The following is a 54,787-nucleotide window of genomic DNA, read 5'->3' on the forward strand; positions in this document are numbered from 1 at the left end:
TATCCGGTGTTCATCGAAGGGCTCGAAACCTCTGGCGAGGCGTTCATGGCCGCCGCGATGTACACCGTCGAAACATCCACTATTTATCCTCAGGGGGCCTGAATGGCTGACTACTACACCCTGCTCACCAACGCAGGGATTGCCTACGAAACGGCGTGCAAGGCCGCGGGCCTGCCGATCAAGCTGACGCAGATTTCTGTCGGCGACGGTGGCGGCGCGGTCTACAACCCGGCCGCGACCGCCACCGCGCTGAAACGCGAAGTCTGGCGCGGGCCGCTCAACGCCCTGTTCCAGGACGAGAAAAATCCGAGCTGGCTGCTCGCCGAAGTGACCATCCCGCCGGATGTCGGCGGCTGGTACGTGCGTGAAGCGGGGCTTTGGACCGACACCGGGATTCTCTACGCGATCGTCAAATATCCGGAGTCGTTCAAGCCGGTTTTGGCCTCGTCGGGCTCGGGCAAAGAGTTCTACATTCGCTCGATTTTCGAGACCAGCAATGCGTCGCTTGTGACGCTGCTGATCGACGACACGGTGGTCAAGGCCACTCGTGCGTGGGTCATGAGTTACCTCGCCGAAGAACTCGGCAAACTCGATGGCAAGCAATCGGTGCGCGTCGCGGCCTCTATCAACATCGTGCTGAACGGTGCGCAACAGATCGACGGCGTGGCCGTGATTGCTGGTGATCGCGTTTTGCTGGCGAACCAGACCCTGGCCAAGGACAACGGCCTGTGGATCGTCGCCAATGGCGACTGGGTGCGGGCGACTGATGCCAACAGCAGTGCCAAGGTCACGCCGGGCCTGACGGTCATGGTCGAGGAGGGTACGGCGAACGGCGATTCGCTGTGGCACCTGACCACGAATGCGCCGATCACCCTCGGCACCACCGCGCTGACGTTCAAGATGCTCGCCGGGCGTACCGGGATTGCTGCCGGGACTTACAAGAGCCTGACGGTTGATGAATATGGTCGGGCGACGGCAGGTGCGAATCCTGAAACGTTGGCCGGTTTTGGCATCAAGGATTCCTACACCAAGGCTGAAGTTGAAGCGCTGATTGCCAAGGCTTCGGCGCTGCCAGTGGGTTCGATTGTCGCGTTCCCGGTTGATGCACCGCCGCCGGGCTTTCTGGAGCTGGATAACAGCGTCAAGAGCAGCGCGACTTACCCGGACTTGAGCGCTTATCTGGGTGGCAAGTTCAACAAGGGTGATGAGGGCGTTGGGAATTTCCGTTTGCCCGAGGCGCGTGGGGAGTTTTTGCGCGGTTGGGATCATGGGCGCGGCGTAGACGCTAGCCGTGTGGTTGGCTCGACCCAAAAGGGTACGGTAACTACTTTCGACAGCAACCCGAATCCGAACCTCACGGTCGAGGTTGTGCAGGCATCGGTGGCGGCTGCACAGGCCGATGTATTCGTAGCCACTGATTATCCTGGGGTAGCCAGGACGTACACGACTTCGGGAGTTGTAACCTCGTCGATACTGGCGGATGGCGGAGTTGTGAGGCCGCGCAACATCGCCGTCATGTGGTGCATCAAAGCGTGGAACGCCCCGGTTAATCAGGGAACCATCGATGTCGCCGCGCTGGCCAAGGAAGTCGAACGGCTCAAATCCGCTGTTCCGGTGGGTGCTGTTTTGGCCTTCCCGACGGGGATCGTTGCGCCCGGTTATCTGGAGCTGGATGGCAGTGTGCAGAGCATTGCGACTTATCCGGATCTGGCGGCTTTTCTAGGCACAACCTACAACAAGGGCGATGAGGGCTCCGGCAACTTCCGCTTGCCGGAATCACGCGGTGAGTTCTTGCGTGGTTGGGATCATGGACGTGGGGTGGATGCTGGTCGACAGATTGGTACGGTTCAACTGGATGCGATGCAGCGCCTGACCGGTGCGATATCTGCAGCAGACTCCACTGGAATGGGCCAGATACTCAACGGTGTGTACGGTGGGTCGAAGTCCGGCGTGTCAAAGGGCGTAAATGCTGCTGTTGATGCTTACACCTCCATAGATTTTGACAACGCCCGACAAGCCCGGACAGCAACAGAAAATCGTCCCCGCAACATCGCCGTCATGTGGTGCATCAAGGCCTGGAACGCGCCGGTCAATCAGGGAAGTATCGACATCTCCGTGCTCTCTGAACAGCTAAAACAGCTTTCGTTGAATGGACCCCTTGCAGGGGACATTCGAAACGCTCGGGTCTCGATTCCGGTTGCTGCTCCGACTGCGACATTCACAGCTTCCGAGATCGTTCTGGGAGATGGGAATGGGAAAAGGGTGGTTATTTCCAACTTCAACCAGAGCCTCAACCTGTCGGCTTCGGTCAAGGGCCTGGGGGCAATGGATGCGGGCGCAGCGCCGGTCAATGGGTTTGTCGCGTTGTACGCGCTTTACAATCCTGCGTCCAAATCCACCGGCATTATTGCCGTCAATGCCACAGCTGTAATCGCTCCGAAACTGTTGGCGGGTGTTGCTCCTGATGGCTATACATTTTCCGCGCTTCTCAGCATTTTGCCGACGAATGCCAGCGCTCAGTTTGCTGTAGCTGAACAAGTTGATCGTCAGGTGTTCTATGGCGCTCAAGTGTTGTCGACAACCGTCTCGGTTTCGACTCTCACAGGGTTGTCGATCTCTGCCGCTGTCCCATTGAATGCCAAGTCGGTTTCCGGAAACTTTCAAGGCTCGGTGTCGGCCAATGGATACAGCATGGCGCTTGCCGGGTCGGCTGCCGCCATAGGTCTTCAGACCTTTATCGTTAACTTTACAGGAACCGGCGGCGGGTCATTTCTGGATGTTCCCTTGTTGTCGCCGCAAACGCTGTTTTATCGCCTGACCAGCGCTGGAACCTTTAATGCTTTTGCGATCACGACGAATAGTTACAGATTTTGAGAGTGAACCCAGTGGAAGATAAATCACGCATAAACGTCATGTTCTCGGATGAAACTCAAACGAAGATCGTTGCGGTTTTTTCCTGCCCTCAAGATGAGGGAAATTACGCCAATCTGGGGGTGGTCGAACCGCAGGATCAACGCTATCTGACTTACATGTCGGAGTCTCCAGTTGATCCGCAGCTGAGCCCTTCACAGATAATTGCGTCCGAGAGATATCGTCGGGAAGGTCTCGGTATCGTTGTGGGATCAATGGCTATCGAAACATCTCGCGACAGTCAGGCGCTGATCGCCAGCACCGGTCTGTCCGCCATTCTCGACCCCGAGTACCGCTGCAACTTCAAAACCCTCAATGGTTTTGTCGAGATCGGCGCCGAACAGATTCTCGCCATTGCCAAAGCTGTAAGGGCGCACGTCCAGGCTTGCTTCGACCGAGAGCTTGAGTTGCTCCGGGCCATTGAAGTGGGCAGCTACACCGAGGAAATGCTCGAAGAAGGTTGGCCGGATTCTCTACAAGCGACATCCGTCTCGGCTCCCCAGTAAACGCCCCTCACCCCGGGGCGTTTTCTTGTCCGCTTAAAACCAATCAACACCCGCCAAAGCCCCTCCCCACGAGGGGCTTTCCCGTTTATGGAGAAACGAAAAATGGCAACCCGCCAAACCTACACCGTGCTCGTCCCATTCCCCACCGGTGGTGGGCACTGGTCGAGCGTCGGTCAAGACCTTGATCTGCTCGACGTCGAGGCCAGTGCCTTGCACACCGCCGGTCGACTGGAACTGAAAACACCCTCCACCCAGGCCAAAAAGGCCGCTGCCAAGAAGGCTGACTAACCATGGCTGAGGTTTTGAACTTCGAGCACAACGGCATTACCGTCAATGCCACCGAATCCCCCGAGGCCATGGGTGGCCTGGGTGACAACGTCATCGGTCTGGTCGGCACCGCGCCGAAAGCCGATCCGCTGATTCCGCGCAACGCACCGTTTCGCATCAACAGCTTCACCACTCATGCGCTGCTCGATCCGACCGGTTCGGAAGAGGGCACCCTTTATCACGCGGTTTACCAGATCCTCAAAGTGGTCAAGGTGCCGGTGTACGTGGTAATCGTCGAAGCGGGCGCAACCCCGGCCGACACTGTCAACGCGGTGATCGGCGGTGTTGAGCCAGCCACCGGCCGCAAACTCGGCCTGGCCGCACTCGGCAGCGTCCCGGAAGACCTGACCATCATCGGCGCGCCGGGCTTCACCGGCACCAAAGCGGTGGCCAGCGAGTTCGCCTCGTTCGGCAAGCGCATCAAGGCCCGCGTGGTGCTGGATGGCAAGGACGCCTCGGTCGCTGATCAAGTGACTTACAGCCAGGAACTGGGCGGTGCCGATCTCGGTTTCGACCGCTGCCTGGTTGTGCACAACATGCCGGCCGTGTACTCGAAAGCGGCGAAGAAAAATGTCTTCCTCGCACCGTCCAGCCTGGCGATTGCCGCGCTGGCCAAGGTCAAGCAGTGGGAGAGCCCGGGCAACCAGGTGACCTACGCCGAAGACGTTTCCCGCGTCGTTGAATACAACATCCTCGACACCTCCACCGAAGGCGATCTGCTCAACCGCTACGGTGTCAGCTATTACGCCCGCACCGTGCTGGGCGGCTTCTCGCTGCTGGGTAACCGCTCGATCACCGGCAAGTTCATCAGCTACGTCGGCCTCGAAGATGCGATCAGCCGCAAGCTGGTCAAGGCCGGCCAGAAAGCCATGGCAAAGAACCTGACCAAGTCGTTCATGGATCAGGAGGTCAAGCGCATCAACGACTGGCTGCAGACCTTGGTCGCCGACGAAACCATCCCTGGCGGCAGCGTGTACCTGCACCCGGAACTCAACAGCGTCGAGAAGTACAAGAACGGCACCTGGTACGTGGTCATCGACTACGGCCGCTACGCGCCGAACGAACACATGGTTTATCAACTCAACGCCCGCGATGAAATCATCGAGCAGTTCCTGGAGGACGTTCTCTAATGTTTACCAACCGCGTAAGACAGGCCATCGCGGCCACCCTGCAAGGCTTGCCGTTGTCGGCGACCGTTGAGGAGTTCACTCCGCCGAAGATCGAATTCGACATGGAAAGCATGACGGGCGGGCGCTTCATCGTTGAGGAAATGGCCAAGAGCGCCAAGGCGCTGAATGCCACGCTCAAGCTGCAAGGCACCGGTGCTGAAGTGTTGCTGGCGATGGGGGTGAAGCTGGGCGACGACATCCTGCTGAACGTGCGTGAAGCCGGTCAGGATCAGGACGGCAACACCTGGTTCACCTATCACACCATCGGCGGCAAGCTCAAAACCATGGGTGAAGACGCGATCAAGATGGGCGGCAAAGCCCTGACGACGCTGGACTTCTCCTGCCGCACCTACAACCGCCTGGAAAACGGCATTCCGGTGATCGACATCGACGTGCGCACCCAGAAATTCGTGCTCAACGGCGTCGACATCCTCGGTGATGCGCGCCGTGCGGTGCTGATGCCGTAACCCTCGGCACACCATAAACCCTGTAGGAGTGAGCCTGCTCGCGATGAGTTCAGCACATGCAACATCAATGTGTCTGAAAGATCGCTATCGCGAGCAGGCTCACTCCTACAAGGGAATAGCGACACCCCCTAAAAAAGAATCACCAAGGAATTCATACATGTCGTGGATGCCACCCAAGCATGACCTGCTGTCGCCGATCACCGGTGACGACGGCGCGCAGATCGAACAGATCCAGCTCAAGCCGCTGTTCTACGCCGCGCAGAAAGAAGCGCTGGAACGCGCCGGCGATGATGAAGACGATCAGTTCTTCGAACTGGCGCTGCTCGCCACCGGCCTGTCGATCAAGGAACTCGACCAGCTCAAACGCCCGGACTACGTGAGCATCGCCCAGTACGTGCACGAGATGTCGACCCGTCCGGCGTCGCACTTTCTGGAGCAGGTCGAGAACGCGGAAAAGTCCGCCGATCCTGACGAAGTGCAACTGCTGCAACCGCTCGCCGTGACTGGCCGCACCGTGACCTCGCTGTCGCTGGAAATGCCCGCACTGCGCGCCACCAAAGTGATGAAAAAACTGAAAACGGCCAAGGAACGCGCCGAATTCATCACCGCCCATTGCACCGGCCTGATGATCCCCGATCTGGCCCATCTAAGCGTCCCGGACTGGACCCAATTGCAGGTGCGCATCGACGATTTTTTAAACCAGCCGGCGGCCTACTTTCGGAACGCGACATCGAAGTAATCCTCGATATCGTCCCGCTCATTTACCCGGTAAGTGAGGCGGAGATTCTGGAATGGGACGCCGAAAAGGCGTTGCGCCGCTACGACATAGCGATCACTCGCCTTGGCGTGAAACAGGAGTAGAGCGGCATGGCAGAGAGTAAAAACGCGCTCATGTACGCCGGTGAGAGCACAGGTTCCGCGAGCCGCAATATCGGCTTGACCACCGCAGCAACGAGCACGACTACAGCAGGCCTGGATCGGGATAAGGTCGCCGACCTGAGGCAAGCGTTGAGCACGGCAAGTGACCGAATCGTTTCGCTGACTGCAGCCATCGATTCGCTGATCCTCACCTTGGCGACCCAACGTTCTTTGTTCAAGAGCGCGGTCAATGGCGAAGGCGGATCTTCCGCGCAGAAGGCTGCAGACAAGGTAGCCGGCGCCGTCCCTCCCGAACTGCTCAAAGCCGCTGTCGCGATGGACACAGCCGCTGCGAACCTGAGCGAAGTCGCTCGACTGACTCCGGTTCAGGGCAAGGAAATGGCTCAGGCAAGCCTGATCACGGCCAGTGCGCCGTTAGTGGCTGCCGGAGGAACCACCGGGGTTGAATTGGTCAATGCCGCGGCGTTGGGTGCCAAGGCGGGGATTGGCATCGACTTGCCTAATGCCTCGGACAAGCAGTTCGAACTGCTGAAATTTGCCGATGACGCTGCGCTCACCGCGTCAGCATTCAAGGTGCCTGCGCTACAAGTCGCCGAGATGATGGCGGCTTGGCGTACCTCGATGAAATTGACCCGTGATCAGGCCATCGATCTGGCAGATGCGGCTCACCACCTGGGCAAAATGCCCGGAGATGTAAACGCGGCAGACATCGGCTCGGTGTTGCAGCGTTCCGGCGACGCGGCAATTGCTGCGGGGTTGCAACCCGAGCAAGCCGCAGCGCTGTCGGCAGCTTTGCTGAACACCGGAACGAAAGAAGGTGAAGCAAGCGTCGCGTTGAAAAGCATTTCCACAGCCTTGAGCAAGGGAGACCAGGTCTCTGTCGCCGAACAGGGGGCGTGGAAACAACTGGGGCTCGATCCCAAGGCCGTGTCTGCGGCGATGCGTGATCCGAACAAGGACAATGCACAAGGCGCGTTGCTGACAGTGTTGGCCGCATTGAACGCCAGACCGCCAGACCAACGCGCAGTGTTGGCCAGGACGTTGTTCTCCGATGGCGGTGATGCTGCGCAGAAACTCTCGCAAAACCTCGGTGAGGTTAATGAGACGTTCTGGCAGGTCAAGGACAAGCAGCGATACGCGACGTCGGAGCTGGGCGAGAAGGGGTCGGTAAAACAGGCTGCCCTGGCGCGTTCCGCTACTCAGCAAGGACAGCTGAATATTCTGAGCGCCCGTAGCGAACGCTTGGCCGTCGCCAAAGGCAACGCGTTGGCGCCCTCCAGCGATTCGCTGGCCTCTGCTGGGGTCGACAAGCTCAGTGAACTGACTGAAACCTATCCGAAAGCCGCTGGCGTGGTGTTGACGGTGAGCGCGTTTCTCAAACCGTTGTTCGATCAAGCGCTCGATGCCATTGGCAGCGATATCAAAGGCCGGGTTGGCAAGAAAGTCGTGGACAAGGGCCTGTCCGTTTTCACCGGTGCCGCCACCGGCACAACGGGGGCCGCCGCTGCTGGCAGCGGTTTGAAGATCCTCGAGCAAACTTCGCGGGTGCGGGCTCCGCTCCTGGAGTCGACCACCGCTGCCATGCGCCCTCTGTCACGCGCAATGCCCTGGCCTGTAAAAACCGTCGCTGCCCTCGCAGGCCTGGCGGCCGGGGTGGCCACTGGTGACGAAACCCAGATAGCTAAAAGCGTCGGCGCAGCGGGCGGTGGAATGGCCGGCGCTCTTGCAGGTTCTGCTTTCGGCGCGTCACTCGGAGCCGTGGGTGGCCCACCCGGCATGGCCATAGGAGGCCTTCTCGGTGGATTGCTTGGCGGTTGGCTGGGCAGTGAGGGCGGTTCCCTTCTGGGCGAAAAACTCGGCAGTACCCCACCGGACAAACTCGCAGCACCGGCTCAGGTCAGTCAGGCGCTGGCCAGCGCCCAGGCGCCCACGGTGCCTGCCCCCTATGCGCCCACTGTTCAGGTGTATTGCAGCGATCCGGGCAGTGTGGAAAAGATCGGTCAGTTGGTCGACTTTCACCTGAGATCTCAATTCAGCAACGAATTCATTCCACTAATGAACACCAACAGCCTCGCCACCCGCCGTGACGCAGCCCTCACCGATGGAGTCGACTGATGAAACAACAAATGGCTCTAGGCAGTTTTATCTTCGGCCTGTCGCGCAACTTCGCTTACAGCACGCTGGCGCGAAAGTCCGACGGTGGCTGGAGTGACATCCAGATCCTGACCAGCAAACCGAAGTCCAGTCAGACCGGGCAGAAAGCGGAATCGCTGACCATCAGCGGCACCTCGATGTATGCCGTGGCCATGGATCGACTCGATGAATTACGCGCACTTCAGGCACAGCGGGTGCCGCTGCCGTTGATTGACGGTATCGGGCGCAACTGGGGCCTGTGGCGGATCAACAGCATCGACGAGAACCAGAGCGAGGTCATCGATGACGGCACCGCGATGGTGATCAAGTGGGTGGTTGGGTTAACGGAGTTCAACAATGCGTAAGGTACGAAGCGTGGCCGGTGATTCAGTGAATCTGCTGCTCTACCGCGAAACCGGGCGCAGTGATGACGCCGCCGAAGAGGCCCTGTGGAAACTCAACCCGACCCTGGCCGAACACGCCCCGATCCTGCCTGCGGGCGTTTGGGTCACGTTGCCGGAACTCGATTCGAAACCGGCCACGATCAAACCGCTCACGGCCTGGGATTAAGGAGGTTGCATGGCACTGGGTTTCACCCCGGCGGTAAGACTCTACGGGGCCCATTCGGCCCTGCTCAATCAACGCCTGATCAGTTGGGAACACATCGATGCAGCCGGTTTCGAGTCCGATCAATTGACGTTGACGATCGATCTTGAAGGCCTCGAAGGGCTGCCGGATCTGGGCGGGAAAATCGGCCTTGAGGTCGGTTATCTGGAGTCGGGAATGGTCGACAAGGGCCAGTTCAAAGTGACGCGTCTGACGCCGACGCTGTTCCCGTTTCGCCTGACGCTGGTGGCCACGGCGGCGCCGTTCAGCAAGGATGATGAGACGGGCTTCAAGCAACGTCGCACGGCCAGTCATGGCCCGACCACATTGGGTGCGCTGTTTCGCAAACTGGTGTCGAGCCATGGTTTTTCGCCGCGCGTTGCGCCCGAGATGTCGATGATCAGAATCGAGCACGTCGACCAGTCCAACGAAACCGACATGAGCTTTCTGACGCGCCTGGCGAAAAAGTACAACGCGGTGACCAAACCCTACAACGACGTGTACGTGCTGGCCCGTCCCGGCCAGACCAAATCATTGTCGGGTCAGGTGCTGGCGGACGTGACCTTGTCGGTCACCAGCAACAACCGTCCCGGCGATCACGCATTCGTCAGCGCCACGCTGGAGGAGTCTGCCCGCGAGCAGACCAAGGGCTGCAAGACCTGTTTCTGGGATGGCGCCGCGGGTGTGTTGCGCTGGGTTGAAACGGGGCTCGCGCCGTTCAAGACCCTCCGCCAGAAGCAACCCAGCGAAGCCGATGCGATCGCCGTCGGCGAGGGCGAAGTGCGCAAGATGCTCCGGCAGAAGTACAAAGTGAAAATCACCTGTCCCGGCAATCCACTGCTGGCCGCCGAAGGTCTGGTGCTGCTCGATGAGACCTGGCCGGACTTCATGCGTGGGCGCTGGTCGATCGAAAAAGTCACCGCCAGTGGCAATCGCGAGAACAGCTATCGCTGCGTGATCGATGCCGCTTGCCTCGACCCGAAAGCCGAAGCCAAGGACTGATCTCACACCCACGAGTCCCCTGTAGGAGTGAGCCTGCTCGCGATAGCGGTGTGTCAGGCACATTGATTGTGGATGTGGCACCGCCATCGCGAGCAGGGCTCACTCCTACAGTGGATTCGTGGTGTTTTCCGCAATTTCTTTCAACTCTGGAACACCACCATGAAGATCACCCCGATCCTCACGCAGCTGCGTGCGCAATGCCCAGGCCTTGCCAATCACATTGCGGTGGGTGTCGATCTGGCGTTGCTGCAAGGCAATGCCGATCTGCCGACACCCTCGGCTCATGTTCTGCCCCTGGCGGATCTCGCCAGCACCAGCACCGCACAAAACCTCACCGCGCAACCGATCCGCGACCGCTTCGAAATCGTCTTGGCGCTCGACGCCAGCGACAGCACAAAAGCGCTGGATCTGTTGCACGACCTGCGCGCCGAACTGTGGCGCGCGCTGGTGGGGTTCAAGCCCGATTCCAACTACAGCGCCATCGTTTACGACGGTGGCGAGATGGTCTCGATCAACAGCAGCCGGGCCTTCTATCGGCTGCGCTTTTTTACCGAGTTCCAGCTCGGCCGCAATCTGCCGAGTCAGCCTGCGGAGAGTTGGCACGAACGTGAACTGGACGGTTTGTCGTCCTTTACCGGGGTCACCGTGCGGGTCGATGCGATCGACCCGGCCGACCCCAATCTGAAACACCCGGGCCCTGACGGGCGCGTGGAACTGACTTTCTCTGGAGACGTAACCCCATGAGCAATCGCATCACCGTACTGCCGGCCGCTGGCCGTGCCGTGCCTGACCCGGAAGCGGGCGATCTGCTGCCCAAAGAAGGCCGTGAAGTGCTGGACAGCGCCTGGTGGCGCCGACGTCTGGCCGACGGCGATATCACTATCAAAACCGTAAAAGTCAAAGCACAGGGAGCCAAATAATGGCGATCGGATTCAGCAACATCCCCGCGGACATTCGTGTACCGCTGTTCTATGCCGAAATGGACAACTCGGCCGCCAATAGCGCGACTTCGGCCATGCGCCGTTTGATCGTCGCTCAGGTCAACGACAACATCGCTCCGACTGAAGTCGGCAAACTGGTGCTGGTCTCCAGCGTCGCGCTGGCAAAAAGCATCGGCGGTCAGGGCTCGATGCTCGCCTCGATGTACGAGACCTTCCGCAAGGCCGACCCGATCGGCGAGATCTGGTGCCTGCCGCTGCACAACACTGAAGGCGCCATCGCCAAAGGCGTGCTGACCCTGACTGGCACTGCGACTCAGGCTGGCGTGCTCAACCTGTACGTCGCTGGTGTGCGTGTGCAGGCCACCGTGGTCAACGGTGCCACCGCTGCTCAAGCGGCTACTGCACTGGCGCAGAAAATCAACGCCACCGCCGATCTGCCGGTGAGCGCTGCGGCTGCCGAAGGTGTGGTCACTCTGACCGCCAAGTGGACCGGCGACAGCGGTAACGACATCAGCCTGCAGTTCAATCGTCTGGGCAAGAGCAACGGCGAAGAAACCCCGGCCGGCCTGACCACTGCGATCACCGCCATGACCGGCGGCGCCGGTGTGCCGGATCAGGTCGCAGCTGTGGCTGCACTGGGCGACGAGCCGTTCGAGTTCATCGCGCTGCCGTGGTCGGATCTGTCGACCCTCAATACCTGGCAAGCAGTGATGGATGACAGTACCGGTCGCTGGTCTTGGGCCAAGCAACTGTTCGGTCACGTCTACAGCGCAAAGCGCGGCACTGTCGGCACCCTGGTTGCTGCTGGCCAGGCACGTAACGACCAGCACATGACCATTCAGGCGCTGGAGCCGGGCGTACCGCAACCGTTCTGGGTACAGGCGGCAGCACTGGCTGCGCGCACCGCGGTGTTCATCTCCGCCGATGCCAGCCGTCCGACCCAAAGCGGCAGCCTGCCGGGTGTTGATCCGGCGCCGGCCAGCGAGCGTTTCACCCTCACCGAGCGTCAGTCGCTGCTCAACTACGGCATCGCCACCGCGTACTACGAGGGCGGTTACGTGCGCATCCAGCGTTCGATCACCACCTACCAGAAGAACGCTTACGGGCAGGCCGATAACTCCTACCTGGACAGCGAAACCATGCACCAGTCGGCGTTCATCGTGCGTCGTCTGCAAAGCGTGATCACCAGCAAATACGGCCGGCACAAACTGGCTTCCGACGGCACCCGTTTCGGCGCCGGCCAGCCGATCGTCACTCCGGCGACCATTCGCGGCGAGCTGATTGCGCAGTACGCCAAGCTGGAACTGGAAGGCCATGTGGAGAACGCCGAGCTGTTCGCCGAGCACCTGATCGTCGAGCGCGACGTGCAGGATCCGAGCCGCGTGAACGTGCTGTTCCCGCCGGATTACATCAACGGTCTGCGCGTGTTCGCACTGCTCAACCAGTTCCGTCTGCAATACGACGACGCGGCCTGATAAGCGCGTTTGGCCGTAAGCATTCAGCCCACCTCGGTGGGCTTTTTTATTTGAAGGGAGTAACACCATGGGTCAAGTGATTGCAGGCACCTGCTACGTCAAAGTCGACGGTGCACAACTGACTATCAACGGCGGCTGCGAAGCCCCGCTGATGGCCGTCAAACGCGAAACCGTCGTACCGGGTTTCTACAAGGAAACCGACGTCGCGCCGTCGTTCAAAGTGACCGCGCTGCACACCGCCGACTTCCCGCTGAAGAAGCTGATCGAAGGCACCGACATCACCGTCACCTGCGAATTCAGCAACGGCAAAGTCTACGTGCTGGCCGGTGCCTATCTGGTTGAGGAGCCGGTTTCCAAGGGCGATGACGCCACCATCGAACTGAAATTCGAAGGCATCAAGGGGACCTGGCAATGAGCGGCGCCGTGAAGCTTCAGGTTGCGATCGAAGCTCACGGCGAGCCCCTGACCGAACTCGTCCTGCGCCGTCCGACGGTGCAGGAGGTGCGAGCGATCAAGGCGCTGCCGTACAAGATCGACAAAAGCGAAGAAGTCAGCCTCGACATGGACGTGGCGGCCAAATACATCGCCGTGTGCGCCGGCATCCCGCCGTCGTCGGTCAACCAGCTCGATCTGGCTGACCTCAACGCGCTGAGCTGGGCCGTTGCGAGTTTTTTCATGAGTGCGGCGTCGGAGCCATCACCGACCTGATCGCAGTCGCCTATGACCTGGCCTGGTTCTGGAAGGTTGACCCCGAACAGATGATGGCCAGGCCACTGGATGTGCTCCGCGAATCGCTGGAGCACGCGCAACGGATCAATGCGATGCAGCAGGTGCAGTGATGGCAGACGAAGAAAAGAAAGTGCAAACACCGGTGCTGATCACGGGCATCGATGAACTGTCGCCCAAACTCGGCGCCCTGCGAGTAAAGGTCGAGAGCTTCAAGAAAAATCTCGAACAGACCGGCCTCGGCAAACTGGATATCAGCGGTCTGTTCAAGGGCGGCAGCGTGATCACGCCGTTCGTGGACGGGATCAAATCTGCGGCAGCGTTTCAGGGCAAATTGACTGAAGTCAGCGAGACGGCGAAAACCGTCGACCTGCCTGCGGCGCCGAAAGTCGCTGCACAGAACATGAACGTGCTCAGTGCGTCGATGGAAAAGGTTTCCGCTGCTGTTGACGCGGCGCTGGTGCCGGCGGTCGGGGCGTTGGTGGTCGGGCTTGAGCCGATGATGACTCAGGTCGGCAGTCTGCTTGCCGACAACCCGCAACTGGTGGAAGGCCTGGCTGCGGCGGCCATCGCCTTCTCGGCGATGCAAACCGCAGTCACCGGCGCCACGCAAGTGTTCGATGTCATGAGCATGGTGCTCAAGACCAATCCGATCATGCTCATTGCCATGGGCATCGCGGTGGCGGCCGGTTTGATCTATGCCAACTGGACGCCGATCAGCGCGTTCTTCAAAGGCATGTGGGAAGGCGTGAAAAACATCGGTGCGAGTGCGATGGCGACGTTGCGCTCGATTCTTGACTGGCGACCACTGGATGCACTGGCGGCGCTGTGGTCACCGGTCGCGGGATTCTTCTCGGGCATGTGGGACGAGGTCAAAGCCGTCACTGCGCCGGTAATCGACTTCTTCAAATCGGTGTTCTCGTGGACGCCCGCCGGCATGATCCTGGAAAACTGGGCGCCGCTGACGGGGCTGTTTTCGGCGATCTGGGAACTGCTCAAGGCCTTGAGTGTGCCGGTGATGGCGTTCCTCCGAAACCTGTTCGACTTCTCGCCGATGCAGATGATCAACAGTGCGTGGGGTGGCGTTGTCAGGTTCTTCGAGCCGATGTTCAGCAGCCTGCGAAAAGTCGCGCAACCGGCTAAAGAGTTTCTGGTGTCGTTGTTCGATTTCTCGCCCATGCAGATGATCACCAGCGCGTGGGGCGGTGTTGTTGCGTACTTCCAGCCGCTGTGGACGACGCTGCAATCGGCTGTGCAAAGCACCCGGGATACATTGCGGGGACTGTTCGATTATTTCCCGATGGAAATGATCACCAGCGCCTGGGGTGGTGTCGTCGGGTACTTCGAACCGATCTGGACGGCACTGCAAACGTCAGTGCAGCGGGTCAAAGGCTTTTTCACCAGTCTGTTCGAGTGGTCGCCGCTGGAACAGATTGCGCAGTACTGGCAGCCGGTCGGCGACGTCTTTTCGGCGCTGTGGGATGTCGTGTTGGCGGCGTCTGCGCCGGTCGTGGACTTCCTGCACACGCTGTTCGAATGGAAACCTCTGGATCAGATCATCGAGAGCTGGGGGCCGATTGTCGGGTGGTTCGGCGAGTTGTGGCAAAAGCTGCAAACCGTCATCGCGCCGATCAAGGAGCTGTTCGACGGTGGTTTCGCCGGGTTGATCGCCAAGGTCACCGGCAAGGTTGAAACGCTGACCCAGGCGCAGCGCCAGACCAACGCCGAAGGCAAGGGTGAGCTGGCGCCGGCATTCTTTGGCGAGAGTCCCGCCCCTGCTGGAAACGGGGCGCTGCAAGGCGGATCGTTGCCGCAATCCTCCAGCGCCCTGATCCAGCAGAGCGCGGCCAACAACCGCACGCAACTCGAAGGCGGCCTGACCGTGCGCTTCGAAAATGCGCCGGCGGGGCTGCGCACCGATCAACCACAAACCAATCAACCGGGCCTGGCGCTGTCTTCGCGCATTGGCTATCGCTCGCTGTCGGCAGGAGGTTCCAATGAACTGGCGTGACCGTTTGTTGCCGGCATCGTTTCGCGGTGTCGGGTTCTGGATCGATCAGGCGAAAACCCCGGTCGGTCGCAAAGGTCAGTTGCACGAGTATCCGCAACGCGACCTGCCGTATTTCGAGGATCTCGGCCAGCAGGCCAAGACCCACGACCTCACGGCGTTCATCATCGGCGCCGATTGCCTGGAGCAGCGCGACAAGCTGCTCAAGGCCCTGGAGGCAGGCAGTGGTGAACTGGTGCATCCGTGGCTCGGACGCCTGCAAGTCAAGGTCGGCGAATGCGACATGACCCACACCCGCCAGGACGGCGGGCTGGTGACGTTCAGTCTGAAGTTCTATCCCGATCGACCGTTGCCGTTTCCGACCGCCACGGTCAGTACGCAAAAAATCCTCTTGGCCAAGGCTGACACGCTGTTGGGTTCGGCGGTGGCGCGCTTCGAGCAGGCGATGACGTTGATCAAGGCCGCACGGATCGGCATCGCCAATCTGCGCAACAGCCTGACCGGGGTCTACGAGGTGATCAAGGAGCAACTCAAACCGCTGATCGAGCAGTATCGGCAGATCACCGAACTGGTCAAAGCGGTCAAGGAATTGCCCAAGGAAGTCGCGGCGGAGTTCAAGGGCTTGCTCGGCGATATCAAGGAACTGAAGGAATTCGCGAAGGAGGGCTACCGTGGCGTGATTGCCGACGTGTCCCAACAACTCGAAGCCATCCGCAAGGCTGATGCGCCGAAGATCACCACAGGCAAGGACACCAACGCGGCGGCGCAAGCCATGGCCGATCTGGTGCAGGACACAGTGCTGGTGAAAGTGGCGCAATGGGTAGCGTCGATGCCGGTGGCGACAAGCCCGGTGAAACTGTCATCGACACCTACGGTAGGGCAGCAGGCGACAAGTCCGGTGACCCGCCAGGAAGTACCGGTCAGTGACGACATGCAGGCACTGCGAGAGGCCGTGGCGGTGGCGATCAATCCGATGCTGGACAAGGCCGGCCCGGTGCACTATCAGGCCATCAGCGATGTGAAAGAGGCGCTGATTGCGCACCTCAAGGCCGTGGCATCGTCGGGTGTACGGCAAGTCAGCAAGTCGTTCCAGGAAAGCTTTCCGGCACTGGTGGTGGCCTACAAGTACCTTGGCGATGCGACGCGAGTCACGGAAATCACTCAACGCAACGGGATTACCCATCCCGGTTTCTCACCCAACGAAGTGAAAGTCTCCGGGGAGTAAACCATGAGCGAGATAGACAACCGCGTCACGCTGACCGTCGACAACATGGAATACGGCGGCTGGAAAAGTGTGGAAATCACGGCTGATCTGGAGCGTCAGTTTCGCACCTTCAAACTCGACATCACCTGGCAGTGGCCGGGGCAGACGGTGGACAAACCGATCAAACCGGGCGATCCGTGCGAAGTGAAGATCGGCCAGGACCTGGTGCTCACCGGTTATGTGTTCAAGGCGCCGATCAGCTACGACGGACGCCAGATCAGCCTGACCATCGAGGGCAGTTCCTGTACTCAGGATCTGGTGGACTGTGCCGCAATCAACCGTCCTAACCAGTGGAAAGACCAGCCGATGCTGGGCATCGTCGAGGCTTTGGCGTCGACTTACAAGGTCAAGGTGGTCAGCGAGATTGCCGAAACCACGCGATTGGGCAGCTACACCCTGGTGCCGGGGGAAACGGTGTTTCAATCGATCGATCGTCTGCTTTCGCTGTTTCGGGTGTTCTCCACCGACGATGCGTCAGGACGGCTGGTACTGGCCAGACCCGGCAGCGCTGGCCGGGCCAGTGATGCACTGGAGCTGGGCAAGAATATTCTCTCGGCCAATGCGCCGATGGATTACAGCCAGGTGTTCTCTGAATACCGGGTCATTGGCCAGCAGAAAGGCAACGATCAGAAAAGCGGCGCGGCGGTCAGCGAGATTGAATCGATCGCCACGGATCTGGGCTACAAGCGCCGCCGCGTCACCGTGATCAACGAGGGCCTGCAGATCAATCCTGATCTGTCGCTCAAACGGGCGCTCTGGGAAAGCGCCACGCGCGTTGGTCGGGCGCAGACCACCACCTATCAGGTGCAGGGCTGGCGCCAGACCAATGGCGATCTGTGGCGCCACAACACGCTGGTGAAGGTCAAGGATCCGGTGCTCGGCTTCGACGGCGACATGCTGATCTCCAAAGTGACGTATTCGCTGTCGGCGCAAGGCTCGGTGACCACCCTGCAAGTGGCGCCGCCGCAGACCTTTGATCCCGATCCCACACCCCCGAAAAAAACCTGAGCCTGACACCCATCCCCTGTGGGAGCGCTTGCTCGCGAAAGCGTCGGCAGCTCCAACATCCCATTGACTGACCCACCGCTTTCGCGAGCAAGCCCGCTTCCACATGTTGTTCGTGTCGGGTCTGCTCTCTGAGGACATTTCATGAGCCTACTGACACGCCTGCTGGCGCGCGGCACTGTCGTGCTCGCCCATTCGGCATCCAAGCTGCAATCGCTGCAAATGCGCCTCACCGCCGGTGAAGTGAACGACGACCTGGAGCACTTCGAACCCTACGGTTTCACCAGCAACCCGCTGGCCGGCGCCGAAGGCATCGTCACGTTTCTCGGCGGTGACCGTTCTCACGCCATCGCCCTGGTGGTCGCCGATCGCCGCTATCGCCTGCAGTCGCTGGCCTCGGGCGAAGTGGCGATCTACACCGACGAAGGCGACAGGATTCACTTCAAGCGCGGGCGAATCATCGACATCGAAACCGCCACCCTGAACATCCGCGCCAGCAGCGCGGTGAACTTCGACACGCCGGTGATCAACCAGACCGGCAAGATCGTTTCCACCGGCGATCAACTCGCCGGTGGCATCAGCCAGATCAAACACGTGCACGTCGGCGTGCAGGCCGGCAGCGGCCAGACCGGTGCGCCGGCAGGAGGCCAATGATGTTTATCAGCCAGAACCTCCACGCCGCACTGACCCGCGCCGTGCTCATCAGCCTGTTCACCTGGCGCCGCGCCGCCGATGACGACGCCCTCGACGACGATGAGCGCTTCGGCTGGTGGGGCGACAGCTTTCCCAGCGTCGCCGACGATCGCATCGGTTCGCGGCTGTGGCTTTTGCGTCGGGTCAAGCTGACCCGACAGACCCAGATGGACGCCGAGTTCTATGCCCGCGAAGCCCTGCAATGGCTGATCGACGACGGCCACTGCAGCGCCATCGACATCATCAGCGAACGCCTCGACGCCCAGCGCCTGAACCTGCGCACGGTCTTGACCCTGGCCGACGGCGAACGTCTGGACATCAACCCCGATAACAGTTGGCAGGTGATCTATGCCGTTTGAAACCCCTTCGCTGCCGGTGCTGATCAAGCGCACCCAAAGCGACCTGGCCGGCGATTCGCTGCGCCAGTCCGATGCGCAAGTGTTGGCCCGCACCCTCGGTGGCGCCGCGTATGGTCTGTACGGTTATCTCGACTGGATTGCCGAGCAGATCCTGCCGGACAAGGCCGACGAATCGACCCTGGAACGCATCGCCGCGCTGCGCCTGAACCAGCCACGCAAACCGGCGCAAGTCGCCACCGGCAGCGTCAGTTTTACCGCGACCGCCGGTGCGGTGCTTGATGTCGACACGCTGTTGCAAGCGAGCGATGGCCGTACCTACAAGGTCACCACCGCGCGCACCACCGTCAATGGCAGCAATACCACCACCATCGCGGCGCTCGATGCTGGCAGCCTGGGCAATGCCGATGGCGGTCTGGCACTGAACCCGGTGCAGCCGATCGCCGGCGTGGTCGGCAACAGTTTTGTGGTGCTCGCGCCCGGCCTCAGTGGCGGCGTGGCGCGAGAAAGCCTGGAGTCGTTGCGCTCGCGGGTGATCCGCTCTTATCGCGTGATCCCCCACGGCGGTTCGGCCAGCGACTACGAGACCTGGGCGCTGGAAGTACCGGGTGTGACGCGGGCCTGGTGCCGCGGTGGTTTCCTTGGGCCGGGTACGGTGACGGTGTTCATCATGCGTGATGAAGACCCGCAACCGGTGCCTAACGACGAACAACTGGCGGAGGTTCAGGAGTACATCGAACCGCTGCGTCCGGTGACGGCGGAAGTGCACGTGCAGCGGCCGATTCAGGTGCCGGTGGTGTACCGCTTCAAGAGCGTCAATCCAGACACCACTGCGGTGCGCGCCGCCGTTGAAGCGCAGTTGCGCGACCTGCACAACCGCGAGGCCGACCTCGGTGTACCGCTGCTGATCAGCCATATCCGCGAAGCCATCAGCAGCGCCGGTGGTGAGTACGACCACACGCTGACCGCACCGGCCGCTGATGTGCCTGCCGGGCAAAGCGAACTGCTGACCTTCGGAGGCTGCGTATGGGGGGCATAAGAACCGCCGCGCAATATCAGGCGCAGCTGCGCGCGTTGCTGCCCAGCGGCCCGGCGTGGGACCCGGAGCGCGTTCCGGAACTCGAGGAAGTGCTGCAAGGCGTCGCCGTCGAACTGGCGCGCCTCGATGCCCGCGCTGCAGACCTGCTCAACGAGATGGATCCGGCGGGCGTCAGCGAACTGGTGCCGGACTGGGAGCGAGTGATGGAGCTGCCCGACCCGTGCCTGGGCGCCACACCGCTGTTCGACGACCGCCGCCTCGCCGTACGCCGACGCTTGCTCGCGGTCGGCAGCCAGGCTGTCGGCTATTACCTCGACATCGCCAAAAGCCAGGGCTACCCCAACGCCAGCATCACCGAACACGAAGCCCCCCGTATGGGCCGCGCGCGTTTCGGCGCAGCGCACTGGGGCACCTGGGAAGCGCAATTTATGTGGACCCTCAACACCGGCGGCCGCCTGCTGCTCGGCCGGCGTTACGGCGCGAGTTACTGGGGCGAGCGCTTCGGCGTCAACCCGGGCTCGGCGCTGGAGTGCCTGATCCACCGCAGTGCGCCGGCGCATACCAAGGTGCACATCAATTATGACTAGGGAGGAATGACGGGATGGATTATCCGAAAAGTGTGCCCAGCGCCGGTCTGGTGAATGGGAAATTTGTCGATGAGGACGCCATCAACGGCACTCCGGGCTCTTTGATTCCTGCTGCGTGGGGCAATGGCGTGACAGAAGAGATCGTCAATGTCATCAAGGCAGCTGCCATCGTGCCGGACGAACAGAATCACGCCCAGCTGCAGCAGGCGATTACAAAAAGCATCAGCGACCGGTTGCCTGGACAGGCGAGCGAAACCGCTGCCGGAGTGATGAAAGTCGCGACTCAGGATCAGGTGGGGACTGGTGTTGATGACACGGTGGCAGTGACCCCGAAAAAGCTCAAGCTCGGGTTCAGTCTGGCTAACAGTGGAGGCACCGGGTACCTCGCTTTTCCGTCCTGGATGGGCGGCTTGATTATTCAGTGGGGGTGGATCAATAGCGCCACCACTGATGTGATCACCACGCTTCCGGTGAGCTTCAATTCAAACTTTTTTCGGGTGATGGTCTGCAACGATTACACGGCGGCGTCCGGATCGATCGGCTATATCGCGGCCAGCACCCGGAGTTTGTCCACTATTGTTTCCCGGGGATCTAGCGCGTCTCTGGGCGCGCAATACATCGCCATAGGCAAGTAGGTCATTCATGAAAATTTATTGGAGTCCCTCGGTTCAGGGTTTTTTTGATTCTCGTGTCAATTCGACGATTCCCAAAGATGCCGTCGAAATCTCGCCGTCGCACCGCAACGAGTTGATCGAAGGGTGCAAGCGCAATCAGGTAATTGTGTGTCGCGCCAATGGCTTCCCCATTCTGGCCGATGCACCGCACGCTACGCCGGCAGAGGCCACGATCACCGAGCGTCAGTGGCGTGATGCGCAATTGAGCGAAACAGACCCTCTGGTTGCACGGCACCGCGACGAACTGGAAAACGTGCAAGACACCACGCTGTCCGCCGAGCAATTCACAGCGTTGCAGCAGTATCGCCGCAACCTGCGCAACTGGCCCTCATCGGCGCAGTTTCCCGCCGTTGCACAACGCCCAGTGCTGTCGCTCGCAGGCGACGTTGTGGTGAAAAAGCCCCGGGCAAGGACGCGGGCCAAATCGTGATGCATGACGCAGCGTTGAGGAGTCGGATAAATGGATTATCCGAAAAAGTGTGCCCAGTCCCGGGCGGATGCACGGCAAATTTGCCGATGAGAATCCGCTGACCGGCACGCCGGTGTCCATCTGCTGGATCTAGCACCCAAGCCCACTTCACCGTGGGCTTTTTATTTTCAGAAAACAGACCGCCGCTGGCTCGTACTCGCGATCGCCACGACGCGGTTCATTTGTTATTTCAGAGGAACGAGAAACCTATGGATTATCCAAAAAGCGTCCCCAGCGTCGGTCTGGTCGATGGCCGCTTTGTCGATGAAAACCCGGTCGCCGGCACACCGGGTTCGTTGATTCCGGCGGTGTGGGGCAACAGCGTGACTCAGGAGATCCTGAGTGTGATTAGCGGTGGCGGGTTGGTGCCGTCCGAGGCGGATACCGGGCAGGTGTTCAAGGCGATTCAGTCGATTGTCGGCAGAGCGAGCCCGATGCGTTCGGTCATCACCCGACTGGCCGCATCGAAAACCCTGACCGAGGCCGAGCTTGGCCTGGTGCTGATCGACGGCAGCCCGGGGCCAGTGACCTTGCTGCTGCCACCAGCCAACGCCGCCCTCGGTGTGCGCGACGTGATTATTCGGCGGGTGGACAACAGCGGCAATCGCATGGTCATCCAGGCGTCAGGTACTGACGGGATTCGTTTTCACACCCATCTGTCGGCCAGCGGTTATCCATTCTTCGTCTTGATGGGCGGCGGTGACTGGTGGCATTTGCGCAGTGATGGGGCCGGGAGCTGGTGGCCGGTAGGTCGTTTTGACAACACCCCGTTGGGGCGGCCGTTTTTCGAGACGACCCTGATGCTCAGTCCCGGTGGATACGGTGCATTGAATGGCACCGTGATGAAACGCGCGGAATGGCCGTGGCTGTGGGATCACGCCCAGCAGTCAGGAATGTTGGGAGCCGAAGCCTTACGCGTAGGCACCGAGGGGAAATGGACCACGGGTGACGGTGCGACGACCTTTCGTGGCCCTGAAGGGCGAGGGGAGTTCCTGCGGGTTCTGGATGAAGGTCGTGGTGTGGATGCCGGGCGTGCGATGGGCACTTTTCAGACTGGATCGACGCATTCGTATGCGCAAGGTGCCAATGGCGGAGGCGCTGTTGGCGCGTACTGGTCAGATAGCCTGACCAACTTTGGCGCGGATACCCGGGAAGAACCGCAATACGTTACGGGATTGATCAATGGTGGTCCGACTTTCCCCGTGAATACCACTTACCAGAGGGATACCGCAGCAACATTGCTCTACGCCTTCAAATCCCGCCCGCGCAACATCGCCTATCCCGGCCGCATCAAACTCATCTGAGGCACTTTATGTTCAATTATCTATTTGATGGCTCGGGCGCTCTGTCCGGGCCCGTCGAGTTCATTGTCACGCCGGGCATTGGCATCCAGTTACCCGGTAATGCTGTTGAGCTGGCGTACGAATTGCCTGAGCCGGAGCCCGGCCGTAGCTGGGCACTGATCAAGGGCGTACCGCGTGAGGTGATCGATCGCCGTGGCGTGGTTTATCGCAAGGAAGGCGGTGCGCAACAGATCTGGACCGAACTGGGTGAGTTGCCGGACGCCCTGACCGCACAGCCATGGCCAGGTGAATTCCACATCTGGCGCGACAACGCCTGGGTGCTGGATGAGCAGGCTCGTTTGGCGAGCGTCAGACAGCAATGTCTCGGCCAGCGCGATGCACTGCTGCGCGATGCCGTCCTGCGCATCGCGCCGCTGCAATACGCCGAGGATATTGGCGATGCCAACCATGACGAACAACTGCTGCTGATCGAATGGAAGCTCTACAGCGTCGAGCTGAATCGCATCGAAAAGCAGGTCGGATTCCCCGACGAAATTACCTGGCCGGTCGCGCCCGGCGCAGCCGTAGCCGACTGATTTCAGCACAGGGAGCAGTGCAATGGATTATCCAAAAAGTATTCCCGGCGTTGGCTTGGTCAACGGCAGCTTCGTCGATGAAAACCCGATCGCCGGTTCCCCGGGATCGTTGATCCCGGCCGCGTGGGGTAACAGTGTCACGCAGGAAATTCTTAATGTAGTGCAAGCGGCTGGCATGACGCCGAATGAGTCATCCAATAATCAGTTACTCGGTGCGCTGCGCAGTCCGACGCTGTTCAACACCGCACCGCAGTTTGATAGCGGACGCTCGGCGGCAACTGCGGAATTTGTGCAGCGAGCGTTGGGCAGTTGTGCGAGTGCCCGCGGGATATCCGCAGCGACTCAGTTGACGCTGGCCGATGTCGGATCCTCGATTGGTCTGGGCGGCACAGCGGCTTATACCGTGACGCTCCCGGATGCAGCCTCGGCGCCGAATGGCGCGACGATCAGCCTGCATTGCCGCAACGCAGGCTCGGTCATAGTGGCCAGCAAAACCGGCTCACAAATCAGCCCTCAAGGGGCTTACGTGGCGTCGATCGTGATGAACGCCGGTGAGAGTGCGAATTTCGTCAGAGAGTCTGGTGTTTGGGTGGTTTACGGCACGGCAGCGTTGAAGTATTGCGCCTCATACGGCGCTCAATTCACCACGCCGGGTTATCAGAAATTCCCCAGCGGATTGATCCTGCAGTGGGTCGTCGGTGCCTCAGACACCAATGGCAATATGACGCTTTCACTGCCGATCAAGTTTCCGTCGGCCATTTTGGGTGGCGTCGCCAATGAGGCGAATCCGGCAGGCTGGAGTGCCGGAAATGCGACCGTCTGGGCGTTTGATCTGGGTGTATCGACCACCACTCAGGTGGTGGCGCGGGTTCGCAACATTGACTCTACGGGGATCAAGCCATCGACGGGAATTTCGGGTCGCATTCTGGTTTGGGGAGTTTGACCATGGCTGTTTACTTTTACGCACAAACCCTTGGATTTGACCGGGTTGAAAATCCTGGACCCGAACTTCCAGAAGGCGCAGTGGAAATCACTCAGGCCCAATACATTGAGCTATTCGCCGGGCAGGCCGCAGGCAAAGTCATCAGCGCCACTGCCACAGGTCAGCCAATCCTTAGCGAACCGCTAGTCTTTCCAGTGGCGCTGATTGCCCTTGAGCGCGACTGGCGCAATAACGTACTGCAGAGCACTCAATGGCTGGTTCTTCGCGATGCAGAGGAACTGGAAATGGGCGAGGGCACCACCCTGCGCAGCGAAGAATTCAAACAACTGCTGGCCTATCGGCAGGCGCTGCGCGACTGGCCCAACAATCCAGACTTCCCGGATGCCCGTTCGCGTCCGATCGAGCCCGATTGGCTGGAAGACTTGCTACAGACCAATGGCTGAGCGATTTGCTCATCGGCCGAGGATAAATAAATATGGATTACCCAAAAAGCATCCCGGGCTCAGGCCTGGTCGACGGAAAATTTGTCGATGAAGATGCCATTGCCGGCACGCCGGGATCGCTGATCCCGGCGAGCTGGGGCAACAGCGTCACCCAGGAGATTCTCGGCGCGATTACGGCGGCTGGTTTGAAACCTGATGAAGCACAAACCGATCAGTTGGCGCAGGCGATCCGCCAATTATCGAAGCCTGATCCACTGCAGCAATTTCCGGCGCAGGTGTATCGCCGGAATGTGCTTATCAATGGCGGCTTCGATATCTGGCAGCGCGGAACGACCAACCAAGGCCCCAATATTGGTGGGTATGTAGCCGATCGTTTTCGTTGCGATTGGAATGGCAATGCGGGCGTCGCCATCTCTCAGCAGAGTTTCGCGCCTGGTCAAAGCGAAGTCGCCGACGAACCGCAGTTTTTTCTGCGCTGGCAACAGACCCAGGCAGGAACCGCCGCCACCGTCCACAGGGTTTCTCAGGCTGTGGAATCGGTTCGAACCCTGGCGGGGAAAACTGCCACCGTCACCTTCTGGGCGCGTTCCGATGCAGCCCGACCATTAAGAGTGTCGGTGATCCAGAACTTCGGTTCTGCAGGTTCCGAATCCGTTGAGAAAACCGTCGACGTTTTCCAGCTGGGCACGTCGTGGAAGAAGTTCAGCGCAACGTTTCGTCTGTCGGGCATTGCCGGGAAGATGCTGGGCGCCAACAACTTCCTGAGGCTTGCGTTCGACCTGCCGTTGAACGTGCTGCAGACCGTGGATCTGGCGCAGATTCAGCTGGAAGAAGGGCCGGTATCCACACCTTTCGAATATCGGCCGGTGGCTGAAGAGCTGATGCTTTGCCAGCGCTATTTCGAGAAGTCCTTCGCCACTTGGTTGCCGGTACGGGCAAACAATGGCTCTGGCACCTGCATTTCATCATTCACCCAAGCGGCACCTGCCAATAGCGGTCAATTCGCGATGACTGTGGGCATGTTGGTGCAAAAGAGAGTCTTGCCCACTGTCGTCATGTACTGCCCAGGCAATACCGGCAATCAGGTATGGAATCAGACCGTGGGCGCATGCACCGGCAGCATTGTGCAGGGCTCGACAGAGCGCGCCATTTCGTTTGCCACCGTTACACCGGTTGGCAGTTTGCCAGGTCAAACCTTGCAGATCGAATGGACTGCTGACGCCGAACTTTAGGAGAAACCATGAGCTATCAATTGACCACCAACGGCGTTCTTCGTCTGAGCGATTCAGCATTCGTCCCGCAGGATCCTGCCAATCGCGACTGGCTTGAGTATCAGGAGTGGTTGGCATCGGGCGGTCAGGTTATGACCCTGAATGAAGCACTCGAAGAATCTGTACCGAACAACACCCTGACAACTCTGGCAAAAAAATGGCTGGGGGGCGTTGTCCGCCAACCATGATTCAATCGGAGCCTCCAGGGAGGAACACGCATCATGCAAATAACTGAAGACAACCTTAAAACCATCATGCCCAACGCCCGCTCCCAAGCGGGCGTTTTTGTTTCTGCACTTAACAACGCAATGATTCGCCACCATATCGACTCGCCAAAACGCATCGCCGCGTTCCTGGCGCAAATCGGTCATGAGTCGGGGCAACTGCAATACGTGCGCGAACTGGGCAACAACCAGTACCTGAGCAAATACGACACTGGCACGTTGGCGTTACGTCTGGGCAACACACCCGAGGCCGACGGCGACGGGCAGAAATACCGTGGTCGCGGGCTGATCCAGATCACCGGGCGCAGCAATTATCGGCAGTGCAGCCTCGGCCTGTTCGGCGACGAGCGCTTGCTGTCCTTGCCGGAGTTGCTTGAGCAACCGCAATGGGCAGCCGAGTCTGCCGCCTGGTTCTGGGAACAGAACGGCCTGAACGATCTGGCCGATCGCGACCAGTTCAACAGCATCACCCGCCGAATCAACGGCGGGTTGAATGGCCTGCAGGATCGGCTGGATATCTGGGCGCGGGCGAGGGCGGTGCTATGTCCGTTTCCTGGCGCGTAGTCGGCGCTTTGTTGCTGGCTTTGGGGAGCGCTGCGCTGGCCTGGCAGTTTCAGGACTGGCGCTACGGGCGACAACTCGCGGAGCAGGCGCGGTTAAACGCCGACACTCTCAATCAGCTGAATGTGGCCGCAGCCAGCGCGCAGCAGGTCGAGCAGGATAAACGTCTGGCCCTTGAGCAACGCCTCGCGGCCAGTGAACAAACCCACTATCGAGCACTCAGTGATGCCCAACGTGATCAGGATCGCCTGCGCGATCGTCTTGCCACTGCTGATCTGCGGCTGTCAGTCCTCATCGACGCCGGCGATGCTGCCCCAGGCTGCGGGGTGCCAGCCACCGCCGACCCCGGCGGCGTGGATCATGCAGCCGTACGCGCCCGACTTGACCCGGCGCATGCTCAACGAATTATCGCCATTACCGACACCGGTGACCGCGGACTGATTGCCTTGCAGGCGTGTCAGGCCTATGTCAGAGCGCTGGCGCCCGAACATTTTGAATGAGTCTGTGTATTGAAAGCGCAACCGGCTCGTGTACGGTGGTGGTCATTCCACCCGATCCGGAGCGCACCGTGAAAGAGATCACTCAACTGGCTGCCGAGCTTGGCCGACGTTTGCAGTTACTCAACGCCCACGTCACCACGGCGGAGTCGTGTACCGGTGGCGGGATTGCCGAAGCGATCACGCGGATTCCCGGGAGCTCGGCGTGGTTCGAGGCCGGTTACGTGACCTACTCCAACCGGCAGAAGACCCAGCAATTGAATGTACCCGCCGAATTGTTCGGCACGGTGGGCGCGGTCAGTCGCGAAGTCGTCGAGTCGATGGTGCGTGGTGCACAGAAGCACAGCCTGGCGCGGTTTGCCGTGGCAGTCAGCGGCGTGGCAGGTCCCGACGGCGGCACACCGAACAAGCCGGTGGGCACGGTGTGGCTGGCCTGGGGCGTGGGCGATGCTGTTTCCAGCGAGGTTCAGCACTTCTCGGGCAACCGTGATGAAGTGCGCCGACAAACGGTGAAGGCCGCGCTAGAGGGGCTGTTGCGACTAGCGGCACGAGAAATCGAAAATCAGGGGTAGGCGATCCGCGAACGCTGTGGAATAATACTGGCTACTTATACAGGTGTTGGCCGTCAGGCCTTATTGATTACGTGAGGACTTTAATGGACGACAACAAGAAGAAAGCCTTGGCTGCGGCCCTGGGTCAGATCGAACGTCAATTCGGCAAGGGTGCCGTAATGCGTATGGGCGATCAGGACCGTCAGGCGATCCCGGCTATCTCCACCGGCTCTCTGGGTCTGGACATCGCACTCGGCATCGGCGGTCTGCCAAAAGGCCGTATCGTTGAAATCTACGGTCCTGAATCTTCCGGTAAAACCACACTGACACTGTCCGTGATCGCCCAGGCGCAAAAAGCCGGCGCGACCTGCGCATTCGTCGACGCCGAACACGCCCTCGACCCTGAGTACGCCGGCAAGCTGGGCGTCAACGTCGACGACCTGCTGGTTTCCCAGCCAGATACCGGCGAACAGGCACTGGAAATCACCGACATGCTGGTGCGCTCCAACGCAGTAGACGTGATCATCGTCGACTCCGTGGCGGCACTGGTACCGAAGGCTGAAATCGAAGGCGAAATGGGTGACATGCACGTGGGCCTGCAAGCCCGTCTGATGTCCCAGGCGCTGCGTAAAATTACCGGTAACATCAAGAACGCCAACTGCCTGGTGATCTTCATCAACCAGATCCGTATGAAGATCGGCGTGATGTTCGGCAGCCCGGAAACCACCACCGGTGGTAACGCGCTGAAGTTCTACGCCTCGGTCCGTCTCGACATCCGCCGTACCGGCGCGGTGAAGGAAGGCGACGAAGTGGTTGGCAGCGAAACCCGCGTCAAGGTTGTGAAGAACAAGGTGGCGTCGCCGTTCCGTCAGGCCGAGTTCCAGATCCTTTACGGCAAGGGCATCTACCTCAATGGCGAGATGATCGACCTGGGCGTGCTGCACGGTTTCGTCGAGAAATCCGGCGCCTGGTATGCCTATGAAGGCACCAAGATCGGTCAGGGCAAGGCCAACTCGGCCAAGTTCCTGGCAGACAACCCGGAAGTCGCTGCCAAGCTCGAGAAGCAGCTGCGTGACAAACTGCTGTCGCCAGCGGTGATCGCCGATTCCAAGGCTTCTGCGGTCAAAGAGACCGAAGACGACCTGGCCGACGCTGATATCTGATCGCAGCGATGACCACCGCTGTACTCGATACCCTCGTCGCGGTGCGGCGAACTGCCATGGACCTGCTCGCTCGACGCGAGCATGGTCGAGTCGAGCTGACGCGCAAACTGCGTCAGCGCGGCGCTGAGGCGGAAATGATCGAAACAGCCCTCGACCGGTTGACGGAAGAGGGACTGCTTTCCGAAGCCCGTTACCTTGAAAGCTTTGTTTCCTACCGTGCCCGCTCCGGCTATGGCCCTTTGCGCATTCGCGAAGAGCTGGGTCAGCGTGGTTTGCAACGCGCCGATATCGAACTCGCCCTGCGTGAAAGCGGTATCGACTGGCAGGAGCAGCTTCGCGAGACGTGGCAACGCAAGTTCTCCGGACACTTGCCGATTGACGCCAAGGAACGCGCCAAACAAGGCCGCTTCCTCGCCTATCGGGGGTTTTCGATGGAGATGATCAACCGCTTGTTCAGCGGCAGAGGCATGGACGATTAAATCGGTTTAAAAAACGGCCCGCTATGAAAATAGCGGGCCGTTTTTTTTGCCTTCAACTTACCTTTGATGGCTCACGTGCACGTTGGGCGGTCTGCGGTTTGGTTTGAACCCAGTTTTCCGGGAGGTTGATGTAATCCACCAGCTCCCTGAGACGGCCATGATTTCGGGCATTGAACGCGAAGGCCAGCCGCACCAAGTGGCTGTACTGCGCTTCGTCATGTTCCTCGCCGCTGTAAGCGTGTTGATGGAACTGGTCGCTCAGGCACAGATCGGCGAAAGCCTCCTGCATATGCGCCATCGCCACGTCGCTGAGCTTGTGATGCATGCGAATCACGAACTGACGCTTGAGCCAGCGACTGGAGTGGAAGTTGCTGTAGAACTGGTTGATCTGCTCCACGGCTTCATCGACGTTATAGACCAGACGCATCAATTTCAGGTCGGTGGGCAGAATGTAACGGTTTTCTTCAAGTTGCTGGCGAATGAAATCCAGCGCGCCTTGCCAGAAGGTGCCGCCCGGCGCATCCAGCAACACCACCGGCACCAACGGGCTTTTACCGGTCTGGATCAGCGTCAGTACTTCCAGTGCCTCGTCCAGGGTACCGAACCCGCCAGGGCACAGCACCAGCGCATCGGCTTCCTTGACGAAGAACAGTTTGCGGGTGAAGAAGAAGTGGAACGGCAGCAGATTGCCGGTGCCGTCTACGGTCGGGTTGGCATGTTGTTCGAAGGGCAGGGTGATGTTGAACCCGAGGCTGTGGTCACGCCCGGCGCCTTCGTGCGCGGCAGCCATGATTCCGCCACCAGCTCCGGTGATGACCATCATGTTCGAGCGTGTCAGGGCTGCGCCGAGCTCTCGGGCCATTGCATACAGGGGGTGCTCGACCGGCGTGCGCGCCGAGCCGAATACGGTGACTTTGCGTCGTCCCTTGAATTGTTCCAGCACTCGGAACGCCTGCTCCAGTTCGCGCAGGGCCTGCAGGGTGATCTTGGCGTTCCAGCGGTTGTGATCTTCCTGGGCCATGCGCAGCACGGTCAGGATCATGTCGCGATAAATCGGCAGATTCGGGCTGTTGGGGGAAATCTGCTTGAGCTGTTCTTCGACCTTGCTGATGAGGTCGGGGCCGCTTTCCTGAAAATGACGGCTGAGCAGGTCATTGGGTTGGTAAGGCATTCAACGTCTCCTTCTGCACAGAGCGGGTGGCCCTGACGTGCGGCGTCAGTGCCGCGCTGCAAAAAAAACACACACTCGGCAGCTCCTTTTTCTGCCGTGAACAGGTGATCGGGAATACTTTGAATCTAGACCCTCGCGAGCCATTGCGCTGAATTGATCTTTACGCCGCGCAGGCTTTCCTGGCAACCGTTGCAGGTTGACTGGCAATGAGTGTTCACCACTCGTCCGAAGGTACGCCGTAGAGCAATCACTCTGATTTACTAACCTACAGGCACTGTACGACAGCTTCGAGTCAGCAACCGTACGCAGGGTGCGCGCTTTTCAAGGATTCGCGGGTAGCAGGCAAGGAGGCGGGAGAGATGGCCAGAGTGGTTCTGGAGATCGATACGCAGCTGTATCGGATGCTGAAAGCGGCAGCCGAGACCAATCAAGTGAGTCTCGAAGAGGAGTGCTGCCGTCGGTTGGCAGGCGGAGAACGACGGTCTCGCTACTTGCAGGCCCTGGTGGCCGAATTGCGCGCCGAAGATGAACAACGGCGCGCCAATACTCGATGATTACTTCTTTTTCACCGGGGCAGCTTTCGGGCAATCGGAATCCTGATAGCTGGCCGAACCGATGGCCTTGTTGGTTTTATATTCACTGAAGTCGTAGCGCATGACCGCGCCCTTGGCCATCAGCTTGCGGTACGACGGGTTATTGCACACCGAAGCACCCAACTGGAAATACACGGCTTTTGGGTCAGCGCGCATCTTTTCGGCGTGGCTGGCCTGCACGCTCAGGTGGTTGATCAGAGTAACGCCCTCAACGGTGTAGCCCTGATCGAGAATGTCTTCGTTGATCGCCCGTGGCGTGCCGACGCTGCTTTGTGCGGCGATGTTGCGCAGTTCGCGGTTCAGATTCTGCTCTTTCAGGGACGCCGCTTGTGCGCTGAAGGACAACGCCAGTGCGATGGCCGCGGTAGGAACGATAAGGCGCAGCATGAAACTCTCCTGATTCAGTGACTGGTGGTTCGACCAGCCCTGTGGCTGTGCGTTCAGTGGCGCCGGATTATAGGGGAGCCGGTCGGGGCGGTACAGGTTTGCGCTCGCCGCTCTGGTAAACTGCCGGCCTTTATTGCCTTGCCGAGTGCTGTGCGTGTCGAGTTTTCCTGCCATAAGGCGTTGCCCGTGATCCATCATGCCCCCAACGCCGTAGCCCGCTTGCGTGACCAGCGCGAGGACGAAGGTATCAAGCCGATTCAGGCCCGAGGTTTTCGCTCCGAGCGTTGCCGCGATTGCCGGGTGATCATCAGCCATTGTCTGTGCGCCTGGCGACCGACGGTCGAAACCCGCTCCGGCGTGTGCCTGATCATGACCGGCAAGGAAGTCTTCAAACCCAGCAACACCGGCTGGCTGATTGCCGATGTGGTGCGTGACAACCATGCCTTCATCTGGTCGCGCACTGAACCCGACCCGCAGATGCTGGCGTTGCTCAATGATCCGCAATGGCAGCCGTACCTGGTATTTCCCGGCGAATACGTCGAACCGGCACGCGTGACCAACACTGTCGCTCTCGATAACGGCAAACGTCCGTTGTTCATTCTGCTGGATGCGACCTGGACCGAAGCGCGCAAGATCTTCCGCAAGAGTCCGTACTTCGACCGCTTGCCGATTCTCAGCCTGCTGCCCGACAGACTCTCGCGCTATCGCCTGCGCCGTTCCACCCGCAGCGAGCACCTGTGCACCGCCGAAGTCGCGGCGTTGTGTCTGGAACTGGCCGGGGACAGCGACGCAGCGTCGGCACTGGACGCTTACTTCGATGTGTTCAGCCAGCATTATCTGGGCGCCAAACAACAGTTGCCGCTCAACGAGTCGACCCCGGCCCACGCCGAGCTGTTGCCTTATATACGAAAGCCGCAAGCCGTGTTGGCCCGATAGTGGCCCATACTTCACCCAGCGGCGGCCGTGCAGCTTGACCACCCCGGCTACGCTGGGCATGCTTGGCGCCGATTGGGGTGCGGCCAAGGTTTGAAACGCCGTGTTTGCTCGTGATTGGCGTTGAACGTGCCCCTGTGGATAGCGCTGTGCGGCGGTATCTTGAGTTGTTTTGGCGAGGCTCGAATGCGTCGGGTCTGCCATCAAAAACAGGATCATTTGAACAATGGCCACATACGACATCCTGATTGCCGATGATCACCCTCTGTTTCGTAGCGCGCTGCATCAAGCGGTGACCTTGGGCCTTGGCCCGGATGTGCGACTGGTGGAGGTGGCGAGCATCGCCGAGCTGGAAGCGCGCCTGACCGAAAAATCCGACTGGGATCTGGTTCTGCTGGACCTGAACATGCCCGGAGCTTTCGGTTTTTCCGGTCTGGTCATGCTGCGCGGGCAGTACCCGCAGATTCCGGTGGTGATGGTTTCGGCCCAGGAAGAAGCTTCGGTCATGGTCAAGTCCCGGGAGTTCGGCGCCAGCGGCTTCATTCCCAAGTCCAGCGACCTGAACGTGATTCAGCAAGCCGTGCGCAAGGTGCTTGATGGCGATGTGTTCTGGCCCCCGCAGGCGTTCGAAGCCGTCAGTGTCTCCGATGAAGCCAAAGCCGCCAGCGACGGCCTGGCCAGTCTCACCCCGCAGCAGTTCCGCGTACTGACCATGGTCTGTGAAGGCCTGCTGAACAAGCAGATTGCCTACGAGTTGAGCGTGTCCGAAGCGACCATCAAGGCCCACGTCACGGCGATCTTTCGCAAGTTGAATGTGCGCACCCGGACGCAGGCGGCATTACTTCTGCAACAACTTGAGTCAATTCCGAGCCAATAAAGGCTGGCGTCTTCACGCTTTTTTGACTTTTGTTGCTCTAGCTTTCCCACTCCTTTCTGGTTGGTTTTTACGTTATGTCACCTTTCAAGGGCCAGACCGGCCTGAAACGCATCCTCAACGCTTCCGGTTACTCGCTGGACGGCCTGCGCGCAGCCTTCACCGGCGAAGCCGCATTTCGCCAACTGGTGCTGCTCAATGTGGTGCTGATTCCGCTGACGTTCTTCCTGAATGTCAGCCGTGTCGAGCAGGCCTTGTTGATCGCCGTGTGCCTGCTGGCGCTGATCGTCGAGTTGCTGAACTCGGCGGTAGAAGCGGCCATCGATCGCATTTCTCTGGAACTGCACCCGCTGTCGAAGAACGCCAAAGACATGGGCAGTGCCGCGCAATTCGTGGCCCTGAGCATGATTGCCCTGGTGTGGGCGGTCATTCTGCTTTAAGCGATACTGGGCAAGACGATCTCGTCGCTGCGTTGCACCCCGGCGGTGAAAGCGCGGCACAGCTCGAGAAACTCGCGCATGGCAGAGGTCTGGTATTTCTGCTTGTGCCAGATGAAGTAGAACTGCCGGGACAGATCCAGATCCGGCGTTTCCACCGCCACCAGGCTGCCGCGCCGAAATGCATCACGCAATGCCAGCCGTGAGATGCAGCCAATCCCCAGCCCTGATTCCACCGCGCGTTTGATCGCTTCGGTGTGTTCCAGCTCCAGACGGATATTCAGCGCACTGCGATGGTGCCGCATGGCCTGATCAAAGGTCAGGCGCGTGCCGGAACCCTGTTCACGCAGGATCCACGCCTCGTGCGTCAACTCTTCCATGGTCGCGCTGCCGCGTTTGGCCAGTGGGTGCTGCGGCGCGCAAAACACCACCAGTTCATCTTCCACCCAGCTCTGCACTTCGATGTCCGGATGGCTGCAGTCGCCTTCGATTAGACCCAGATCAATTTCGTAATGAGCGACTTGATGCACGATATTGGCAGTGTTCTGTACATGCAGCTTCACCTGGCTCTCCGGATGGCGTTGCATGAAACCGCCGATCAACAGGGTCGCCAGGTAATTGCCGATGGTCAGGGTGGCACCCACCGACAGTGAGCCGAAACCGGATTTGCCGTTGAGCAGGTCTTCGATTTCCTTGGATTGATCAAGCAGGGCCACCGCTTGCGGCAGCAGCTGTTTGCCGAGGGCGTTGAGGCTCAGCCGTTTGCCGGCGCGATCGAACAGCTGGCAGCTGGACTGGCGCTCCAGTTCGGTGATCGAGGTGCTTGCCGCCGATTGCGAGAGGTTGAGCAGACCCGCAGCACGGGATACGCTCTCCTGCTGGGCGACGGCGACGAAGACTTGCAGTTGACGAAGAGTAAATCGCATATCGATATAACCGATAACCCTTATCTTAATAATCCAGTTAACAGATATTGTCGTCGCTATTAGAATGCGATGCAATTGCGCACTGTCGGCCGCAAAGGCGAGCGCAGACCCAATATCCAGGAGTCCCACGTACATGAGCAACATGAACCACGAGCGTGTCCTCAGTGTTCACCACTGGAACGACACTCTGTTCAGCTTCAAGTGCACCCGCGATCCGGGCCTGCGCTTCGAGAACGGTCAGTTCGTGATGATCGGCCTGCAACAGCCCAACGGCCGCCCGCTTATGCGCGCTTACTCGATTGCCAGCCCGAACTGGGAAGAGCATCTCGAGTTCTTCAGCATCAAAGTGCCTGATGGTCCGCTGACTTCGCAGTTGCAGCACCTGAAGGAAGGCGACGAGATCATCATCTCGAAGAAGCCTACCGGCACCCTGGTGCTCGACGACCTGAACCCGGGCAAGCATCTGTATCTGCTGAGCACCGGCACCGGTCTGGCGCCGTTCATGAGCGTCATTCAGGATCCGGAAACCTATGAGCGCTTTGAAAAAGTGATCCTGGTGCACGGCGTGCGTTACGTCAACGAAGTCGCCTACCGCGAATTCATCACCGAGCACCTGCCGCAGAACGAGTTCTTCGGTGAAGCGCTGCGTGACAAACTGATCTACTACCCGACCGTGACCCGCGAGCCGTTCGAGAACCAGGGTCGTCTGACCGACCTGATGCGCAGCGGCAAGCTGTTCAGCGACATCGGTCTGCCACCGATCAACCCGCAGGACGACCGCGCGATGATCTGCGGCAGCCCGAGCATGCTCGACGAGACCAGCGAAGTGCTCGACAGCTTCGGCCTGAAGATCTCGGCGCGGATGCGCGAGCCGGGTGATTACTTGATCGAGCGTGCGTTCGTCGAGAAGTAAGGAACAAAATGTAGGAGTGAGCCTGCTCGCGATAGGGCCGTGTCAGTCGGTATCAATCTTGACTGACCCAACGCAATCGCGAGCAGGCTCACTCCTACAGAAAAGCGAAAGCCCGCGTTGCCTGAGAAGGCAGCGCGGGCTTTTTCGTTTCCGGGGTTTACGCCGAGGCCGGGATCACTTCCAGCACGCAAATCTGCTCCGGCGTCGGGTAATGCCAGCGCACGTCCAGGTCCCAGAACTGCGCACCGTACTCGCGCTCCGGTGCCGGCGTCTGATACGCCGGGCGCGGATCCTGCGCCAGACACTGCTCGATCAACTCGACCAGCGGCTCGCCGAGGCGCTGAGCATGGCCATGCGCCTGTTGCAGCGCGGCGTCCGTCCACCGCACGTCAATCAACTGTGGCGCGGCGCTGGCGATGCTGTTGGAGGCTTCGGGGATGATATCGGCGTAAGGCACATAGGGTTTGATATCGAGGATCGGCGTGCCGTCGAGCAAATCGATGCCCGAAATGAACAGCCGATTGGTCTCGACCTTGTCCAGCTTCACCACTGACTGCCCGATGCCATTGGGGCGGTGAGTCGCACGGGTGGCGAACACGCCCATGGACTTGTTGCCGCCCAGCCGTGGCGGGCGCACTTTCAGGCGCGGCTTCTCTTCCAGCGCCTGATGAAACAGGAACAACAGCCAGACATGGCTGACCTGCTCCAGACCTTGCACGGCGTCTCCCTGATCGAACGGCGCCACCAGCTCCAGCACGCCACGGGCGGCGGGGGCCAGTTGCGGCTGGCGCGGGATGGCGAACTTCTCCTTGAAGCAGGAGCGCACGAAGCCGATGGGGGAGACGTTGTAAGTCATGTTCGGTAATCAAGGCGGGAGCGGGGCGGGCATGATAACCCGCAAGGCTTCAAGGCAGGTGATGACGGGGCCGACGTCTTCGCGAGCAAGCCCGCTCCCACAGGGATCTCGAGTGGAGTCCGGTTTTGTGTCAGCCACAAAACCTGTGGGAGCGGGCTTGCTCGCGAAGGCCGCGCCGCCGATTCAGAGCTAGTAGCGCAGATCAGCCGCGAACGCGCAGGGTCAGGCCCTTGAGGAAGTTGCGCAGCAACTGGTCGCCGCACGCGCGGTAGTTGGTGTGGCCGACTTTGCGGAACAGTGCACTCAGCTCAGGCTTGGACACCGGGAACTCGGCAGCCTTGAGGATCGCGTGCATGTCGTCTTCTTTCAGTTCGAAGGCAACACGCAGCTTCTTCAGGATGATGTTGTTGGTCACCGGCACTTCGATCGGCTGCGGCGGACGGCTTTCGTCCTTGCCACGTTTGAAGATCACCAGGCCATCGAGGAAGTGCGCCATGACTTCGTCCGGGCAGCGCACGAAGCCTTCTTCGTCTTCTTCTTTCTTGTCGAGGTACGCGACGACGTCTTTGAGCTCCACGTCCAGACCGCCGAGCTTGATGATCTCGATGACTTTCTTGTCGCTGATGTCGAGCATGTAGCGCACGCTGCGCAGTACGTCGTTATGAATCATGTGGGTAATCCTGATAATCGTTGTGGGCAGCACGCAGGCGCGCTGCCGGAATGTTTGGCAGCAGTGGAAGCCTTAGAACTTCTCTTTGCCGGACAGATAGCGCCATTGGCCGACCGGAACCTTGCCGATCGACACACCGCCGATACGGATGCGGCGGATGCCGACGACCTTCAGGCCAACCGCTTCGCAGAACTGCGCGATGATCCCCGGCTGCGGGTTCTTCATGGCGAAGCGCAGGCGGTTTTCGTTCTGCCAGCTGGCCTTGACCGGCGGCAGCTCCTTGCCCTTGTGGGTGAGGCCGTGCTGCAGGCGATTGAGGCCGTGGGCAACCATGTCGCCTTCGACTTCGACCACATATTCCTGCTCGATCTTGGCCGCGTCAGCAGTCAGTTTGCGCAGCACCTTCCAGTCCTGCGTAAACACCAGCAGACCGCTGGCCTTGGGTTGCAGGTCGGCGCTGGCGGTCAGACGCAGAAAGTGCCCGCGCAACGGACGTTTGCCGTAGCGGTGCTCGTCGCTGAGGGTATCGGCGCTGAGCGACTGCATGGCGGTGTCGACATCCATGCCGGCCGGCACGTTGAGCAGAATCGTTACCGGCTCCGGCGCGGTGGCCTGAGCGTCCTTGTCGAGCTCGACCTTCTGGTCGCCGACCTTGAATTGCGGTTCGTCGATCACTTCGCCGTCCACGGTGACCCAGCCGCCCTCAATGAACAGCTCGGCCTCCCGGCGGGAGCAACCGACCAGTTCGATGAGGCGTTTGGAGAGGCGAATCGGGTCAGTCATGACAGGGCCGTAACAAAAAAGGGGTGGGCATTGTACCTGCCTGGCGCCGGTTAAGCCCGGTTCCATTTCGGTAGGTGTTTTTTGTAGGAGTGAGCCTGCTCGCGATTGCCGTCTAACATTCAGCATTGATGTCGGCTGGTCCGGCGCTATCGCGAGCAGGCTCACTCCTACAAGGGTTCTTTGGTGTGTCAGGCGTGGCTTGAGCGCTGCTGGTTCTGCCGCAAGCGCATATGCAGCAACGGATACGGCTGGCCCATGCCATCCACTTCCGAGCGGCCGATCACTTCAAAACCCTGCTTGAAGTAAAACCCCAGTGCCTGCGGGTTCTGTTCGTTGACGTCGAGTTCATCGGCATTCAGATGCTGCATGGCGTAGTTGAGCAGTTTCTTGCCCAAGCCCTGGCCCCGATGCTCGGGATCGATAAACAGCATTTCGATCTTGCCCGCTGCCACTCCGGCGAATCCGGTAATGCGCTGCTGATGATCCCTGGTGCAAATCAGCATCACCGCGTCCAGATAGCGGGTGAGCACCAGATTGCGCAGCAACTCGATGTAGCTGTCCGGCAGGAAATCATGGGTTGCGCGAACCGAGGCCTCCCAGACCCGGGTCAGTTCCTGATAATCGCTGAGTTTCGGCGTGTGGATGACCGAATGCTGACGCATGCCCGTCTGCCTCTTTTCAAATGGATGAGCGGGATTCCTTCCCACTGCAAACGATAGCCGTAAAAAAGCCCCGCATCTCGTAAAAAGAGCGGGGCTTTTGATGACACGACTATCCCCTGTGGGAGCGGGCTTGCTCGCGAAAGCAGTGCATCCGTCGACATATCCAGTGACTGATACACCGCCTTCGCGAGCAAGCACGCTCCCACAGGTACTGCGTGGTGCTTAGATCTGCTCAGCCCAGAGGTCGTATTCGTCAGCGTCAGTCACCTTGCACCAGACCTTGTCGCCCGGCTTGAGGTTGCTGCCGTTGTCGATGAACACGTTGCCGTCGATTTCCGGGGCATCGAAGAAGCAGCGGCCGACGGCGCCTTGCTCGTCGACTTCGTCCACCAGCACTTCGATCTCGCGGCCGATGCGCATTTGCAGGCGTGCCGAGCTGATCGCCTGCTGGTGCGCCATGAAGCGCTCCCAACGGTCCTGCTTGACGTCGTCCGGAACCACTTCCAGGTCCAGATCATTGGCCGGTGCGCCGTCTACCGGCGAGTACTGGAAGCAGCCGACGCGGTCGAGCTGGGCTTCGGTCAGCCAGTTCAGCAGGTACTGGAAGTCTTCTTCGGTTTCGCCCGGGAAGCCGACGATGAAGGTCGAACGGATGATCAGATCCGGGCAGATCTCGCGCCAGTTCTTGATCCGCGCCAGGGTCTTGTCTTCGAACGCCGGGCGTTTCATCGACTTCAGCACTTTCGGGCTGGCGTGCTGGAACGGGATGTCCAGGTACGGCAGGATCTTGCCGGCGGCCATCAGTGGGATCAGCTCGTCAACGTGCGGGTACGGGTAAACGTAGTGCAGACGGACCCACACGCCCAAGGTGCTCAGCGCTTCGCAGAGTTCGGTCATGCGGGTTTTCACAGGCGCGCCGTTCCAGAAACCGGTGCGGTACTTCACGTCGACGCCGTAGGCGCTGGTGTCCTGCGAAATCACCAACAGCTCTTTGACGCCGGACTTGACCAGGCGCTGAGCTTCGTCGAGCACGTCGCCGACAGGACGGCTGACCAGTTTGCCGCGCATCGAGGGGATGATGCAGAAGCTGCAGCTGTGGTTGCAGCCTTCGGAAATCTTCAGGTAGGCGTAGTGACGCGGAGTCAGCTTGATGCCTTGCGGCGGCACCAGGTCGATCAGCGGGTTGTGATCCTGACGCGGCGGCACCACTTCATGCACCGCGTTGACCACTTGCTCGTACTGCTGCGGACCGGTCACGGCCAGCACGCTCGGGTGTACGTCGCGGATATTGCCTTCTTCCACGCCCATGCAACCGGTGACGATCACCTTGCCGTTTTCCTTGATCGCTTCACCGATCACTTCCAGCGACTCAGCCTTGGCCGAGTCGATGAAACCACAGGTGTTGACCACCACCACGTCGGCGTCCTGGTAGGTGGACACCACGTCATAGCCTTCCATGCGCAGCTGGGTCAGGATGCGCTCGGAGTCGACCAGTGCTTTCGGGCAACCCAGAGATACGAAGCCAACCTTTGGATTGGCCGGCGCAGGAGTGGTGGACATGTCTAACCTCGGTATTTTGTGACGTCGCTTGCCGTGTGGGAAAACCGACGGATGGGCGCTTAGGGCGCGCCTCTGATCAAAAAGTGCGCAATTCTAGCGATGAGTAACGCACTTGACCAGCTTTATGCAGGGAAATACGACGAGTGCTGCGCTATGCTTCGCGCCGTTGAGCTTTACCGATTTTTTACAGTCAACAAAACGTCTGTAACAACAGGTAAAACAGCGCATGCTGCACCACAAAGCATAGTGCTTCAGTCAAAGAAGCCGGTTTGAGAATCAGGAGTGTTGGATGGGTCAGGCAAGTAGTCAGGCGGCGGGCGCCGAGCATTCGGCTGCAAAACCGCTGAGCATGCTGGTCGCGGCAGTCGGGGTGGTTTACGGCGACATCGGCACGAGCCCGTTGTACACCCTCAAAGAAGTGTTTTCCGGCGCGTATGGCGTGCCCGTCAATCACGATGGGGTGCTGGGCATTCTGTCGTTGATCTTCTGGTCATTGATCTGGGTCGTCTCGATCAAATACATGATGTTCGTCCTGCGTGCTGACAACCAGGGCGAAGGCGGCATCATGGCGCTCACCGCACTGGCACGTCGTGCGGCGGGCAAGCGCAAGAGGTTGCGTTCGTTGCTGGTGGTTTGCGGGCTGATCGGCGCAGCGCTGTTTTACGGCGACAGCATGATCACCCCGGCGATTTCCGTGTTGTCGGCGATCGAAGGTCTGGGCCTGGCGTTCGATGGCATCGACCACTGGGTGGTGCCGCTGTCGCTGGTGGTGCTGGTCGGCTTGTTCCTGATCCAGAGCCACGGTACGGCGCGCATCGGCATTCTGTTCGGGCCGATCATGGTCACCTGGTTTCTCGTCCTTGGCGCCCTCGGTGTGTATGGCATCAGCCACACGCCAGAAGTGCTGCATGCCATGAATCCGGTCTGGGCTGTGCGCTTTTTCATGGTGCATACCGGCATGGGCGTGGCGATTCTCGGCGCGGTGGTGCTGGCGCTGACCGGTGCCGAAGCGTTGTACGCCGACATGGGCCACTTCGGTCGCAAGCCGATCGCCCGGGCGTGGTTCATCCTGGTATTGCCGGCGCTGGTGCTCAATTACTTCGGTCAGGGCGCCTTGCTGCTGGACAACCCGGACGCGGCGCGTAACCCGTTCTACCTACTGGCTCCGAGCTGGGCGCTGATTCCGCTGGTAGGGCTGTCGACCCTGGCCACGGTAATCGCCTCGCAAGCGGTGATTTCCGGCGCGTTCTCCCTGACCCGTCAGGCGATCCAGCTCGGTTACATTCCGCGCATGTACATCCAGCACACCTCCAGCGACGAACAAGGCCAGATTTACATTGGCGCGGTGAACTGGGCGCTGATGGTCGGCGTAGTGCTGCTGGTACTCGGTTTTGAATCCTCTGGCGCCCTGGCTTCGGCCTACGGTGTGGCGGTGACCGGCACGATGCTGATGACCACCATTCTGGTGTCGGCCGTCATGCTCCTGTTGTGGAAATGGCCGCCGATCCTCGCGGTGCCTGTGTTGATCGGCTTCCTGCTGGTGGACGGTCTGTACTTCGCCGCCAACGTGCCGAAGATTGTGCAGGGCGGTGCATTCCCGGTGATCGCCGGTATCGCGCTGTTTGTGCTGATGACCACCTGGAAGCGCGGCAAACAACTGCTGGTCGATCGCCTCGACGAAGGCGCGTTGCCGCTGCCGATCTTCATCAGCAGCATCCGCGTGCAACCGCCGCACCGCGTGCAGGGCACCGCCGTGTTCCTCACCGCACGCTCCGACGCGGTGCCGCATGCGCTGTTGCACAACCTGTTGCATAACCAGGTATTGCACGAGCAAGTGGTGCTGCTGACCGTGGTCTACGAAGACATCCCGCGCGTGCCGCCATCGCGTCGCTTTGAAGTCGAGGCCCACGGCGAAGGCTTCTTCCGGGTGATCCTGCACTTCGGCTTCACCGACGAGCCGGATGTGCCGCAAGCGCTGAAACTGTGCCACCTGGATGACCTGGACTTCAGCCCGATGCGCACCACCTACTTCCTCAGCCGCGAAACAGTGATCGCCTCGAAACTCGAAGGCATGGCCCGCTGGCGCGAAGCGTTGTTTGCGTTCATGTTGAAGAATGCCAACGGCAACCTGCGGTTCTTCAATCTGCCGCTGAACCGGGTGATTGAGTTGGGGACGCAGGTGGAGATGTAGCCGTGCCCTAACTGGAAAGCCCCCGTCAGCTTCAAGGCCGGCGGGGGCTTTTTGTGCCCGGCAACTTCAGATCAAAAGATCGCAGCCTTCGGTAGCTCCTACATGGAGTGCGAAACCTGTAGGAGCTGCCGAAGGCTGCGATCTTTTGATCTCTGTACCTCTACGGACTTTCAGGCAGGTCGACTTCGGGTTTCGGTCTTGGTTCATTCAGATCGTGAGTCCTGCGCATTTCCCTGTAGGAGTGAGCCTGCTCGCGATGGCGGAGTCTCAGTCCATGATCCGGCATCTGACACTCCGCCATCGCGAGCAGGCTCACTCCTACAGGGGAACGGGATGCTGCTCCGGAATGTAAAAAGCCCCCGCAACCGTGAGGTTGCGGGGGCTTTTCGTTGGAGCGCTTCAGATCACTCTGCCGGCTGATCCTTGGCCTGACGCTTCTCGATCAAGTCCACCAAGCGCTTGGCCAGGGCCGGGTAGTTCTCGTCGAAGTGGTGGCCGCCAGGCAGTTTCACCGCTTCGCCGACTGCCGTCTTGTCGGTGCAGCCGCTTTCATCGGTTTCTTCGGCGCCGTAGATGCAAACGACTTTGGCCGCTGGCAGCTTGGCCATTTCCGGGCCGGTGGCGGCTTCTTTGCCGGCGTTGCCGAGCCAGCCTTCGACTTCGATTTCGAAGCTGCCGGTGCGGGCGAAGGCCAGCAGGATGATGGCGTCGACGCGTTGCTGCTCGGTGTCCGGCAGGCGGTTGTAGATCGCTGGCAGGACGTCGGCACCGAACGAGTAACCGGTCAGAATGAAGCGTTTGGTGCCCCATTTCTGCCGGTAGTGCTGCATCAGTTCGGTCAGGTCCAGCGCGCTTTGCTCCGGGCTCTTGTGCTGCCAGTAGTAGCGCAGGGTGTCGATGCCGACCACCGGGTAGCCGATCTTGGCCATCTCGCCCGCGACGTCGCGGTCGAGGTCGCGCCAGCCGCCGTCACCGGAGAGGAACAGGGTCACGGTGTCTTTGGCCTGACCGGCTGGCACTTCAACCACCGGGATCGCCAGACCGCCGTTGGCCTTGTCGCCGCCAACGAGGATCTTGCGCAATTCGTTGTTCAGCACCTGCGGCAGGTTGATGTCGTAGTCGCTGATGCTGGTTTCGGCGTTCGGTTGATCGCGCACGAAACCGGCGCTGGTGTCGTCCGGGTTGTCGTTCCATGCCACCAGCCAGTGGCCATGAGCCGCGGATTTCGGCAGCAGGTGGGTGCAGCCGGGTTTTTCCAGAGCCAGGTCAACCGAGATCGCCTGGGCCTTGTCGTCCTTCTGCTCGGACAACCAGCGCCAGGCCAGCACGGCGCCAGGGCCGATGCCGCTGACCAGTGTGGCCGGGCCATTCAGTTCGCGCAGGCCGGTTTGCAGGGCGCGGCTCTGTTGCAGGCAGTCCTTGGGCAGAATCACCTGAACGATCTGCGCCGAGGCGCTGCGGCTCAGTGTGCTCAGTTGGTTGTCGGTCAGCTTCTGGTCGTCATTGACCGCGACCAGCACCTGCGCTTTGGGCTGGGTGCCGGGAATGACGCGGGTCATGACCGTGCCGTCGGCGGCCGTCAGTGGTTGCAGAGTCGGTTGCGGTGCCGGGCGTTTGAGGTACCAGTAACCGCCGCCGGCAATCACGGCCAGCACGATCAGTGCGGCCAGGATGTACTTCAGGGAGCGTTGAATCATCAGCGTTTCACCAATCCAGTCAAGCCGCCCGCGATCAGGGCAGCAGTATCGGCCAGCGCCACCAGCGGATCGAGTCCGGCGGGCACTGCCATATAACGGGGTTCCCAGTCAGGCTGGAACTTGTCTTTGAAGCGGCGCAAGCCTTGGAAGTTGTACAGCTGCTCACCACGGCGGAAGACCATCGAGCCCAGACGCTGGGTCAGCGGTGCACCACGCCGGGGTTGCAACCCCGACAACGGCACCATGCCCAGGCTGAAGCGCGCGTATCCGTGACTCTTATAGTGTTGAATCAGGCCGACCATCAGGAATTCCATGGTCAGCTTGGGGGCGTCCGGGTGCGAGCGCATCAGATCGAGACTGGCCAGGTCATGGCTGTAAGTCTCGAGCAGGTTGGCGAACGCCACCGGGCGGCCTTCGAAGCGAATCACCGCAATGCGGAAATGCTTCAGGTAATCGTCGCTGAACCGACCGAGGGAGAAACCTTTCTCGCGCACGTTCTTGCCGGTCAGCCACGCATCGGAAATCACTTTCAGCTCGTCCATCGGCGCCTGGCCTGGCTCATGGATCTCCAGCGACAGACCGTCGCGGGTGCCACGGTTCCAGGTGTAGCGCAGGTCCTTCATCTCTTTGCCCTTGGCTTCCAGGTCAAAGCGCTGCAGATCGACCCGGGCTTCTTCGCCGAGCTTGATCGCGGTCAGGCCGATGTCCATGTAGTACGGCAGGTTTTCCGCACGTACCTGATAGAACACCGGACGGGCGTGATGGATGTCGCACAGGTCGCGGAACTGCCAGATCATCTCGGCGCGTTGCTGGCTTGGGCCGATCGGGTCGTACAGTGCCACCAGGCTGCGGCCACGGCGGGCGTACATCAGGAAGGCTTCGTCGTTCTGGTGAAACAGCAACGCCTTGTCACCGGTCAGCGCGAGGCCACCATCGGGTTGCGACGAGGCCATCAGGATTTTCGCGGCGCGATCCAGTTCGTCCGGGGTCGGCAGATGGATTACCGGGCGCGCGGTACGCAGCAGCCAGGTCAGGGCGATCACCAGCAACAGCACGGCGGCGCCGAGCAACGAACGCAGGCCGCGCGGGGCGTCAGCGTCGAGGGTGAACTGCCACCACAGTTGATGGCTGTACGGCACGTCCTGGTAGGCGAACAGCAGCAACCAGGTCGAAGCGCCGAGGACGCAGAGGCTGGCCACCAGATACAGCGGCGAGAACGGCAATTCGGTCAGGCGACTCGGGCGATAGAACGAACGGCGGAACACCCCGAGCAGCGCGGCGGTGAGCGTCATCAGCGTGGCTTCTTCCCAGTCGAAGCCTTTGAGCAGCGAGAGCAGCGCGCCGACGAGCAACAGAATGGTGGTGAGCATCCACGCCGCTGACAGGCGACGGCGCAGGCCCTGTGCGAGCAGCAGACACAACACGCCGATCAGGCTGGCGCCGAAGTGCGAGGCGTCGACCAGTCGATGCGGGATCAGGAAACCGATGTGTTCAAGACGCGTGTCGATCTCCGGGGTGGCACCGGAAAACAGCAGTACCACGCCGGACAGGAACACCAGCACCGCCAGAATCGGCGCGGCCAGACCGGATGCGGCGCGCATGGTCTGGGTCTGGAACAGGCGCTGGCCTTCGTTGATCAGCAAAAACAGGCAGGCCACCAGCAGCGGCAGCACTACATAGATCAGGCGATAGAGCAGCAGGGCGGCGGCCAGCGGCGCGGCACCGAGGGTGTCGGCAAACGCGGCGAGCAGGATCGCTTCGAAGACCCCGACACCCCCCGGCACATGGCTGAGGACGCCGGCGGCCAGGGCCAGCAGGTACACCAGCAGGAACGCGCCGAACGGCGGGGCTTCCGGCAGCAGCAGATAAAGCACGGTGGCGGCTGCGGCGACGTCGAGGGCGGTGATGATCAATTGCAGGAATGTCAGGCGTCGGCCCGGCAGGCGCAATGTCCGGCGACCGGCCCTGACCAGCAGGTTGTCGCGGTAGGGTTGCTCCGGCAGGCGGCGGCGATAGATGCCGACCGCCAGAATCGCGCCCAGACCCAGCACCACCATGGCAATCGTACCGAGCAAGCCTTCTGACAGGCCCAGTGCGGCGGAGGCGGCGGGCAGGTCGCTCAGGGTCGCGAGAGCCGCGAGCGGTGGCAGGGCGCAACCCAGCGACAGGCTGGCGAACAGCGTCATGTGCGCGACTTCGGAGGCGCCCAGCCCATGGCGTGCATATAAGCGGTAGCGCACCGAGCCGCCAGACAGCAGCGACAGGCCGATGGCGTTGCCAATCGCAAACGCGGTGAAGCCGCCCAACGCCAGAGTACGCGGCGGCAGTGTCACGCCAGCATAGCGGCTGGCCGACCATTCATAGCCGAGCAATATGATGAAGCCGACCACCGTTGCAGCCACTGCGCCGAGCAGGGCCGGTTTCGGCACCGCCAGGATCGAGTCATGCAAGGCATACAGATCGAGTTCGCTCAGCAGATGGCGGCAGGCAATCAGCGCAATGGCAAACAGCAGCAACGTGACTGCCAGACCGATCGGCTGACGGTACTTGCTTAACCGATCTAGCAAGCGCAGGCGCTCGGGTTTGATCGGATGTTCTGCTGTGACGGTGTCTTGTGGATCAGACGAGTTGGCGCGCATCAATCACCTCTTGGATTGTGCGCGACAGGATGGAGGTATCCAGCCAAGTTACCAATCCCTGTAGAAAAAAATAATCACAAAATACTACGCCTCTCATCCGGGATCGGCGAGGGCGGGTCATGGATTGCAGACGTCTTGCCTGCGACTCAAGCATAGTCGCAACTCGGTCGGTCTGATGGTCCTGAGCGTTTCACTGCAGCGTGACAGATCATTGTTGCGAAAGGACTTTTTCCACAGATACAAAAAAGGCCACTCTTTCGAGTAGCCTTTTTTGATGTTTGGTTGCGGGAGCCGGATTTGAACCGACGACCTTCGGGTTATGAGCCCGACGAGCTACCAGACTGCTCCATCCCGCGTCTGTGTGGCGGCATTCTACAGGCGAACGGCGAGGTGTCAACCGCTAACCCCGTAAAGGGTCAAATAAGTGTGAATTTGCGTCAAACGGTCGCAGCGTGGCGGTAAGTTTCGGAAATGCAAAGACTTCCTGTTCGCTCAGGTGCGCTTGGTACAGTGACTCATTGGTAAAACAGGCGCGCACAAAAAAGGCCACTCTTTCGAGTAGCCTTTTTTGATGTTTGGTTGCGGGAGCCGGATTTGAACCGACGACCTTCGGGTTATGAGCCCGACGAGCTACCAGACTGCTCCATCCCGCGTCTGTGTGTCGGCATTCTACAGAGGATCGCCGGGCTGTCAACCTTGAATCTGAATAAATCTGTTCCTGTTCAATCGGTTAGCGCTTTTTGCGGTGTGGACGAATGGAGCGCAGGGCAGATAGGGCAAGGCTTTCAGCTCTATCGAGCGGTGATTTTCGATTGAGAAAATAAATTCATGGTTGTTTTCCTACAGTCTGAAAAGAACCTTCGTACCACTGGTGCTATATACAGGTGTCAGTGAGATACTGCGGATCCGGCTCGCCATGTTTCCTTTTCCGTCATGACCCAGCGAAAAATCATCCACGTCGACTGTGACTGTTTCTACGCCGCCATCGAGATGCGCGACGACCCGAACCTGGCTGGTAAACCACTGGCGGTGGGTGGGTCGGCGGATCGGCGTGGGGTGATTGCCACCTGCAACTATGAGGCGCGGGCGTACGGCGTGCGTTCGGCGATGTCATCCGGGCATGCCTTGAAGCTGTGCCCCGACCTGACCATCGTCAAGCCGCGCATGGATGCCTATCGCGAAGCGTCGAAGGAAATCCATACCATCTTTCGCGATTACACCGACCTGATCGAGCCACTGTCGCTGGACGAGGCCTACCTCGACGTCTCCGACAGCGCGCATTTTGGCGGCAGCGCCACGCGCATCGCGCAGGACATCCGGCGGCGGGTCTCCAATCAGTTGCATATTACTGTGTCTGCCGGCGTGGCCCCGAACAAGTTTCTGGCCAAGATCGCCAGTGACTGGAAGAAACCCAACGGGCTGTTCGTCATTACCCCGGATCAGGTCGAGGATTTCGTCAGTGGCTTGCCGGTGAGCAAGTTGCACGGCGTCGGCAAAGTCACTGCCGACAAACTGGGCAAGTTCGGCATCGTCGATTGCCTGCAACTGCGCGAGTGGGACAAGTTGGCGCTGGTACGTGAATTCGGCAGTTTCGGTGAGCGACTGTGGAGTCTGGCCCGTGGGATTGATGACCGGCTGGTGCACAACGACAGTCGCCGTCAGTCAATCAGTGTGGAAAATACCTACGACGTCGATCTGCCGGATCTGCGCAGTTGCCTCGACAAACTGCCGGAGCTGCTCGAAACCCTGAAAACCCGCATGGCGCGGATCGACAGCAGTTATCGACCGGGCAAGCCGTTCGTCAAAGTGAAGTTTCATGACTTTACCCAGACCACACTGGAACAGGCGGGGGCAGGGCGTGATCTGGGCAGTTATCAGTTGATGCTGACGCAGGCGTTCAACCGGGGCGGGAAACCGGTGCGGTTGTTGGGGGTAGGGGTGAGGCTGGAGGATTTGCGCGGCGGGTTTGAGCAGATGGAGTTGTTTGAGCGCTGAACTCATCAGTGATTTTAAGGGCACCTTCGCGAGCAAGCCCGCTCCCACATTTGACTGCATTCCCTCTGAAGGAACTCGATCAAATGTGGGAGCGGGCTTGCTCGCGAAGCTTTTCAGGCTTAATTCGGTCCCGGATCGGCGACCAGGCGCCCCGCATCCTTGGTCAACGACTTGAGAAACTCAGCCTGCAACTCCGGATCATTACGTGTCAGTTCGATCAGGCTTTGCTCCAGCTCGCTGGCTTCTTCTTCCAGACCCAGTTCCGACAGACGTTTGACCCGGTGAACCCACTGGCTCACTTCGTCGTCTTCCAGATCGTCGTAAATCAACCCGTGCGCTTCGAGCAACTTGCTGCGCAAATGGCTGCTGATCGCCAGGGATGAGTCGCTGTGCACGTCATCCTTGCCGTCTTCGACGCTGATCTGCAGCTTGCCGATATGGTTCAGGTCATTTTCGGCGAACGGACTGTCCAGCAGGTTCAGGCGCAGCACGCCGTTGCGGTCAGTGGTCATGTCGAAGGTCTGCTTGCCGGCCTTGACCTGCACCGGACGCTCGCTCCACGGCAGGCTCGAATACTCCGTGCGCTTGTCGCGCTGGACTTCATCGATACCGGCCAGGTTCTGTTGCGCACGACCGTGGGACTGCACGTTCATGAACGGGTTGACCCCGGCAATGCCGTAGTTCAACCAGTCCTTGGTCACGCTGTCCGGCAGGTTGCCCAGAGCGAATACGTTGACCACATTCGCGCCAATACCGGCGACCACGGCCACTGCACCCAGCGGAATCTCGTAGATTTCGCGCCAGGGCTGATAAGGCGTGTAGCGATCGTAACGACGGGTGACCTCAAACTCGGTGACTTCGAAGGTCTTCTGTTCGTTGATCTTCACGCGTCGTTGCGGCAGCTCGAGCACCTTAGGCTCACCGACATCGATCTGCAGGCTGTGATCGAGCAGTTTGCGCTCGACCCGCTCTTCGTGCTCGCTGCGCTGTGACATCTGATTGGCACAGCCGCTGACCAGCAGGGCGCCGCACAAGGCGGCGCCACCGAGGCCCAAGGTGTTTCGCTTGAACATGAGGTCTCTATCTGGATTCAGCGGCGGATACGGGCCTGAAGGAAGGACACCACGTCGGCGACCGGCAGCGCTTGCGCTTCGGCCTCGGTGCGGCTCTTGTATTCCAGGTTGCCTTCGGCGAGGCCGCGGTCGCTGACCACGATCCGGTGAGGAATGCCGATCAGCTCCATATCCGCGAACTTGATGCCCGGGCTGGTTTTCTTGTCGCGATCGTCCAGCAGCACTTCGAAACCGGCCGCAGTCAGTTCTGCGTACAGTTTGTCGGTGGCTTCGCGCACCTGCTCGGTTTCATAACGCAGCGGCACCAGGGCGATCTGGAACGGCGCCAGGGTGTCGCTCCAGATGATGCCTTTCTCGTCGTTGTTCTGCTCGATGGCGGCAGCGACCACGCGGGATACGCCGATACCGTAGCAACCCATTTCCAGGGTGACCGGCTTGCCGTTCTCGCCCAGCACTTCGCACTTCATCGCCTTGCTGTACTTGTTGCCCAGCTGGAAGATGTGTCCGACTTCGATGCCGCGTTTGATTTCCAGGGTGCCTTTGCCGTCCGGACTCGGGTCACCGGCGACCACGTTACGCAGGTCGGCGACGGTCGGAACTGGCAGGTCACGCTCCCAGTTCACGCCGAAGTAGTGCTTGTCGTCGATGTTCGCGCCGATACCGAAGTCGCTCATCAGCTCGACCGAACGGTCGATGATGATCGGCAGTGGCAGATTCAGCGGGCCGAGCGAGCCGGCGCCGGCGCCAATGGCGTCACGCAGCTCGGTATCGGAAGCCATCACCAGCGGGCTGGCAACGCCTGGCTGGTTGGCGGCCTTGATTTCGTTGAGCTCGTGATCGCCACGGATGATCAGGGCAATCAGCTTGCCTTCTTCTTCGGCGTGGACGATCAGGGTCTTGATGGTCTTTTCAATCGGCAGATTGAATTTTTCCACCAGCGCGGCAATGGTCTTGGTATCTGGGGTATCGACCAGACGCAGCTCTTCGGCCGGCGCTGGACGCGAGGTTTCGCGTGGCACGGCTTCGGCTTTCTCGATGTTCGCCGCGTAGTCGGAACCGTTGCTGAAGACGATATCGTCTTCGCCGGACTCGGCCAGCACGTGGAATTCGTGGGAGCCCGCGCCACCGATCGAGCCGTTGTCGGCTTCAACCGGGCGGAACTTCAGGCCCAGACGGGTGAACACGTTGCAGTACGCCTCGTGCATGCGGTCATAGGTGACCTGCAGCGAAGCCTGATCGGCGTGGAACGAGTAGGCGTCCTTCATGATGAATTCGCGGCCGCGCATCAAACCGAAGCGTGGGCGGATTTCGTCACGGAATTTGGTCTGGATCTGGTACAGGTTGATCGGCAGCTGCTTGTAGCTGCTCAACTCGTTGCGCATCAGATCGGTGATCACTTCTTCGTGGGTCGGGCCCGCGCAGAAATCGCGACCATGGCGGTCTTTGATGCGCAGCAGCTCAGGGCCGTATTCTTCCCAGCGCCCCGATTCCTGCCACAGCTCGGCCGGTTGGGTGCTCGGCATCAACACTTCCAGAGAGCCGGCAGCGTTCATTTCTTCGCGAACGATGGCTTCAACCTTGCGCATTACCCGCAAGCCCATCGGCAGCCAGGTGTACAGGCCCGAAGCGAGTTTGCGGATCATGCCGGCGCGCAGCATCAGCTGGTGGCTGACGACGACCGCATCGGAAGGCGTTTCTTTCTGTGTGGCGAGCAAAAATTGACTGGTGCGCATGGTTGGCCGTTGTCGGTTGCTATGACTGGAAATGACGGAGCAGTGTACCGGCGAGATTTGCCGACGTACAGGATTGCGCTCGGCGGTGAGGCTCGACGGCGGGAATCCTCCCGCCGTCGCTGAAATGTCCTACGACTCTTCGACCACGGAGGTCGGTGCAGGCTCGGGCGTTGGCGTCGGGCCCGCGCGGCGGTTTTCCTGGAACCAGTGCAGGGCAATCAACAGCAGCGTCGGCACGCCGAGCAGCGCGGTTATCAAGAAGAAGTTGTGGTAGCCGAACTTCTCGACCATTACCCCGGAATAACCGCCCATCAGGCGCGGCAGCAACAGCATGATCGAACTGAGCAGGGCGTACTGGGTGGCCGAGAACTTGAGGTTGGTCAGGCTCGACAGGTAGGCGACGAACGCCGAGGTCGCGAGGCCGGAACTGAAGTTGTCGAGGGAGATGGTCACCACCAGCATCTGCAGGTTCGGGCCCATGTCCGCCAGCATCACGAACAGCAGGTTGGTCGCCGCCGAAGCTGCGCCACCGATGAACAGGATCGGCAGGATGCCGAAGCGCACGATCAGCAGGCCGCCCATGCCGGCACCGACGAGGGTCATGATCAGGCCAAAGATCTTGCTGACGCTGGCGATCTGATCCTTGGTGAAGCCCTGGTCGATGTAGAACACGTTGGCCATCACGCCCATCACCGTGTCGGACATGCGGTAGGTGGCAATCAGCCCGAGCAGCAGCAACGCCTGCCAGCGGTAACGCAGGATGAAGTCGTTAACCGGGGTCAGTACCGGCGCCAGGCCGCGACGGCCCATGGTCGACAGGCACAGACCGGTGAGCAGGGTATAGAGGATCGCGCGCAGGAAGGCGCGGTCTTCGAGCAGCAGGTCGAGCGGACTCATCTGACCGAACAGTACGCTGGCGAAATCAGTGTTGTAGAGCTGGGTAAACATCGCCGGAACCGACACCAGCAGCACGATCAGCACGAATACCGAGGCCAGTTGATGCACGAAGCTGTAGCGGCCGGCCTGCAGCTGCGTGCGCAGGGGCACTGGCGGTTCGCGCATCAGTAGCGACGTCAGCAGGGCAGGGACCATCAATACGCCGAACAGCGCGTAGGTGCCGGTCCAGGCCGAATGTTTGTAGTTGAAGCCGGTGGAGCCGAAGCCTTCAGCGAAGAACAGTGCACCCGCCGTGGCCAACAGGGCGGCAACGCGATAGCCGGACATGTAACTGGCGGCCAGCGCGGCCTGGCGGCTGTCGTCGGCGATCTCCAGGCGATAGGCGTCGACCGCGATGTCCTGGGTAGCGGAGGCGAAAGCGACAACGACGGCAATGGCGATCAGCCAGGACAGATGTTTCTGCGGATCACAGAAACCCATGCCGATCAGGCCCAGAATCACCAGGGTTTGCGAGAGCACCAGCCATGATCGGCGGCGGCCAAGTTTGCCCAATAAAGGCAGGCGCCATTGGTCGAGCAGCGGTGACCAGACCCATTTGAACGCGTAGGCCAGGCCGATCAGGCTGGCGTAGCCGATGGTTTCACGGGCAACGCCGGCTTCACGCAGCCAGACGGACAGCGTCGAAAACACCAGCATGTACGGCAGGCCGGCAGCAAAACCGAGCAACAACAGCACGAGCGTCGAAGGACTGGCATAGGCGGCGAGCGCGGCGCGCCAGGTTTTACGGGGCATGGGCTGAAGTCTGCCTCAAGATTGCGAAAACAAAGCGCGCACTCTAACCGCTGTGCTCTATCGGACGCCAGCCATGGCGCCGAATATCCACACGATTGTTCAGGACGGTGACGCCTTCAGAACGCAATCGTGCCCGCTGCTCGTCCCCCGAGGGGCTGCCCGGCGGCAGGCTGATCCGACCACCGGCGCCCACCACCCGGTGCCATGGCAATCGGGTATCGCCGGGTAACTGGCTCAAGGTGCGGCCAACCCAGCGGGCGGCACGCCCCAGTCCCGCGAGGTCAGCCAGTTGACCATAGCTGACCACCTTGCCCTCAGGCACCTGGGCAAGGGTGGAATAAAGCGCCGTGCGTCGGATTTGCGCTTCACTTTCATCGGGAGGGTTCGGCTCTTTCACCTGCGCGGTTCCTGAACAATAGACGTATCGATGGGCTCAAGCGTAATCGCTGGTTGGCCAGATGAGAAATGAACTCAATGGAAATCGTTCGGTCAGTCCTTGTCAGGGTCTTATTCCCACGGATAATGCCGACCTTTTTCGCAAACTTGAGCCCTCGATCTGCTTATGTTGTCCAGAACCTTGCTGTGCCTTGCTGTTTTCAGTGCGTCAACGCCCTTGCTTGCCGACACCGTCTGGTTGAAGAACGGTGACAAATTGAGCGGCAAGATCTCCCTTTTCGATGGCGGCAAACTGTTGATCCAGACCCAGTACGCGGGTGCGGTCACCATCGACTGGAAAGAGGTCAAGACCCTGGAGAGTGATCAGGAGCTACTGGTCAAGCAGGATGCCTACTCCGGCGAGAAGGCCAAGTCGTTGAGCGCCGCCGATGACGGCAAGGTCACCCTGGCCAACGGCGAGGCGCCGAAAACCGTCGAGCTGGCGAGCATCCAGCAGATTCTCAAACCCAAACCGGTGGTCGAGGATCTGGTGTGGAAGGGCAACGTCGATCTGGCGCTGGATTATCAGCGTGCGGAAAAGGATACCGACGACTACGACATCGGCTTCAAGACTACGGCCCGTCACGGGCGCTGGCGGCACATCGCCGAAGGCGAATACAACCGCGAAGTGCAGGATGAAGTGACCACCACTGACAACTGGCGCGCCGAGTACTCCCTTGATCGATTCCTGACCGATCAGTGGTTCTGGCAGGGGCGTCTGAACTACAAGCGCGATCATATCGAAGAGCTCTCGCGCCAGCGCGTAGTCGGTACCGGTCCGGGCTATCAGTTCTGGGATGACGAATTGGGGGCGTTCTCGTTGGGTTCGTTGCTGAACCGCACCGACTACGAATACAGCGATGGCAGCAAGGATAACTTCTATTCCGTCGCCATGAAGTGGGACTACAACCGCTACCTGATCGGCAAGAAGGTTGAGTTCTTCACCAACGGCGAAGTCGGCAAGCCATTGTCCGGTGTCGCGGACTATGCGCTGGATGCCGAAATGGGCCTGCGCTACAAGGTTACTGAGTGGGCTTCGCTGAACCTCAAGGCTGAGCGAGACATCATCAGCGGCACCAACGACGCGGATTTGAACAAGACCCGTTATACCGCAGGGTTTGGCGTGGCCTGGTAAGGCGAAGTAAAAAAAGCAGCCGCGAGGCTGCTTTTTTTTGGCCGCGAAAAACACGCGTGTCTAGTCCTGAAATAGGTTTACACCTGTTTCAGTCTCAAAACGCCCGATGCACCGCATCGGGCGTTTTGTATTTCAGGGATAAGTGCGGCCGCTCCCGGTTGTAGATTTGCACCGATTCATCCACCATT

Annotated in this window: 59 protein-coding genes and 2 tRNA genes (2 of these 61 running past the window's edge); 44 read left to right on the top strand and 17 right to left on the bottom strand. The window is 60.2% G+C overall.

Annotated features, from left to right (window positions below; genetic code table 11):
• The 36 genes from AC1RBR_RS05990 to recX form a co-directional block, all read left to right on the top strand.
• Window positions 1-102, top strand: partial view of a phage tail protein I gene (locus AC1RBR_RS05990; RefSeq protein ID WP_492563427.1) — the 3' end only. 534 nt of this gene lie to the left of the window's left edge; 102 of the gene's 636 nt are visible here — the last part of the coding sequence; the start codon falls outside the window, past its left edge; it ends in the stop codon at window positions 100-102.
• A complete protein-coding gene (locus tag AC1RBR_RS05995) occupies window positions 103-2,874 on the top strand; it encodes a phage tail-collar fiber domain-containing protein (RefSeq protein WP_492563429.1) in 2,772 nt (923 codons plus the stop codon). It abuts the gene before it with no gap.
• A 2-nt stretch (window positions 2,875-2,876) separates the two neighbouring features.
• Window positions 2,877-3,416: a DUF4376 domain-containing protein gene (locus AC1RBR_RS06000; RefSeq protein WP_492563431.1), complete on the top strand. Its 540-nt coding sequence runs from the start codon at window positions 2,877-2,879 to the stop codon at window positions 3,414-3,416.
• Between the two features lie 102 nt (window positions 3,417-3,518).
• Window positions 3,519-3,704 carry a hypothetical protein gene (locus AC1RBR_RS06005; RefSeq protein ID WP_204895008.1) on the top strand — a complete coding sequence of 62 codons (186 nt, stop codon included), beginning with the start codon at window positions 3,519-3,521 and terminating at the stop codon, window positions 3,702-3,704.
• Between the two features lie 2 nt (window positions 3,705-3,706).
• A complete protein-coding gene (locus AC1RBR_RS06010; protein WP_095188864.1) occupies window positions 3,707-4,873 on the top strand; it encodes a phage tail sheath protein in 1,167 nt (388 codons plus the stop codon).
• Complete coding sequence (locus tag AC1RBR_RS06015) at window positions 4,873-5,379, top strand: phage major tail tube protein (RefSeq protein ID WP_492563434.1); 507 nt, start codon at window positions 4,873-4,875, stop codon at window positions 5,377-5,379. Before AC1RBR_RS06010 ends, AC1RBR_RS06015 begins: the two co-directional genes overlap by 1 nt.
• Before the next feature lie 157 nt (window positions 5,380-5,536).
• Entirely contained in the window at window positions 5,537-6,118 is a 582-nt protein-coding gene (locus tag AC1RBR_RS06020) for a phage tail assembly protein (RefSeq protein WP_492563436.1), read from the top strand.
• A gap of 128 nt (window positions 6,119-6,246) precedes the next feature.
• A complete protein-coding gene (locus tag AC1RBR_RS06025; protein WP_492563438.1) occupies window positions 6,247-8,373 on the top strand; it encodes a phage tail tape measure protein in 2,127 nt (708 codons plus the stop codon).
• Entirely contained in the window at window positions 8,373-8,756 is a 384-nt protein-coding gene (locus AC1RBR_RS06030) for a phage tail protein (RefSeq protein ID WP_047601251.1), read from the top strand. Before AC1RBR_RS06025 ends, AC1RBR_RS06030 begins: the two co-directional genes overlap by 1 nt.
• Window positions 8,749-8,961 (top strand): tail protein X, encoded by a 213-nt coding sequence (locus AC1RBR_RS06035; RefSeq protein ID WP_492563439.1) that lies wholly within the window; start codon window positions 8,749-8,751, stop codon window positions 8,959-8,961. Before AC1RBR_RS06030 ends, AC1RBR_RS06035 begins: the two co-directional genes overlap by 8 nt.
• A gap of 9 nt (window positions 8,962-8,970) precedes the next feature.
• Complete coding sequence (locus AC1RBR_RS06040; protein WP_492563441.1) at window positions 8,971-9,999, top strand: phage late control D family protein; 1,029 nt, start codon at window positions 8,971-8,973, stop codon at window positions 9,997-9,999.
• A gap of 159 nt (window positions 10,000-10,158) precedes the next feature.
• Entirely contained in the window at window positions 10,159-10,743 is a 585-nt protein-coding gene (locus AC1RBR_RS06045) for a phage tail terminator protein (protein ID WP_253149081.1), read from the top strand.
• Complete coding sequence (locus tag AC1RBR_RS06050) at window positions 10,740-10,919, top strand: DUF2635 domain-containing protein (protein ID WP_095138390.1); 180 nt, start codon at window positions 10,740-10,742, stop codon at window positions 10,917-10,919. Before AC1RBR_RS06045 ends, AC1RBR_RS06050 begins: the two co-directional genes overlap by 4 nt.
• A complete protein-coding gene (locus AC1RBR_RS06055) occupies window positions 10,919-12,415 on the top strand; it encodes a phage tail sheath subtilisin-like domain-containing protein (RefSeq protein ID WP_041072261.1) in 1,497 nt (498 codons plus the stop codon). The genes AC1RBR_RS06050 and AC1RBR_RS06055 overlap by 1 nt, the downstream gene beginning before the upstream one ends.
• Before the next feature lie 67 nt (window positions 12,416-12,482).
• Window positions 12,483-12,830 carry a phage tail tube protein gene (locus tag AC1RBR_RS06060; protein ID WP_007964335.1) on the top strand — a complete coding sequence of 116 codons (348 nt, stop codon included), beginning with the start codon at window positions 12,483-12,485 and terminating at the stop codon, window positions 12,828-12,830.
• Complete coding sequence (locus AC1RBR_RS06065; RefSeq protein ID WP_003222226.1) at window positions 12,827-13,123, top strand: phage tail assembly protein; 297 nt, start codon at window positions 12,827-12,829, stop codon at window positions 13,121-13,123. The genes AC1RBR_RS06060 and AC1RBR_RS06065 overlap by 4 nt, the downstream gene beginning before the upstream one ends.
• 130 nt (window positions 13,124-13,253) lie before the next feature.
• Complete coding sequence (locus tag AC1RBR_RS06070) at window positions 13,254-15,152, top strand: phage tail protein (protein ID WP_492563444.1); 1,899 nt, start codon at window positions 13,254-13,256, stop codon at window positions 15,150-15,152.
• Window positions 15,139-16,374: a DNA circularization protein gene (locus AC1RBR_RS06075; protein ID WP_115986290.1), complete on the top strand. Its 1,236-nt coding sequence runs from the start codon at window positions 15,139-15,141 to the stop codon at window positions 16,372-16,374. Before AC1RBR_RS06070 ends, AC1RBR_RS06075 begins: the two co-directional genes overlap by 14 nt.
• A gap of 3 nt (window positions 16,375-16,377) precedes the next feature.
• Window positions 16,378-17,421 (top strand): phage baseplate assembly protein, encoded by a 1,044-nt coding sequence (locus AC1RBR_RS06080; protein WP_204895014.1) that lies wholly within the window; start codon window positions 16,378-16,380, stop codon window positions 17,419-17,421.
• A gap of 141 nt (window positions 17,422-17,562) precedes the next feature.
• On the top strand, window positions 17,563-18,072 hold the full coding sequence (locus AC1RBR_RS06085) for a phage baseplate assembly protein V (protein ID WP_166496580.1): 510 nt from the start codon (window positions 17,563-17,565) through the stop codon (window positions 18,070-18,072).
• Complete coding sequence (locus AC1RBR_RS06090) at window positions 18,072-18,470, top strand: phage GP46 family protein (protein ID WP_131671888.1); 399 nt, start codon at window positions 18,072-18,074, stop codon at window positions 18,468-18,470. The genes AC1RBR_RS06085 and AC1RBR_RS06090 overlap by 1 nt, the downstream gene beginning before the upstream one ends.
• Window positions 18,460-19,506, top strand: coding sequence for a baseplate J/gp47 family protein (locus AC1RBR_RS06095; RefSeq protein WP_492563448.1), 1,047 nt, complete (start codon window positions 18,460-18,462; stop codon window positions 19,504-19,506). The genes AC1RBR_RS06090 and AC1RBR_RS06095 overlap by 11 nt, the downstream gene beginning before the upstream one ends.
• A complete protein-coding gene (locus tag AC1RBR_RS06100; protein ID WP_003222238.1) occupies window positions 19,494-20,093 on the top strand; it encodes a YmfQ family protein in 600 nt (199 codons plus the stop codon). Before AC1RBR_RS06095 ends, AC1RBR_RS06100 begins: the two co-directional genes overlap by 13 nt.
• 14 nt (window positions 20,094-20,107) lie before the next feature.
• Entirely contained in the window at window positions 20,108-20,728 is a 621-nt protein-coding gene (locus tag AC1RBR_RS06105) for a gp53-like domain-containing protein (RefSeq protein WP_492563450.1), read from the top strand.
• Between the two features lie 7 nt (window positions 20,729-20,735).
• A complete protein-coding gene (locus tag AC1RBR_RS06110; protein WP_492563452.1) occupies window positions 20,736-21,197 on the top strand; it encodes a phage tail assembly chaperone in 462 nt (153 codons plus the stop codon).
• Window positions 21,198-21,445: 248 nt separating this feature from the next.
• Window positions 21,446-22,540 carry a phage tail protein gene (locus AC1RBR_RS06115; RefSeq protein ID WP_492563454.1) on the top strand — a complete coding sequence of 365 codons (1,095 nt, stop codon included), beginning with the start codon at window positions 21,446-21,448 and terminating at the stop codon, window positions 22,538-22,540.
• 8 nt (window positions 22,541-22,548) lie between these two features.
• Window positions 22,549-23,115 carry a tail fiber assembly protein gene (locus tag AC1RBR_RS06120; protein WP_492563455.1) on the top strand — a complete coding sequence of 189 codons (567 nt, stop codon included), beginning with the start codon at window positions 22,549-22,551 and terminating at the stop codon, window positions 23,113-23,115.
• A gap of 22 nt (window positions 23,116-23,137) precedes the next feature.
• The gene (locus tag AC1RBR_RS06125) at window positions 23,138-24,058 is read left to right on the top strand and encodes a gp53-like domain-containing protein (RefSeq protein ID WP_492563456.1); all 921 of its coding nucleotides are present in this window, start codon (window positions 23,138-23,140) and stop codon (window positions 24,056-24,058) included.
• Window positions 24,059-24,060: 2 nt separating this feature from the next.
• On the top strand, window positions 24,061-24,501 hold the full coding sequence (locus AC1RBR_RS06130) for a phage tail assembly chaperone (protein WP_492563457.1): 441 nt from the start codon (window positions 24,061-24,063) through the stop codon (window positions 24,499-24,501).
• A gap of 32 nt (window positions 24,502-24,533) precedes the next feature.
• Window positions 24,534-25,733, top strand: coding sequence for a carbohydrate binding domain-containing protein (locus tag AC1RBR_RS06135; protein ID WP_027611080.1), 1,200 nt, complete (start codon window positions 24,534-24,536; stop codon window positions 25,731-25,733).
• A gap of 8 nt (window positions 25,734-25,741) precedes the next feature.
• Window positions 25,742-25,960 carry a hypothetical protein gene (locus tag AC1RBR_RS06140; RefSeq protein WP_492563459.1) on the top strand — a complete coding sequence of 73 codons (219 nt, stop codon included), beginning with the start codon at window positions 25,742-25,744 and terminating at the stop codon, window positions 25,958-25,960.
• Between the two features lie 33 nt (window positions 25,961-25,993).
• The gene (locus AC1RBR_RS06145) at window positions 25,994-26,560 is read left to right on the top strand and encodes a glycoside hydrolase family 19 protein (RefSeq protein ID WP_492563461.1); all 567 of its coding nucleotides are present in this window, start codon (window positions 25,994-25,996) and stop codon (window positions 26,558-26,560) included.
• Window positions 26,539-27,057 carry a lysis system i-spanin subunit Rz gene (locus AC1RBR_RS06150; RefSeq protein WP_492563462.1) on the top strand — a complete coding sequence of 173 codons (519 nt, stop codon included), beginning with the start codon at window positions 26,539-26,541 and terminating at the stop codon, window positions 27,055-27,057. The genes AC1RBR_RS06145 and AC1RBR_RS06150 overlap by 22 nt, the downstream gene beginning before the upstream one ends.
• Before the next feature lie 68 nt (window positions 27,058-27,125).
• Window positions 27,126-27,626, top strand: a complete 501-nt coding sequence (locus AC1RBR_RS06155; protein ID WP_095138620.1) for a CinA family protein — start codon at window positions 27,126-27,128, stop codon at window positions 27,624-27,626.
• Between the two features lie 83 nt (window positions 27,627-27,709).
• Window positions 27,710-28,768 (top strand): recombinase RecA, encoded by a 1,059-nt coding sequence (gene recA, locus AC1RBR_RS06160; protein WP_003222269.1) that lies wholly within the window; start codon window positions 27,710-27,712, stop codon window positions 28,766-28,768.
• A gap of 8 nt (window positions 28,769-28,776) precedes the next feature.
• Complete coding sequence (recX, locus tag AC1RBR_RS06165; protein WP_003222270.1) at window positions 28,777-29,247, top strand: recombination regulator RecX; 471 nt, start codon at window positions 28,777-28,779, stop codon at window positions 29,245-29,247.
• 52 nt (window positions 29,248-29,299) lie between these two features.
• On the opposite strand, the gene AC1RBR_RS06170 is transcribed toward recX, so the two are convergent.
• The gene (locus AC1RBR_RS06170; RefSeq protein WP_492563463.1) at window positions 29,300-30,418 is read right to left on the bottom strand and encodes an LOG family protein; all 1,119 of its coding nucleotides are present in this window, start codon (window positions 30,416-30,418) and stop codon (window positions 29,300-29,302) included.
• Between the two features lie 359 nt (window positions 30,419-30,777).
• Between AC1RBR_RS06170 and AC1RBR_RS06175 the strand changes: the two genes are divergently transcribed.
• On the top strand, window positions 30,778-30,972 hold the full coding sequence (locus AC1RBR_RS06175) for a hypothetical protein (protein ID WP_095138412.1): 195 nt from the start codon (window positions 30,778-30,780) through the stop codon (window positions 30,970-30,972).
• On the opposite strand, the gene AC1RBR_RS06180 is transcribed toward AC1RBR_RS06175, so the two are convergent.
• Window positions 30,973-31,398, bottom strand: a complete 426-nt coding sequence (locus AC1RBR_RS06180) for a PA3611 family quorum-sensing-regulated virulence factor (protein WP_492563465.1) — start codon at window positions 31,396-31,398, stop codon at window positions 30,973-30,975.
• A gap of 189 nt (window positions 31,399-31,587) precedes the next feature.
• On the opposite strand from AC1RBR_RS06180, the gene AC1RBR_RS06185 reads away from it, so the two are divergent.
• From AC1RBR_RS06185 to AC1RBR_RS06195, 3 genes are all read left to right on the top strand, one after another.
• Complete coding sequence (locus AC1RBR_RS06185) at window positions 31,588-32,334, top strand: tRNA-uridine aminocarboxypropyltransferase (RefSeq protein WP_178083321.1); 747 nt, start codon at window positions 31,588-31,590, stop codon at window positions 32,332-32,334.
• Between the two features lie 223 nt (window positions 32,335-32,557).
• Complete coding sequence (gene erdR, locus AC1RBR_RS06190; protein WP_027611090.1) at window positions 32,558-33,208, top strand: response regulator transcription factor ErdR; 651 nt, start codon at window positions 32,558-32,560, stop codon at window positions 33,206-33,208.
• Window positions 33,209-33,282: 74 nt separating this feature from the next.
• Window positions 33,283-33,645: a diacylglycerol kinase gene (locus tag AC1RBR_RS06195; protein WP_003222276.1), complete on the top strand. Its 363-nt coding sequence runs from the start codon at window positions 33,283-33,285 to the stop codon at window positions 33,643-33,645.
• On the opposite strand, the gene AC1RBR_RS06200 is transcribed toward AC1RBR_RS06195, so the two are convergent.
• Entirely contained in the window at window positions 33,642-34,568 is a 927-nt protein-coding gene (locus AC1RBR_RS06200) for a LysR family transcriptional regulator (RefSeq protein ID WP_045122319.1), read from the bottom strand. The genes AC1RBR_RS06195 and AC1RBR_RS06200 overlap by 4 nt on opposite strands.
• A gap of 133 nt (window positions 34,569-34,701) precedes the next feature.
• Between AC1RBR_RS06200 and fpr the strand changes: the two genes are divergently transcribed.
• Window positions 34,702-35,481 carry a ferredoxin-NADP reductase gene (gene fpr / locus AC1RBR_RS06205; RefSeq protein ID WP_003222277.1) on the top strand — a complete coding sequence of 260 codons (780 nt, stop codon included), beginning with the start codon at window positions 34,702-34,704 and terminating at the stop codon, window positions 35,479-35,481.
• 157 nt (window positions 35,482-35,638) lie between these two features.
• Here the strand turns inward: fpr and tsaA are convergent, their stop codons facing one another.
• The 5 genes from tsaA to rimO form a co-directional block, all read right to left on the bottom strand.
• Window positions 35,639-36,337 (bottom strand): tRNA (N6-threonylcarbamoyladenosine(37)-N6)-methyltransferase TrmO, encoded by a 699-nt coding sequence (gene tsaA, locus AC1RBR_RS06210; protein ID WP_492563468.1) that lies wholly within the window; start codon window positions 36,335-36,337, stop codon window positions 35,639-35,641.
• A 202-nt stretch (window positions 36,338-36,539) separates the two neighbouring features.
• Window positions 36,540-37,007 (bottom strand): YehS family protein, encoded by a 468-nt coding sequence (locus tag AC1RBR_RS06215; RefSeq protein WP_095138416.1) that lies wholly within the window; start codon window positions 37,005-37,007, stop codon window positions 36,540-36,542.
• Between the two features lie 72 nt (window positions 37,008-37,079).
• Entirely contained in the window at window positions 37,080-37,790 is a 711-nt protein-coding gene (locus AC1RBR_RS06220; RefSeq protein WP_123587001.1) for an rRNA pseudouridine synthase, read from the bottom strand.
• Between the two features lie 188 nt (window positions 37,791-37,978).
• Entirely contained in the window at window positions 37,979-38,452 is a 474-nt protein-coding gene (locus tag AC1RBR_RS06225; RefSeq protein WP_492563471.1) for a GNAT family N-acetyltransferase, read from the bottom strand.
• 222 nt (window positions 38,453-38,674) lie between these two features.
• Entirely contained in the window at window positions 38,675-40,012 is a 1,338-nt protein-coding gene (gene rimO, locus AC1RBR_RS06230; RefSeq protein ID WP_024011887.1) for a 30S ribosomal protein S12 methylthiotransferase RimO, read from the bottom strand.
• A 349-nt stretch (window positions 40,013-40,361) separates the two neighbouring features.
• Here rimO and AC1RBR_RS06235 point away from each other — a divergent pair, with 349 nt between their 5' ends.
• Complete coding sequence (locus AC1RBR_RS06235) at window positions 40,362-42,203, top strand: potassium transporter Kup (protein ID WP_492567219.1); 1,842 nt, start codon at window positions 40,362-40,364, stop codon at window positions 42,201-42,203.
• A gap of 404 nt (window positions 42,204-42,607) precedes the next feature.
• Here AC1RBR_RS06235 and AC1RBR_RS06240 read toward each other — a convergent pair whose 3' ends face one another.
• The 4 genes from AC1RBR_RS06240 to AC1RBR_RS06255 all read right to left on the bottom strand — a co-directional run bounded on the left by AC1RBR_RS06240 (window position 42,608) and on the right by AC1RBR_RS06255 (window position 47,192).
• Window positions 42,608-43,900 (bottom strand): virulence factor family protein, encoded by a 1,293-nt coding sequence (locus AC1RBR_RS06240; RefSeq protein WP_492563472.1) that lies wholly within the window; start codon window positions 43,898-43,900, stop codon window positions 42,608-42,610.
• Window positions 43,900-46,539, bottom strand: coding sequence for a bifunctional lysylphosphatidylglycerol flippase/synthetase MprF (mprF, locus tag AC1RBR_RS06245; RefSeq protein ID WP_492563474.1), 2,640 nt, complete (start codon window positions 46,537-46,539; stop codon window positions 43,900-43,902). Before mprF ends, AC1RBR_RS06240 begins: the two co-directional genes overlap by 1 nt.
• Before the next feature lie 279 nt (window positions 46,540-46,818).
• A tRNA-Met gene (locus tag AC1RBR_RS06250) sits at window positions 46,819-46,895 on the bottom strand.
• A gap of 220 nt (window positions 46,896-47,115) precedes the next feature.
• A tRNA-Met gene (locus AC1RBR_RS06255) sits at window positions 47,116-47,192 on the bottom strand.
• Window positions 47,193-47,472: 280 nt separating this feature from the next.
• On the opposite strand from AC1RBR_RS06255, the gene dinB reads away from it, so the two are divergent.
• Window positions 47,473-48,534: a DNA polymerase IV gene (gene dinB / locus AC1RBR_RS06260; protein ID WP_253149040.1), complete on the top strand. Its 1,062-nt coding sequence runs from the start codon at window positions 47,473-47,475 to the stop codon at window positions 48,532-48,534.
• Between the two features lie 119 nt (window positions 48,535-48,653).
• On the opposite strand, the gene AC1RBR_RS06265 is transcribed toward dinB, so the two are convergent.
• The 4 genes from AC1RBR_RS06265 to AC1RBR_RS06280 all read right to left on the bottom strand — a co-directional run bounded on the left by AC1RBR_RS06265 (window position 48,654) and on the right by AC1RBR_RS06280 (window position 53,426).
• The gene (locus tag AC1RBR_RS06265; protein WP_027614341.1) at window positions 48,654-49,607 is read right to left on the bottom strand and encodes a hypothetical protein; all 954 of its coding nucleotides are present in this window, start codon (window positions 49,605-49,607) and stop codon (window positions 48,654-48,656) included.
• Window positions 49,608-49,624: 17 nt separating this feature from the next.
• Complete coding sequence (locus tag AC1RBR_RS06270; RefSeq protein WP_492563476.1) at window positions 49,625-51,340, bottom strand: proline--tRNA ligase; 1,716 nt, start codon at window positions 51,338-51,340, stop codon at window positions 49,625-49,627.
• A 129-nt stretch (window positions 51,341-51,469) separates the two neighbouring features.
• Window positions 51,470-53,029: an AmpG family muropeptide MFS transporter gene (locus AC1RBR_RS06275; RefSeq protein ID WP_095138426.1), complete on the bottom strand. Its 1,560-nt coding sequence runs from the start codon at window positions 53,027-53,029 to the stop codon at window positions 51,470-51,472.
• 43 nt (window positions 53,030-53,072) lie between these two features.
• Complete coding sequence (locus tag AC1RBR_RS06280; RefSeq protein ID WP_095138427.1) at window positions 53,073-53,426, bottom strand: MGMT family protein; 354 nt, start codon at window positions 53,424-53,426, stop codon at window positions 53,073-53,075.
• A gap of 165 nt (window positions 53,427-53,591) precedes the next feature.
• On the opposite strand from AC1RBR_RS06280, the gene AC1RBR_RS06285 reads away from it, so the two are divergent.
• Window positions 53,592-54,599 (top strand): DUF481 domain-containing protein, encoded by a 1,008-nt coding sequence (locus AC1RBR_RS06285; protein WP_095138428.1) that lies wholly within the window; start codon window positions 53,592-53,594, stop codon window positions 54,597-54,599.
• A gap of 94 nt (window positions 54,600-54,693) precedes the next feature.
• Here the strand turns inward: AC1RBR_RS06285 and AC1RBR_RS06290 are convergent.
• The gene (locus AC1RBR_RS06290; protein WP_177325627.1) for an IS3 family transposase occupies window positions 54,694-54,787 on the bottom strand; it runs 1,129 nt beyond the window's last position. Within the gene, window positions 54,694-54,787 belong to an annotated coding region that runs on past the window's edge; the region does not span the whole gene.

This window comes from Pseudomonas sp. GW823-FHT01D03 (assembly GCF_058798255.1).

What these genes read in the sequence shown, in the direction of transcription:
- AC1RBR_RS05995 (WP_492563429.1), top strand. Translation starts at nt 103, where the DNA reads ATGGCTGACTACTACACCCTGCTCACCAACGCAGGGATTGCCTACGAA.
- AC1RBR_RS06005 (WP_204895008.1), top strand. Translation starts at nt 3,519, where the DNA reads ATGGCAACCCGCCAAACCTACACCGTGCTCGTCCCATTCCCCACCGGT.
- AC1RBR_RS06010 (WP_095188864.1), top strand. Translation starts at nt 3,707, where the DNA reads ATGGCTGAGGTTTTGAACTTCGAGCACAACGGCATTACCGTCAATGCC.
- AC1RBR_RS06015 (WP_492563434.1), top strand. Translation starts at nt 4,873, where the DNA reads ATGTTTACCAACCGCGTAAGACAGGCCATCGCGGCCACCCTGCAAGGC.
- AC1RBR_RS06020 (WP_492563436.1), top strand. Translation starts at nt 5,537, where the DNA reads ATGTCGTGGATGCCACCCAAGCATGACCTGCTGTCGCCGATCACCGGT.
- AC1RBR_RS06025 (WP_492563438.1), top strand. Translation starts at nt 6,247, where the DNA reads ATGGCAGAGAGTAAAAACGCGCTCATGTACGCCGGTGAGAGCACAGGT.
- AC1RBR_RS06030 (WP_047601251.1), top strand. Translation starts at nt 8,373, where the DNA reads ATGAAACAACAAATGGCTCTAGGCAGTTTTATCTTCGGCCTGTCGCGC.
- AC1RBR_RS06035 (WP_492563439.1), top strand. Translation starts at nt 8,749, where the DNA reads ATGCGTAAGGTACGAAGCGTGGCCGGTGATTCAGTGAATCTGCTGCTC.
- AC1RBR_RS06040 (WP_492563441.1), top strand. Translation starts at nt 8,971, where the DNA reads ATGGCACTGGGTTTCACCCCGGCGGTAAGACTCTACGGGGCCCATTCG.
- AC1RBR_RS06045 (WP_253149081.1), top strand. Translation starts at nt 10,159, where the DNA reads ATGAAGATCACCCCGATCCTCACGCAGCTGCGTGCGCAATGCCCAGGC.
- AC1RBR_RS06050 (WP_095138390.1), top strand. Translation starts at nt 10,740, where the DNA reads ATGAGCAATCGCATCACCGTACTGCCGGCCGCTGGCCGTGCCGTGCCT.
- AC1RBR_RS06055 (WP_041072261.1), top strand. Translation starts at nt 10,919, where the DNA reads ATGGCGATCGGATTCAGCAACATCCCCGCGGACATTCGTGTACCGCTG.
- AC1RBR_RS06060 (WP_007964335.1), top strand. Translation starts at nt 12,483, where the DNA reads ATGGGTCAAGTGATTGCAGGCACCTGCTACGTCAAAGTCGACGGTGCA.
- AC1RBR_RS06065 (WP_003222226.1), top strand. Translation starts at nt 12,827, where the DNA reads ATGAGCGGCGCCGTGAAGCTTCAGGTTGCGATCGAAGCTCACGGCGAG.
- AC1RBR_RS06070 (WP_492563444.1), top strand. Translation starts at nt 13,254, where the DNA reads ATGGCAGACGAAGAAAAGAAAGTGCAAACACCGGTGCTGATCACGGGC.
- AC1RBR_RS06075 (WP_115986290.1), top strand. Translation starts at nt 15,139, where the DNA reads ATGAACTGGCGTGACCGTTTGTTGCCGGCATCGTTTCGCGGTGTCGGG.
- AC1RBR_RS06080 (WP_204895014.1), top strand. Translation starts at nt 16,378, where the DNA reads ATGAGCGAGATAGACAACCGCGTCACGCTGACCGTCGACAACATGGAA.
- AC1RBR_RS06085 (WP_166496580.1), top strand. Translation starts at nt 17,563, where the DNA reads ATGAGCCTACTGACACGCCTGCTGGCGCGCGGCACTGTCGTGCTCGCC.
- AC1RBR_RS06090 (WP_131671888.1), top strand. Translation starts at nt 18,072, where the DNA reads ATGTTTATCAGCCAGAACCTCCACGCCGCACTGACCCGCGCCGTGCTC.
- AC1RBR_RS06095 (WP_492563448.1), top strand. Translation starts at nt 18,460, where the DNA reads ATGCCGTTTGAAACCCCTTCGCTGCCGGTGCTGATCAAGCGCACCCAA.
- AC1RBR_RS06100 (WP_003222238.1), top strand. Translation starts at nt 19,494, where the DNA reads ATGGGGGGCATAAGAACCGCCGCGCAATATCAGGCGCAGCTGCGCGCG.
- AC1RBR_RS06105 (WP_492563450.1), top strand. Translation starts at nt 20,108, where the DNA reads ATGGATTATCCGAAAAGTGTGCCCAGCGCCGGTCTGGTGAATGGGAAA.
- AC1RBR_RS06110 (WP_492563452.1), top strand. Translation starts at nt 20,736, where the DNA reads ATGAAAATTTATTGGAGTCCCTCGGTTCAGGGTTTTTTTGATTCTCGT.
- AC1RBR_RS06115 (WP_492563454.1), top strand. Translation starts at nt 21,446, where the DNA reads ATGGATTATCCAAAAAGCGTCCCCAGCGTCGGTCTGGTCGATGGCCGC.
- AC1RBR_RS06120 (WP_492563455.1), top strand. Translation starts at nt 22,549, where the DNA reads ATGTTCAATTATCTATTTGATGGCTCGGGCGCTCTGTCCGGGCCCGTC.
- AC1RBR_RS06125 (WP_492563456.1), top strand. Translation starts at nt 23,138, where the DNA reads ATGGATTATCCAAAAAGTATTCCCGGCGTTGGCTTGGTCAACGGCAGC.
- AC1RBR_RS06130 (WP_492563457.1), top strand. Translation starts at nt 24,061, where the DNA reads ATGGCTGTTTACTTTTACGCACAAACCCTTGGATTTGACCGGGTTGAA.
- AC1RBR_RS06135 (WP_027611080.1), top strand. Translation starts at nt 24,534, where the DNA reads ATGGATTACCCAAAAAGCATCCCGGGCTCAGGCCTGGTCGACGGAAAA.
- AC1RBR_RS06140 (WP_492563459.1), top strand. Translation starts at nt 25,742, where the DNA reads ATGAGCTATCAATTGACCACCAACGGCGTTCTTCGTCTGAGCGATTCA.
- AC1RBR_RS06145 (WP_492563461.1), top strand. Translation starts at nt 25,994, where the DNA reads ATGCAAATAACTGAAGACAACCTTAAAACCATCATGCCCAACGCCCGC.
- AC1RBR_RS06150 (WP_492563462.1), top strand. Translation starts at nt 26,539, where the DNA reads ATGTCCGTTTCCTGGCGCGTAGTCGGCGCTTTGTTGCTGGCTTTGGGG.
- recA (WP_003222269.1), top strand. Translation starts at nt 27,710, where the DNA reads ATGGACGACAACAAGAAGAAAGCCTTGGCTGCGGCCCTGGGTCAGATC.
- recX (WP_003222270.1), top strand. Translation starts at nt 28,777, where the DNA reads ATGACCACCGCTGTACTCGATACCCTCGTCGCGGTGCGGCGAACTGCC.
- AC1RBR_RS06170 (WP_492563463.1), bottom strand. Translation starts at nt 30,418, where the DNA reads ATGCCTTACCAACCCAATGACCTGCTCAGCCGTCATTTTCAGGAAAGC.
- AC1RBR_RS06175 (WP_095138412.1), top strand. Translation starts at nt 30,778, where the DNA reads ATGGCCAGAGTGGTTCTGGAGATCGATACGCAGCTGTATCGGATGCTG.
- AC1RBR_RS06180 (WP_492563465.1), bottom strand. Translation starts at nt 31,398, where the DNA reads ATGCTGCGCCTTATCGTTCCTACCGCGGCCATCGCACTGGCGTTGTCC.
- erdR (WP_027611090.1), top strand. Translation starts at nt 32,558, where the DNA reads ATGGCCACATACGACATCCTGATTGCCGATGATCACCCTCTGTTTCGT.
- AC1RBR_RS06195 (WP_003222276.1), top strand. Translation starts at nt 33,283, where the DNA reads ATGTCACCTTTCAAGGGCCAGACCGGCCTGAAACGCATCCTCAACGCT.
- AC1RBR_RS06200 (WP_045122319.1), bottom strand. Translation starts at nt 34,568, where the DNA reads ATGCGATTTACTCTTCGTCAACTGCAAGTCTTCGTCGCCGTCGCCCAG.
- fpr (WP_003222277.1), top strand. Translation starts at nt 34,702, where the DNA reads ATGAGCAACATGAACCACGAGCGTGTCCTCAGTGTTCACCACTGGAAC.
- tsaA (WP_492563468.1), bottom strand. Translation starts at nt 36,337, where the DNA reads ATGACTTACAACGTCTCCCCCATCGGCTTCGTGCGCTCCTGCTTCAAG.
- AC1RBR_RS06215 (WP_095138416.1), bottom strand. Translation starts at nt 37,007, where the DNA reads ATGATTCATAACGACGTACTGCGCAGCGTGCGCTACATGCTCGACATC.
- AC1RBR_RS06220 (WP_123587001.1), bottom strand. Translation starts at nt 37,790, where the DNA reads ATGACTGACCCGATTCGCCTCTCCAAACGCCTCATCGAACTGGTCGGT.
- AC1RBR_RS06225 (WP_492563471.1), bottom strand. Translation starts at nt 38,452, where the DNA reads ATGCGTCAGCATTCGGTCATCCACACGCCGAAACTCAGCGATTATCAG.
- rimO (WP_024011887.1), bottom strand. Translation starts at nt 40,012, where the DNA reads ATGTCCACCACTCCTGCGCCGGCCAATCCAAAGGTTGGCTTCGTATCT.
- AC1RBR_RS06235 (WP_492567219.1), top strand. Translation starts at nt 40,362, where the DNA reads ATGCTGGTCGCGGCAGTCGGGGTGGTTTACGGCGACATCGGCACGAGC.
- AC1RBR_RS06240 (WP_492563472.1), bottom strand. Translation starts at nt 43,900, where the DNA reads ATGATTCAACGCTCCCTGAAGTACATCCTGGCCGCACTGATCGTGCTG.
- mprF (WP_492563474.1), bottom strand. Translation starts at nt 46,539, where the DNA reads ATGCGCGCCAACTCGTCTGATCCACAAGACACCGTCACAGCAGAACAT.
- dinB (WP_253149040.1), top strand. Translation starts at nt 47,473, where the DNA reads ATGACCCAGCGAAAAATCATCCACGTCGACTGTGACTGTTTCTACGCC.
- AC1RBR_RS06265 (WP_027614341.1), bottom strand. Translation starts at nt 49,607, where the DNA reads ATGTTCAAGCGAAACACCTTGGGCCTCGGTGGCGCCGCCTTGTGCGGC.
- AC1RBR_RS06270 (WP_492563476.1), bottom strand. Translation starts at nt 51,340, where the DNA reads ATGCGCACCAGTCAATTTTTGCTCGCCACACAGAAAGAAACGCCTTCC.
- AC1RBR_RS06275 (WP_095138426.1), bottom strand. Translation starts at nt 53,029, where the DNA reads ATGCCCCGTAAAACCTGGCGCGCCGCGCTCGCCGCCTATGCCAGTCCT.
- AC1RBR_RS06285 (WP_095138428.1), top strand. Translation starts at nt 53,592, where the DNA reads ATGTTGTCCAGAACCTTGCTGTGCCTTGCTGTTTTCAGTGCGTCAACG.